We start from the raw sequence: 57,671 nt of genomic DNA, 5'->3' as shown, positions 1-57,671 counted from the left end.
CTGCGCCAAGGCTATGAGCATATCGTGCTCAATAGCGGCCATCTCTGGGCTATGATAAGGGACTTCAACCTTGAGGAAGCGGGCAAACACACCTTCCTTGCGACATGCTTGCTCTAGCTCTGCAAGAGCGTCTTGCGGCCCTGCAACTGTGCAAGACTCCCCACTATTAACCGCCGCAATGCTAATCTGCTCGCCAAAGCGGCCTTCCAACCGTTTGGCCAACATCTCGCGCCCTAGCCCAACGGCCAGCATCGTTCCACGCCCAGCAAGACGGCCCTGCAACTGGCTGCGATGGTAAATAACCGTAACGGCGTCTTTAAGCTCCAGCGCACCACTTATATAGGCTGCTGCCACTTCCCCAACACTATGGCCAACCACAGCCCCCGGCGTAATGCCATAATGAGCAAAAAATGCCGCAAGGCATATCTGCACCATAAAGATGGCAGGCTGTGCAACCTCTGTTTCCTGCACGCGGGACTTACGCTCTGGCTGCAACAACGCATCCCGTAAAGACCAACCTGCTAGCTCCTGAAAAAACACATCACATTGCTGGGCAAGAGCGCGCACTTCAGCCGGGGCCTTACGCAGCAAGTAACGCCCCATCCCCCACCATTGTGGCCCCATACCAGAGCATAAAAAGACAGGCTTTACCGGCTGGTCCACCACCGCTTTACCCGTAAAGAGGGCTGGGTGATTACGGTCCACCGCCAAGGCCTCCAACGCCTCACGCGCTTGCACATACGCATCTGCCCCACGCTCTGGGAGGATAAGGGCCCGTTGGCGGAAGCGTGCCCTATATCGTGCTGCGGCAAAACACAGCCCATCCCACAGACGCTTATCCGCCTCATCCCCTAGTTGAGCGGCATAAACATGGCCCATCCGCTTGAGCGACGCCTCAGAAAATGCACTCAGCAGCAAAGGCGTCCGCCCCATAAAACCTGCTGGCCGCACCCCTTTAAGCCGATGCTCGCGCATAGTCTTCTTACGGGCGGCATTTTTCTCCGCCTCTGTAGGCCGCCGCAGCAAGGCTACGGCATTGGTCCCGCCATACCCAAAGGAGTTTACCACCGCATAAAGCTTATCGCGTTGGGGCAGAGGGCTTGGCTCACCTTGAGCCACCTTAATGCCATACTCATCAAACGGGATAGCCGGGTTAAGCTCTTTTAAATTCGCTTGGCCGGGGACCATACCATGCTCCAAGCACAGCATAGCCTTCAACACGCCAGCACCCCCTGCCGCAGCTTCCAAATGGCCCAGATTCGCCTTTACTGACCCAACAAGGACAGGCTTCCCTTCATCCTGATACTGCCCAATGGCTTGCCCAATCGCCTTAGCCTCAATCGGGTCACCGACCGGTGTGCCCGTCCCATGGGCCTCCACATAAGCAACATCGCGCGGGGCAACCTTAGCCTTACCCAAGACCTCACGCATCAAGCGCTCTTGGGCCTCTGCATCTGGCATGGTGAGAACAGGCGTATGACCATCCTGATTCACCCCAGAGCTGCAAATCACACCGCGAATCTCATTACCATCGCGCACAGCATCTTTAAGACGTTTGAGCATCAATATGACGCAGCCTTCCCCACGCCCATACCCATCAGCATCGGCCGCAAAGGATTTAGACCGCCCATCCTTGGCTAAGAAGCGTCCTTTTGTCATCAGCATGGCGGTTTGCGGGGCGAAAATACAATTTACCCCACCGGCTAAAGCTACGTCACATTCCCCAAGGCGAAGGCTGTTACAGGCTTGATGCACCGCCACAAGAGAAGAAGAACACGCCGTATCCATCGCAATGGTCGGGCCTTTTAACCCATAAACATGAGCCAACCGAGCCGCATGCATTGTCATAACGGAGGATAAAGCCGCAAATTGGTCGCGAATTTGCGACTGCATAAACGGGCTGCCGCAATGAATGAGCTGATCTTGCGTAAAGCTCCCCACAAAAACACCCGTCCGCGTTCCCTCCAACGCGCTAGCTTTTATATTGGCACTCTCCATAGCATGCCATGCCACGCTTAAAAGCAAACGCTGGGGGACATCCATCAATGTCCCCTCACGCGGGGAAATACCAAAAAAGAGGGGCTCAAACTGATGCTCCTCTAAGGTGAGAAAATGGCCATATTGCATGGTCGTCTTACCCGGCATGTGGTCCACCGGGTCATAAAAACGCCGCCGCCCCCAACGGTCCTCCGGCACAGCAACACAACCATCGCGGCGATCAAGTAAAAACCGCCACAACCCCTCCATATCCGCAAGGCCCGCTGGCAATATGCAACCTGTGCCGATAATGGCTATCTCATCCGCGCGATACATAGGCCTCATCACCGCTCTAACTTATGCTGGATATAGTCCTTCAACATGGCCCGTAGCCGCTCTCTCTCCACATGACCTTCCGTTGTGCGTGGGATTTCTGGCACCCAAATCATCGTAACAGGGGGCAAAGCGGCATAACGCTGCCGTAATTTGACGGAAAGGGCTTGTTCATCAAATGTTTCAGTCGAGACAATCGCAGCATAGCACCGCTCTACACCCTGGCGGTCCTCCAGCATGAATACGCCTGCCTCTTTAATGCGTGGCTCTGTAAGAAGAATCTCCTCAACAACACCGAGGTCAAACTTCGCTCCACCCACATTTATCAACGCATCGGCCCGGCCATGGAGATGCACCTCCCCTGTTGTTGAGATGGCACCGCGATCCCCCGGGTAAAACCACCCCTCATGAAAGCGTGCCCCACTGGTAGGACGACCATCCCTATAGCCCCGCACACTACCACTCCGAATACGGATATGACCTACCTCACCAATTGGGCATCGCTGTCCCTTAGCATCTACAACCTCCACCTCCACCCAAGGGAGAGGCATGCCAACACTCTCTTCATTTTGCCGTTTTTCCGCAGAAATAGCCGTAACAATCCCCGTCTCGTCCGTGCCATAAACAATCTGCACATGAGGGGTAAAACGCTCTCTCGTTTGCTCTAATAATTGTTGAGATAATCCAGCCCCTACAACACGCAAGTGAATATGGCTCATAAGCTGCGTTGTAGGGGGAAGGGCTTTAAGCACATAACCTAAATGAGCCGGGGTCAAAACCAATAATATCTCTGAAGCCTGCATCATCTCTGTAGCGATATTTTGGGCATCGCTACTATGCACTGTTGTGCCCGCTGCCAAGGCCGCCCCAGCCATAAGGAAGCCGCTTAACGATTGCGGACCAATAGAACATAGTAAATGTGGTTTATTCCCTACAAGCTGTGTATCTCGCCCTTTCCGTAAGAAAAACTCCACCATATCATGATAAATAAAGCGATGAAGCTCTGCTTCTAACTCTGTAAAACTTAGCTCTAGCAAATGCGTGTTACGGTCTGTCCCACTCACCAACGCAGCCCGGCACGGTGCAGAAGGCTCTACCGGTACAGGCGGGTAGTAGTTAGAGGCGTCATCCTCCTCTACCCCTTCCAACACACGCTCAAACCATGCCTCATCAAGGATCAACCGTCCCTCGCCAGCAGGCAAACCCCCTGTACCATGGATAATAATAATCTCTGGGTGCAGGAGGGTTAAATCCTCCTCTGAGACATCACCATTGAGTAAAGAAGCTGAGGCTAAACCCAACCGCCCTAATGCAAGCGTTAATGCCCAATGCCGCCACGTATCAGCACATTGCACTGCTACACGACGTGGGGCTAAATCTCGCAACCCCTCCAACGCACGAGCGAGCCGACTCACAATCGCCTCTAGCTGCGCATAGCTTTGCTGGCGTGCCATGCTGCCAAAAGCAATATCCGCACCATTGTGACGAGCATTATAAGCTACAAAACGGTCCAGCATATAATGATCGTTCCCTTTACAACGTGCTTATATCCCCACAACAAGGCAGCCTCCCCTGCCCCGCTGACAGGCCCATCCCTAGCTTGGTCAGATAATCACTTCAGCCAGCAAAATTATGGCGTCTTTATTAACACAAAGTAAAAAGAAAATACTACCACATCATATTATTGCCGCAGCACATCCCGCACGAGGGTCGGCGTTAATATCTGTGGCAAAAGCACCTCTTTCCCCTGTGGGGAAAGGTAGAGATAAAAAGGCACGCCCTCACGCCCATGCGCACGAAGGAAGGCCGTTATCGCCTCATCATGCTGCGTCCAATCCCCCCGCAATAACGTCACACCATGCTCATGAAAAGCCTGCTGAACAGAGGGGACATCTAACGCCACACGCTCATTTACCATGCATGTGATGCACCATGAGGCGGTCATATCCACAAAAACAGGCCGCCCTGCTGCGCGTAAGGCTGCCAAGCGTTTTTCAGAGAATGGCTCTATAAAGGAAGGGGCATTTTTTTGCGCAACATCACGAACGTGCGTCCTCACCTGCATCAGGCCCAGCGCACATAATAACAGGCATAAAATCGCCACCCCACGGCAGAACCACATAAAACGCGGCGTACGACCGGTCATGGCGGCCTGTTGGGCAAGGCCATAAAACCAGCCGCCTAAGCCGAGCAACACAGCCCCGCCCCCCATAACGACCACTATATCTGGCCCGCTTTGCTGCACAGCGACCCATAATAACCACACAAAACTTGCAAAAAGGGGGAACGCCAACCCTTGCTTTACCCGCTCCATCCACGGGCCAGGGCGCGGAATATAACCTGCCACCCCCGGCATAAGAGCCAACATAACATAGGGCAGGGCCAACCCCGCCCCCAGCATGAGGAAGATGACCCCTCCCATCCAAACAGGCCCATTAAAAGCCGCTGCAATCGCCACCCCCATAAAAGGGGCCGTGCAAGGCGTTGCCACAATGACGGCTAATAAACCTGTGAGCAGCTCCCTCACCGGGCCATGCCCTGCCATCCTTTGGCCAGCCATCCCGACCAACCGCCCCCCTGTAATGTGAAATACGCCCCCTAAGGTCAGAGCCATAAGAAATAAGAGCCATCCCATCCCCACCACAAAGGCCGGGGATTGAAACTGAAAGCCCCATCCCAGCGTAGCTCCCCCATAGCGTAGAGCCATCATCCCTATGCCAAAGGCCACAAAACTGCCCATAACACCGAGGCCATACCATGTGGCACTCTGCACACGGCTGCGCCATTCTACCCCACCCATTGCGGCAAAAGAGACAATCTTCATCGCCAAGACAGGAAACACACATGGCATGAGGTTTAAAATCATCCCACCTAAAAAGGCTGCGAGCAACACCCCAAAGACGCTCTGCCCCGCCTTCTGCCTGACATCGTGAGGGGACGGCATGGCTGTAATATGTATAGCAGAGCGATTGCCTGCCCCATCCACCAACACAACCACGCCTGCCAAAGACTTCTGCCAAAAAGGCGGCTGCGCATACGCATCTGGCTTGAGTTGAATCTGCACATAACCCGGCTCGACCGTCACAGCCTGCGGGGCGGCATGGGCGATAACGCCGCCCTCTAAAGGCAAAAACCACGCTTGCCGCACCGTATCAGACACTAGTCCCGCCCCGTGCAGAACAAGCCGCCCTTCCGCTGTGATAGACGCCGTAAAGGGAGAAGGCTGCGGCAATTCCGCCTCCGCCTTGCGGAACAAATCTGCCTCAGCACTTGGGGGCGTTGTAGCTGCCTCACGCGCGGGCAAAGTAAGGGTGAAGTGCCCGCTTTCGGGGATGCAAATATCAGCACAAACAAGCCAATCAGCCTGCGCGGTTATCTGCACCACCCCATTGCCTTGCCCTTCTAACGGTACTTTAACGGGAAGAAGCACATCCCCCCGATAGCCATAGGCCATCAATTCACCCTCGGAGAGACGCTCTGGCACGGGCCATTCTATTTGCTCCCCCGCCCCGCTGCGCGCCCCGCTGATGGTGATGCGAATATGTGTCGGCTCCCCCGCATCACCGGGGTTTTGCCAATAGCTGTGCCATCCCGGTTGTAATTGAAGGCGCAACCCTAATAACAGCTCTGCACCCGTTTTATCAGGCTGTGATGCCGTCCCATTGGGTAGAGCATCCACCGCGCTTACAAGGCTTGCGCGTGTATGGGAGGTCACAACCGGCGTACTCTCAGCAGCATCAGCCTGCGATAATGCCATCACCCCCATGAGGCATAATAGCCCCATATAGGCCATCACACTGCCCCACACTGCCTCCAAACGCCGTACCCTCATCATGCCCTCCCTGCGCGCTATGATGAAAAAAGGGAGCCGAAGCCCCCTTTTCCCTTTTACATGCCTTATAAGCTTCCAGCCAATTAACGCATAATGCCCGTATGGCCGATGCTGTAACGGCCCGGCTGTGGCCAGACAGTCAAGCCATGAGGCTCTGCCCCTACAGGGATGCTTTTCATCGCCCCGGTTTGGGTATCAATCGCATAAACGACATCATCAAACCGGCCAGAGAGCCATAATGTCTTACCATCAGCACTCACATTGCCCATATCGGGGCTACCACCGCCGGGGATGGGCCATGTCTTTAACACTTTATCGGTCGCGACATCCACAACCGAGACACTCCCTTTGCTATGGCGCGGCCCATGAACCATATGAGACCCACGGTTCGCCACATAAAGCAATTTAGCATCCCGGCTTGGGTACAGCCCATGCGTCCCTAACCCTGTGGGGATGAAGCCTGTCTCTTTAAAACTATCACCATCAATGATGAACACACCATCGGCATGCATATCAGCAACATAGAACTTATGCCCATCTGGTGCAGCAAGCACATCTTGCGGCATCCCGCCTTTAGAGAGCTTCAACATCCCTAAAAGCTTACGATTGACCGTATCGACCTTCGCCAAATACCGCCCGAACTCACATGTAAAAATGGCATAACGCCCATCAGCAGAGAAAGCCGCATGGTTAATCCCCTCACAAAGCGGGGCTTCAACCGAGCCTTTAAGAGCCATTGTATGGGGATCACGGAAGTCCAACCGGCGATGTGCCTCTGCCACAACAATGGCATTCTGCCCATCGGGGGTGAAGTACATATTGTAAGGGTCATCCACCGCGACAGCCTTACCGGGCTTGCCTGTATGTGGGTCGATCGGGGTGAGGGAGCCATCCGTATGGCCTTCACTATTATTCGTCACCCATAAGGTCCGCAAATCCCATGAGGGCACAACATGTTGTGGGGACCGCCCAACGGGGAAGGTATCCACGACTTTATAGGTCTTAGGGTCAATCACCGAGACGCTATTACCCCGCAAATTCGGCACATAAATGCGCTCCAGGTCCTGCGCAATGGCGGGTGAAATCTTATCCGGCCCGCTAGCCTCGCTATAGATATTATGCGCATCCGGCACAGGCAGCATGCCGGGGATTGTCTCCACCGCAGAAGCAACAGGCTTTACAGCCTCACCCGTTGTAGAAGGTGAAGGTACAGCGGCTTTGGCGGCTGGCGGTGTGGAATCAGAAAACGGCTTGGGAGACTCAGCAACAATCGGGTCATCTTCTGGGTCTGGCTGAGGTGTTGTTTGCTGGGCATAAGCTGCCCCGGCCATCAACAACGCCCCCATTGTAAGGAAAGAAACTTTAAGCCTCATGGGTGCCTCCTGTTAAAAGAAGAAATGGCCTTAACAGCAGCCTGCACCTGCATGGCTATGCCGACCCGGCCAAGTTCAGCCGTTGCCTGCCGCGGGTCCCCACCATAGACCCCATCAGCAGGCGTTGGTTTTCCAACCTGCCTCAGAAGCCCCTCCCGCACAAGGGAAGGGTCCACCGCAAGCATGAGTGACGTATCACTTATATCAGCATGTTTCCCCAAAGCCACACCATAACCATGCTGCCGTAAATAAGGGGCGTACTCTTGGGCAATCGCATCATAATAAGCCCCCACATATAATACACGCGCTAACTGCCCCTCTGCCGCCCAGCGTTTATTCACCTTACGGGCTAAACCCTCTAGCTGGGTTTGGTACCCTCCATGATCTCCTAGCAACACAATGGTCCTAAAGCCCTGTGTGCGTAAACTCTCCACAGCCCCTTCGATAAGACCTGCAAATACAGAGGGCGGGATGGATAACGTCCCCGCAAAACGCATATGGCCTGTGCGTGGCTGTGTTCCCCCTTCTGGAACATACGCCACAACAGGGGCAACCATCGTATGGCCAAGCGTGCGGGCAATCACATCAGCAAGGCTCTGCGCCCGCACATTATGTTTACCCACCGCCATATAAGGCCCGCTCTGCTCCGTCCCACCTATGGGCAAAATGGCCGTCATCACCCCTTGCTTGAAGGCAGCATCAAGCTCCGTCCAGCTTTGGCACGCAAGCTCCACCTGCTGGGCAGGCGGTGGGCAAGCCGGTGGGAGCGCTTCTGCCACGCGCCCCTCCGCATGAGCAGCAAACGCCACGCCCCAAAAAGCTAGCAAACCACCCCACCACATCATAGCCCGGTTGCTCATCCAGCGTCCCTCATGCATCATCCCCAGAGCAGATAGTGCCGATTCGCACTCCGCAAGACTTTGCCTTGTAACCCTATAGCCTGCAACTGGCCGACCATGCCCCTAACCGATACGCTCCCCTTCCTCAGCCAGCAAATGAACACGCTCGATGATGCCGCCCATGTGATTCAGATGGCTCTAACACCGGTCTTTATGCTCTCCGGTATTGGCACCCTCATCAACATCTTCAACACAAGGCTTGCCCGTGTGTCGGACCATCTGGATAATGTGAACCGCCTCCTCGCAGCCCCGCCGGAGAAGGAGCCTCAATATAGCTACGATACACCAAGACGGCTAAAAATCCGCCAAAAACGCCTCACACGCCGCATTGTTGTGTTAGACCTTGCCATTATCCTCAATGGCCTTGGCGGGGCACTCACCTGCGGGGCGGCCATTGCGCTATTTGTCGGCTCTTTAGGCGATGCCACAACATCCCTGTGGCTGTTGGCTCTCTTTGGCTCCGCCCTAAGCTGCACGGTCGCAGCTCTGCTCGCCTTCTTGGTCGATACACTCCTGAGCTGGCATGGGCTGCGGCATGAAGGGCAGGTCTCCCTCCTTACCGCTTTGCTGCGCTCGAAGGCCAACCCGATAAAACCGCATCACTAACTTCTTTGGGCAAGCCAACATAACCAAGCTGGGCGTTAATCTCGCCTCCATGGGCAAACCCCCATTGGAAGAACTGCTTCACCGCCCGGCCCTCTGGCTGGTCCACGGCATCTTCTGGCACGAGCACATAAGTAGCCGAGACAATAGGCCAACTCCCCACACCGGGGCGATCGAGCAAATTAACGGCGAACTGCTCCTTCGCCTCCCAATGTGCAGCAGCGGCGGCAGCAACAAAGCTCTGCAAAGATGGCGCGATAAACGCCCCGTCATGTGTTTTTAACTGCACAATATCGAGGTGATTTTGGGCCGCATAAGCGTATTCCACATAGCCAATGCTTCCCTCTGTCTGACGGACAAGGGCCGCAATGCCATCATTCCCCCGCGCCCCGGCCCCACCGGCCCATTCCACCAATGTACCAGCCCCGATTTTCTCCTTCCATTGTGGAGACACCTCAGAGAGATAAGAAGTAAAAACGTAACTCGTCCCCGCACCATCAGCGCGATGGATGGCCACAACCCCCATATCAGGCAATGTAATATCAGGGTTGAGGGCTTTAATGCGCGGGTCATCCCAATCTGTGATGCGCCCATCATAAAGCGCGGCAATCGTTGGGCCATCCAACCGTAATTGCCCCTCTGGCACACCTGGCAGATTGACCACCAATACCACACCGCTCATCACGGTGGGGAATTGATAAAGATGCGTCTTAGCTAAACGCTCAGCGCTCATCGGTTTATCAGATGCCCCAAAATCCACCGTGCGCTCAATCACTTGGTCCTGCCCTGCGCTGGAGCCAACGGTCTGATAATTGACATCTACACCCGTTTGCGCCCCCGCAGGTACACTCCAGCTCTGATAAATAGGCGCGGCAAAGCTAGAGCCAGCCCCTGTTATGCCGACCTCCTCCGCCTGTGCAGCCGCTGCATATAATACCGTTGCGGGCATGAGCAACATAATAGCTTGCACATACGCACACACTCCCAAACGTGGCAGGAAGTTGATGGTCAGACGCATATAACCCTCGAAACTGCTTTAATTAGCATACCTTGCCGTTATAACCGCACCAGCACGACAAACAATAAAAATGTGCATAAAAGAGCAGAAAAGACTTTTAAATTAGACAAAAATAAGCAAAAACTCACAATATATGATGATCACAAGAGGAAAATCTCGTGAATTCTGGGAATAGTCGTAATATATATTCTCTTTATTACAGTTTTATGACAGTAACATTTCTGTCATATATTATCCCTAATGCTATATCATCTGCTCATGCCACAGGCACCAATGATGCCATTGCACTAATGGAGCAGCAGATACATGCCATGCAGGCCCAACTTAACACTATGAAGCAAAAACAAGCAGCGGAGAATCGGCGTATCCGTGCCGAGCTAGCCCGCCAGCGAGAATTAATCGAGGCTGACCCTTACGCCTCTCGTGCGCATCTCCTTGGGCAGAACACAACCGGCCCTTACGGGGTCGCCGCCCATAATGGGACTGGCCATGATGATGTTTTTGGCCTTGCCTCCTCCGCCATCATCACACCATCGCGCACAGCCAGCACTCCCTATGGGGAGCTGACCGCTATCCCTCCTGCTCACCCAGACCTCTATAGCCCACTGCGCCGGGGGCAATTACAAATTGGTGGTGTTCGTCTCACATTAGGCGGGTATTTGGAGGCCGCCGGGGTTTGGCGGTCCCGCAATAGTGCAGCTGATATTGCCAGTGCGTATAATGCCATCCCTTGGCATAACCAGCCTACATCGCATATGAGCGAGTTCCACCAAACAGAGCGGCAAAGCCGTCTCGCTGCCTTGGTGGAGGGGATGCTTACCAAAAAGCTTGAAGCTGATGCGTATGTGGAGACGGACTTCCAAGGGGCGGGGTCATCCTCCAACTCGCGGCAATCCAACTCTTACGTTCTGCGTGCCCGCGTTGTGTATGGGGAGCTAAAAGATAGTGCTGATGGCTGGTACATCCTCGGCGGGCAAAGCTGGTCGCTCATCACACTCTTTAACAAAGGCATGTTCGCCCGTGATGAACAAACCCCTATGGTGATCGAAGCCCAATATGTCCCTGCCTTTAATTGGACGCGTAACGCCCAATTCCGCGTTGTAAAAACCTTTGGTCCGCATGAACGCTACGCCGCTGGTCTCTCCATTGAAAATCCAAGCTCTGTCCCCGCTGGTGTCTCACCTTGCTCCACAGCGGCTCATCATTGCACCACGACTGACCGCCTCACCGGTACAAATGTCAACAACCCTTCCACCTATTATACCAGCGACCCCGCGCCAGACCTTATTGCCAAAGTCGCAGCTGACCCCGGTTGGGGGCATTATGAACTCACAGGGGTGATGCGCTTCTTCCGAGACCGCAATAGCACGGTTGGCTCTGGCTCCAACCACACCACAATCGCCGGGGGCGGTGGTGGGGGGATGGTCCTACCTCTTATTGATAAAAAACTCTATTTCCAAGCTTCTGGCTTAGTCGGGACAGGGCTGGGCCGTTATGGCTCAACCAATATGCCCGATTATACCTATAACCGTACAGGTGGTGTAACCGCCTTGCCAGAGGCCAACATCCTCCTCGGCCTTTATGGCAACCCTATGAAGAACCTCAAGCTCTACTCCTATGCTGGGGCGGAGAGCGTCCTAAGCCGCCGTGCTTTTGATGAAGGCAGCAACCATTACGGCTATGGCAATCGCAACTTTGACATGCGCGGCTGCTCTACCGAACTCGCAACAAACTGCGCCGCCTCAGGCAATATCCACACAGTCGCCCAAGCAACAGGGGGCTTTTGGTACACGGCCGCCAAGGGTGATTACGGCACACTCCTTGTCGGCGGGCAATATTCGCACACCCATGTACAAGCCTTCTCCGGCCTTGGCGGCAAACCCAAAAGCGATGCCGATATGGTCTTTATGTCCCTTCGCTACCAACCTTTTAACTAGGGAGCGTGCAAAATCCCTCTAGCCAGCATGGCTTACAACTGACAAAACCTAACGGCGTACCCATTCTTACTCACAATCCCACAAGCAGGAGGCCCCCATGCACATTACCATGATTGGCGGCGGGTATGTCGGGCTTGTATCAGGGGCGTGTTTGGCGGCCTTTGGGGCGAATGTAACCATCATAGAGCGTGACACCCAACGGCTAGACTGTCTCCAAGCTGGGCAAGTCCCACTTTATGAGCCGGGGTTAGAGGCCCTCATTACCCAACAGCAACAAGCCGGGCGGCTCACCTTCACGCAGGATTTAGCCCCGCCCCTGCGCGACAGTCAGGCGGTGTTTATTGCCGTGGGCACCCCCACACGGCGGGGGAGTGGCCATGCTGATTTAAGCTATGTCTATGCCGCAGCGCGCATGATTGCAGCTCATGCGCCCGATAATCTACTTGTCGTCACCAAATCCACCGTGCCAGTGGGAACAGGGCGGCAAGTCGCGCATATCCTCCGCACCACCCGACCTGACCTTACGTTTCATATCGCCTCCAACCCAGAATTCCTCCGCGAGGGCCATGCGATTAACGACTTCATGCAGCCTGACCGCGTCATCATCGGGTTAGAAGATGAGGCACAAACCGCCTCCCATGCCCGTACCCTGCTAGAGGCCCTCTACGCCCCCTTACACACCCCGCAAAATCGCCTCATTTTTATGGGCATTGAAAGTGCAGAACTCACAAAATATGCGGCCAATGCCTTCCTCGCGATGAAGGTGACCTTCGCTAATGAAATGGCTGATCTATGCGAAGCCACAGGTGGTCATATTGCCGATGTAACACGCGGCATGGGGCTAGACCCCCGCATTGGTCCTGCTTTTTTAACACCAGGGCCCGGCTATGGAGGCTCGTGCTTTCCCAAAGATACGCAAGCTTTGGCCACATCAGCCCGCCAAGCAGGGACCCCCACTCAGCTTATCGAGACCACCATCGCCGCTAATGAGGCCCGCAAACGCCGCCTTGCAGAGCGCATCATCGCCCTCGCAGGCCATAACATCACCCATTACACAATCGCCGTGCTTGGCCTAAGCTTTAAGGCCCATACTGATGATATACGCCAAGCCCCCGCTTTAACCATCCTCCCTTTATTGCATGAAGCTGGCGCAACACTCCGCGTTTATGACCCCCAGGCGATGAACGCCGCACGCCCGCTCCTCCCCCACGATATCAGCTACGCGCGTAACGCCCTCCACGCCGCAGAGGGAGCCGATATGCTGCTTATCCTAACAGAATGGCCAGAGTTTGCAGCCCTTAGCCCTGCCGATATTGCCCCCACCATGAAAGGGAGGCTCATTGTGGATTATCGGCAGATATGGCAGCAAAATGACTGGCAAAAAGTGGGATTCAACTATCACGGGCTTGGCTATAAAATAGCGGAGGAGCCACGATGACCCCTATCGCGCAGGGGTCTCACGGGCAAATCTTACATCTTTTTTAAACGAGGCTATCTTCATACAAAAGGGCTGCTTATAATACAGCAGGATAAAAGGTGACGGATAGGCCTATATTGCCCTATCATCTGCTCAGCTATTTTAAGTGGCCGGTGCCGCTATTTTACCAATCGGGAGTCCCTGTGTGAGTACGCATAACGTCCGGGTTTGTTTATCTCTGTTCCTAAAACGCGCTCTTTGCGTTGGGGCTGTGCTGGGCGGTGGCCTCTTTGCCGCTAACAGCTTTGCAACAGAAGCGACCCATACCGTTCTCCGTGCTGATGAGCTGGACCTCAGCGTCCCTTGTGCGCAAGTGCATATCAAGGTGGACCCCTCTCTTAAAAACAGCATGGTATTAGAGACGGCTTCTGGCCTCTCCCCTGCCATCCAAACCGTTAAAGATGGGACAGAAAGCCACCTCCATATTGCACTCAAGGCCTGCCAAAAAGGCGGGGTTATGGCCTTGCGCCTCTCTGGTGATACGGCTCTTACCCTCCATGACAGCCCTCAAGCGCACATTACCATCAGCGGGACTCTCACAACGCTGGAGAGCAATCTAGATGATGCCTCCCTGGATGTTGATCATGTCGAATCCCTAGACCTCTCCATCTCTGGCACGACGCAGGCCCATATTTTCCAGCTTGCTCGTGCCGCGCAAATCAACGCTACGGGGGCTGCGCGGCTGGATATTAATAACGCGCTCCTCTCGGCCTTATCGGCCCAGCTCTCCGATAATAGCCAGCTTTCCATCACGCAGGGACAAATTGATAACGTAACGCTGACAGGCTCTCAACAGGCGGAAGCCTCCATCATGGCGACTGTCAATAATGCCAATATTATAACGAATGATGCCGCTCATGTTACTCTCAATAAAGTAACGGGCACTGTGCAAGATGGGGGAACAAAACACATCTCCCACACCACACCGGCAGAGCCTGCAACACAACCATCTCCCAAACCAACACCAACACTACAGCCCGATGGCCAAGCACAAGGGTTAGATAACCCGGCTCTACCGCACGTAACCCCTACCACAAAGCCCAAAATACAAAACCCTCCCCATGAGGCCAGCCCTTCCACCACACAGACACAGCCAAAAACAACACCCCCTACAACACCGGCTGATAACGGCACACAACCACAAACAGCCCCACAGGCGACACCAACACCAACGCCACAAGGGCAAATAGCGAAATGACCCGCCGCCTCCTCAAGACCGGCATAATATAGAGGCAATTTTGTGAGACTATTCACCCTCCCTTTCATCTTCCTTGGGCGTTATATTTTAAAAGCATTGCACCATGCTGGGGCCTTGAGCTTATTTGCTCTGCGTGGCCTCGCTGGGGCGTTTCGTCCACCTTTTTATGGGCGGATTATCCTCTCCTGTTTGTTAGAGATTGGCTTTCTCTCCCTCCCTGTTGTGGCCTTAACGGCAATTTTCTCCGGTGCGGTTATTGCGCTGCAATCTTATAGTGGCTTTAGCCAATATCATGCTCAAAACGCCATTGCGGGGATCGTCGTCCTCTCCATCACGCGGGAGTTGGGTCCAGTCTTAGCGGGGCTTATGGTTGCTGGGCGCATCGGGGCCGCCATTGCCGCCCAAATCGGGGCGATGCGCGTTACCGACCAAATAGATGCCCTCAGCACATTAGCAACAAACCCTATCAAATATCTCGTCACACCCCGCTTGCTCGCAGGCTTGTTGGCTCTGCCCTTCCTTGTATTGATTGCCGATATTTTAGGCGTCTCTGGCGGGTTTATTGTCGCTGTAGGCAAGCTGGATTTCAGCCCGGCTCTCTTTATCAACACAGCCTATAATGCCCTCCATGCGCATGATGTCTTAGTCGGGCTTTTAAAAGCGGCTGTCTTTGGGTTTCTCATCGCTCTGCTGGGCTGCTACGAGGGGTATAATAGCCGCGGCGGGGCAGAAGGTGTGGGCCGGGCTGCAACCGCAACGGTTGTGGCAGCCTCTATCCTCATCCTCGCTTTTGATTACCTCTTAACCGACCTCTTTTTCACCGCATGACGCGCCTTACCTCACCCCCGCCCCGACAGGACATGATGACCCAACAGCCTTGCATCCGCATCCGTGGCTTAAAGAAATCCTTCGGCAACCGCACCATTCTCAATGGGATTGACCTAGACATCCCCGCTGGGGCCTCTACCGTCATTATTGGCGGCTCTGGCAACGGGAAATCCCTCATGCTGCGCTGCATCCTCGGCTTGATTGAGCCTGATGAAGGCATCATCGAGATTGATGGCGAGGACATCCTCCGGGCTTCCACCAAACGCCGCGATGCGCTGCTAAGACGCATTGGGATGCTTTTCCAAAACGCTGCGCTCTTTGATAGTATGAGTGTGATGGAAAATATCCTCTTTGGCCTCAAAGCCAAACGTCATGGCCGTACTGCCCTCCCCCACCGTACAGAGTTGGAGCAAGAGGCCTTCCACCTCCTAGCTCAAGTCGGTCTTGGCCCCAATGTCGCCCCCCTCAACCCGGCAGAACTCTCCGGCGGGATGCAAAAGCGCGTTGGTCTTGCTCGTGCCTTAGCAGGACAGCCTGATATTCTCTTTTTTGATGAACCCACCACAGGGCTAGACCCCATCATGTCCGCCGTGATTGATGGTTTAATCAGCGATTGTGTGACCCAACGAGGCTCCACAGCCCTAACCATCACCCATGATATGACCTCCGCCCGCCGCATTGGGGACCATGCCGCCATGCTGTATGGAGGAAAGATTATCTGGCAAGGCCCCGCCTCGGACCTCATGAATAGTGGCCACCCGATTGTTGACCAATTCACGCATGGGCGGCGGGAAGGCCCCATCACCACCACGATGACGGACCAACCAGCAATAGGGGGCTAATATGGCCAAAAAGCCCACCAGCATCTTTATCTGCCAAAATTGCCATGCCCGTTATCCAAAATGGACAGGCCGATGCGACCAATGCGGGGAATGGAATAGCCTAGAGGAAGAAACCCTCACCCCAACCCCCAGCAAAGCCCAACCAGGCAAACGCGGTACGGGGCTAAAAACCACGCGGCTTGATGGCACAGCAACGCCCCCACCGCGCCTTAATACCAGCATGGCAGAATTAAACCGCGTCCTTGGTGGTGGGCTTGTCCCCGGCTCGGTCGTGCTGGTGGGGGGGGACCCCGGCATTGGCAAATCCACCCTCATGCTCCAAATGACCTGCGCTTTAGCCAAAGCGCACCATAATGTTCTTTATGTCTCCGGGGAGGAGGCAATAGACCAAATCCGCCTCCGTGCCCAACGGTTAGAGCTGGATAAAGACCCTAAAGCCCTAGACCAGCTAGACCTTGCAGCCTCTATCAATGTCAATGACATCGCCACAACCTTGGAGGAGAATCGCAGCCTCCATGTCGTAGTCATCGACTCCATCCAAACCATGTGGCTAGAGAGTGTCGCCAGCGCGCCCGGCTCGGTCTCCCAAGTGCGTAATTGTGCTTTTGAGCTTATCCGCCTTGCTAAAACGCTTGGCTTTGCCCTCATCCTCATTGGGCATGTGACAAAAGAGGGAGCCTTAGCCGGCCCGCGCGTTTTGGAACATATGGTTGATGCGGTGCTGTATTTTGAGGGCGATCGCGGCCATCAATTCCGTATTCTCCGTGCGGCTAAAAACCGCTTTGGTGCAACGGATGAAATCGGCGTATTCGCCATGACCGATACAGGCTTGCGGGAAGTCCCCAACCCCTCCGCCCTTTTCCTTGCGGAGCGGCATGGCAATATCGCAGGCTCTGCTGTCTTTGCTGGGTTAGAAGGCACACGCCCTATTTTGCTGGAGGTACAAGTCCTTCTCTCCGCCAAAAGCAGCGATGGGGCCCCACGGCGGGCCGTGCTGGGCTGGGATAGCTCCCGCCTGAGTATGATTCTCGCTGTGTTAGAGGCACGCTGCGGGTTAAAACTTGGGAGTATGGACGTCCATCTCAACATCACAGGCGGGCTGAAGATTAACGAGCCCGCTGCCGACCTCGCCGTTGCAGCAGCCCTCATCTCTGCCGCAACAGGCCAACCAACCGCCCCGCATGAGGCTTATTTTGGGGAGATTGGCCTCTCTGGCGAAGTGCGGCAGGTCAGCCAAACAGCAGTCCGGCTGAAAGAAATCTCCAAACTCGGCTTCAAACAAGCTGTCATACCGCGCCATGTAGGTACAGCCACAGCCCGCCCCAAAGGTCCAGCCACCCTCACCATTGCCGAAACAGGCCATCTCAGCGACCTTGTCCGCCGCTTCTCCCCCGCTGCGGGGTCATGAAATCGGGAAACATTAAAAACCTCTTACAGCCCTTGACCTTTCCCCAATCTTCCCGAAACACTAATGGCCACCACAATATGATCTTGTCTTAACACTGGGTTCATTCTCCCATGACTGACCGCAAAAAAACCTACACAGCCCGGCATGTTCGCTACCCTCATATTCGTCTGCCGCATATTCGCTTTTCCCGCAGAGAGCTGACAGACCGCCCCCTAGAAGGCAAACCCCACCCAGACCAACCCTTCCATTGGAAGCTCTATGCCATGGAGGCCATCGCGACGGCCATCATGCTGCTTCTTGGCATTACCGTCACCACAATTTTAGCCGCCGATGGCTCCCCTGTGGCGGCTTTTCTGGCCCCTTACCCCATTCTTCGCTCTGCCCTTATTGGCCTCTTCTTCGGCCTAGCGGGGACGATTGCCACACTCTCCCCCTTTGGGAAGGTCAGCGGGGCGCATCTCAACCCCTCTGTGACGCTGGCATTCTTCCTAAGCAAGAAAATCCGTTGGTTAGATGCTCTTGGTTACATATTTGCCCAGCTTATTGGGGCTTTTACAGGGACGCTCCTCGCAAGCCTTGGGCTGAGCATCCTCCTGCCCTTCTGGCAGCCTCTTGTGACACAAATCCATTATGCAGGGACCTTCCCCGCCTCCCATTACAGCCTTGGCTTTGTCGCTTTGATGGAGGGCATCGCCACCGCAGGGTTGATTCTCGTCATTTATTTCACCGCATCACGCCCACGCCTTCAGCATCTTACTACATGGATGTGCGCACTTTATTTTGCGATTACCAACCCGTTTATCTCCGGCTTTTCTGGCAATAGCACCAATTTTATGCGGACCTTAGCCCCCGATACCTTAGCCCATAACCTCCATGGAATATGGATATATCTTGTCGGGCCTTTTATGGGGGCAGCTATTGCGTTGCAACTCGCCCGCTTCCTCGTCTCTCATCATGGCCTGCGGGAGGCACGCATCGTCAATTTTGGCCATCATGGCCGCGTACCCCGCTATTCCGCCCCGGAGGCCAAAGGCCCTTCACCTGACGAGTTAAAACGTGAGGATAAAAAAGAGGCGGCTCAACAAGACACCCCTTAGTCCGGCTCATCATCCAATACACGGATAGGCTCTTGCCCGCGTGTGAGGTCCCTCAGCCATGCCTCAACCTCCTCACGCGCTTGCACGGGGACAGCCAGCTCCATCACGGCCCCTGCCGCACCAAAAGTACAATCGCGCACCTCCACGCGCCATCCCGGTAATTTGGCCTCTACCTCCGCATAAATCGGGAAAGGACAGTGGAAGCCTAGCCGAACCCGCTCGACCCACTCACTCTTTGCTGCCTCGCGCAAACAAGCTGCTGCTGCCCCGCCATAGGCCCGCACCAGCCCCCCAGCCCCAAGCTTCACCCCCCCAAACCAGCGGGTGACAACGACCATAACCCCCTCAAAATCCTGCCCTTCTATCGCAGAGAGAATAGGCCGCCCTGCCGTGCCAGAGGGTTCCCCATCATCATAAACACGGTACCGCCCCCCAACACGAAACGCCCAGCAATTATGCGTTGCCTCTGGCACAGCCACTTGGGCCAGAAAGGCCATCGCTCCGGCTTCATCCTCCACAGGAGCGGCCATAGCGCGAAACACACTATGGCGAATAATCGTTTCATGCTCGGCTATGCCGTCTAATGTCCAAGTCATACGCTCATTCTGCCCTAGAAAGGTTGTGCCCGCCAAGCCACACTATAGGCTGCTTTTGCTTCCCTCTCACATGAGAAAGGCCTTTTCCTCTTAAAGGCCAAAAGCACGCTATGGAAAATCCCGCCCTATCGCGCTACTACTGCCTTCATCCACAAGGCTAGAATGGGACAATATCCAGCCTATTACACAAGGGTAAAAGAGGATCACACTGCCATGCTTTCCACGCTGACAAACCGTCTCAATGCGTTTTGTGGTCGTCATGTTGCCCTTGTATTAACCATTTTTACCTTGTTATGTGCTGGCTCGGCATGGCTTAGCCTTAACCATCTCGGCATCACAACCGAGACCGATAAGCTCTTTGCCGATACCCTCCCTTGGAAGCAAAAAAACCATAAGTTAGAAGAACTTTTCCCCGGCGAGAAGAACACCCTCGTCGCCATCATCAGCTCCGCTACGCCTGAAGAAGGGCGCGAGGCAGCGCACGATCTTGCCGCCATCCTCGCACAAGACCATGAGCATTTCGATAAAGTCAGCCAACCTGATGCTGACCCTTTCTATACCCGTAATGCCTTCCTCTTTATCGATACAAAAGAGCTAGAACCCCTGCTCGATTCCATCATCGCCGCACAACCATTCCTCGGCACCTTAGCTGCCGACCCTTCTGCGCGCGGCCTCTTTGGCACATTCGGCCTTATGGCAACAGCCCTTAAAACTGGCCAACCCATCCCTGCTAGCTTCAATACCGCTCTTGATGGCCTAACCCATACATTAGAGCAAGGCATGACAGGCCAAGCCGCCCCCCTCTCTTGGGAGAAATTACTCTCCGGTGGTTTGAGCGACCTTGGCGGGCATTACCAATTTGTCGTCACCCATCCACGACCTGATTTCTCCTCCTTCGAGCCCTCAGAGGCCGCCACAAAAACCATGCGCGCGGCCTTAAACACACTGCCCAGCGTCAAAGCAGGGCGGACCCATGCGCTCATCACCGGGGAAGCGAAACTCAGTGATGAGGAGTTCTCCACTGTTGCCCAAGGGATGGTCATCGGCCTTATCATTTCTTTCGCCCTTGTTGCGCTTTGGCTCATCCTTGCCGTGCGGACATTGCGCGTTGCTATCCCCATCCTCCTGACGCTCATCATTGGCTTGTTGCTCACAACAGGGTTTGCAGCCTTAATTGTCGGCACCTTGAATATGATTTCGGTCGCCTTTGCCATCTTATTCGTTGGGATTGCGGTCGATTTCGCCATTCAATTTGGTGTGCGCTTCCGCTGCCAAAAGGATGAGCAGAACCAACCCCTCGCCCCCCTTGCAGCCTTAGAGCGCACCGGCAAAGAAAGTGGCCCGCAAATCTTTGTTGCCTCCCTAGCAACAGCGGCGGGCTTCCTCGCTTTCACACCCACGAATTTTGTAGGGGTTGCCCAATTAGGGCTTATTGCTGGGGGCGGGATGATCATCGCCTTCTTCTGCACCCTGACCCTTCTACCCGCTTTGCTGATGGCCTTCCACGCCAAACCGGGGGCGAGCAGCACGGGCTTTACATCTCTCCTGCCGATAGACCGCGCTTTACAGCGTTATCGCACCCCTGTTCTGAGCATTTTTGGGGTGCTCGGCCTTATCGGGCTTTGCCTCATCCCACGCCTAAGCTTTGATGCCGACCCCCTCCATACCAAAAAGCCTGACACAGAGGGCATGAAGGCCCTTAATCTGCTGGAGGAAAACCCCCTCACAACCCCGTATAATGCCCAAGTCCTCACCCCAGACACTGCTACCGCTGCACGCCAAGCGGCGGCCTTTAACAAGCTCGAAAGCGTACATGATGTCCTCTGGCTTGGGGCCCTCGTCCCCGATGACCAAGACGCTAAAATCCAGCTCATCCATGATGCAGGCGACATCATCCTCCCTACCTTAGATGTTAACCACCCAGCCCCGCCCCCTTCCGCCGCGGAACTCCGCCAAGCAGCCCTTAAAGCCGCTCATTCTTTTGATGGGTTAGACGGTAAATTAACCCCCGCCCTCGCTGCTTTACATAATGCACTTTTACGCCTCTCTACCGCCCCTGATGCCACATTGCTCTCCACCAATGAGGCCCTCACCCACTTCCTCCCCGCAGAGCTTAACCAGCTTAAAACGCTCCTAGTCCCCCCACCGTCCATTACGATGCAGAGCATCCCGGCCCATATCCGTGCCGACTATATTGCCTCTAACGGGGCCTATCGTTTGGTCATTCACCCCAAAGGGCAGATGTCCGAGACTAAAACGCTCCATCGCTTCGTCAATGAGCTAGAGACGGTCACCCCTGATATTTCCGGCCCAGCTTTGGAGATTATCGCCAGTGCCCAGACCATCACACACGCCTTTATTACCGCAGCTATCTGCGCCATTATCGCCATTGCGCTGATTTTACTCATCACATTGCGCCGCGTGCTCGATAGCCTCCTCGTGCTGTTGCCCTTGCTCCTCTCCTCACTCCTCACGGTGATTCTCGTCATCACAGTGCCAGAGCAACTCAATTACGCGAACATCATCGCCTTACCCCTTTTGCTAGGGGTCGGAGTGTCCTTTAACATCTATTTCGTCATGAACTGGCGTGCAGGGTTGCATAATCCCCTTTCCTCCCCCACAGCACGAGCGGTTTTATTCTCTGCCCTGACAACTGGTTCCGCCTTTGGCTCTTTGGCTGCCTCTATTCATCCAGGTACAGCCAGCATGGGCCGGCTTTTGCTCCTCTCCCTCACCTGCACGCTCATCTGCTCACTTTTCTTTATCCCCGCCCTCTTACCGGGGAAAAAAGAGACCGCACAGTGAACGTCTTTTAAAAAAACCGGCTGATTATAAGGGATTTTCCACATCTCTTTTTATTAATCGATTCTCCATATCTCTGTTAGAGGTTTATTTAATGAGCCTCTTTGCACCTCTTTTGCGTTAGATCAATGTTCTAACATCTTTTTAATCATCTTGTGGGACCGAAAAATCATAACGAGGTCCCAAGCGATGCCCAAAAGACCCTTTCCCCATATCGTCCTTTACACCACGCTCCTGACAGCTGGCCTGGGCACCACACTGTCACCTGCTCGTGCTGAACCAAGCAGCACAACTCCCGCTAATACCGATTCTTCACAGCCAAAACGCAGCATTCTCGACCGCATCATGCACACAGCACCGGGCGGCTGCCCGGCTGAAGCCCCCCAACCCAACCCTTATGGCATTTGGGCCCGTGGGGATGGGAGTGAGACAGGCTTCGGCCCCGTCTCCCAATATGGTACCCCAGCGGGGATGGATAGCATCAGCCAGCCTAAAACCGGCCTTTGTGACCGTGGCGACCCTTTTGATAGCTATAAGCACATGAAGCTTAATGATAGCGGCTCCATCTGGCTTAGCCTTGCTGGGGAAACGCGGCTGAATAACTGGTACGATAGACGGCCTGTCTTTGGTGCGGCGATTGACCCTACCACCTCCATGAAAGCCCGCCCCTTTAACTCTGGCCGCTTTGCGGTCCGTAATCTTTGGAGTGCGGACCTCCATTTTGGCCAGCATGTACGCTTCTTTGGCCAACTTATTAACGCCGATGCTGGTGGGTGGCGCGGCTATAGCTATGATGGCACCTTCCGTAAAAACTTAGACCTTCAACAAGCGTTTGTAGAACTTAGCGGCAATGCTGTTGGAGGACATGGCGGCTTCATCTTTGGGCGGCAGCAATTCCTTGATGCGCCTGACTATATGATCGGCAATCGCGATGTGCTGAACGTCCCACTCAGCTGGGATGGGTTCCGCATTTACGAGCATTGGAACCGCGTCCGGTTTGATGGTTTTTATTTCATCAATACAAAGAACAACCATACAGATAGCTTCCGTGGGGGGAACTCCCTTTTCCACGACACACTTGATTATAAAACCCGCCTTTATGGGGCCAACATCACCTATGCGCCGCCGGATTTCCACTTCCTTGGGGAGGCAGGATATTCCTTCATCAACATCTTCTATTATGGCTATGAGCTTAACGGCGGGCCTGCCCAGCAAACAGTGATGTATAATGCCTCCGCATTAGGCCACACCAAACGCAATAATTTTGGCATGCGGTGGCATGGGGAGGCCGGGCCTATCAGCTTCTCCTTTGGGGGAGCGTATCAGCAGGGGCGGTTCTATCAATCTTATAACGCCGCAAACCATTATGATAAAATGAACCGCCATGTAAATGCGTGGTCCATGAATGGCACAGTAGATTACCATTTCCGCCATGTTATGTGGCATCCCACCATCGGTGTGCAGGGCGATGCTTATTCCGGCGGTGGCGCACGCGGGACAACAGGCAGTGTGAACACCTACATCGAACCCTTCGGCGTAAACACGAATTATCTGGACCCCACCAATTACCTCACCGGGCAAAACTTGATCGACTTTGCCCCAAAGGCGAGCTTCTCCCCCACCAACTATCTGACCTTCCAGCTCAAACTACCTATTTATTGGCGTTACAGCACAGGGGATGATACATACTCCATCTATGGGCGTAACATCTTCCAACGGCAATTTATCTCTGGGATGTATAGTGCCTATAACCGCGATTCTTTCGTCGGCATTGCTCCACAAATGGCTGCCAGCCTACGCCTTGGTCCACATTTAACATGGGATCATCACGTCGTCCGCTTCCTTACATCCCACGCCATGCACCAAGCTGGCGCACATGATGCCACCTATTACCAATCTTCTCTAACATTAACTTACTAAATCCTTTCCTCATCCCCGCTTAAATGTGCGGGGATAAAGCCCTTTTTATCCCCAGCATTTACATTGTAACCCCAATGAGTCCATTATCCGCCCCGCCCTTGTCCTATTTAATCTACCCTGAAAGTCTTTCCCATGCAGGCTGTCTTTCGCAACGCTATGAGCCGCCTTGGCTCCCCTGTCGTCTTAGTGACAACGGACGGGCCAGCAGGCCGTCAGGGGTTAACAGTCTCTGCCATTACCAGCGTCACAGATGCTCCCCCCACTGTGCTGATCTGCCTAAATCGTGCCAATCATTCCCATGAGGCCTTTTTAAGCAATAAACGCCTTGGGATTAGCATCCTCGGCAAAGGCCATGATGATCTTGCCTACGCCTTTGCCAATAGCCAACTCACCGCGGCAGAACGTTTCGCTCACGGTCCATGGCATCCCGGCCCGCTCGGCTCCCCCTTATTAGACGGGGCACTGGCCACACTTGATTGTACGATAGAGGATATGCACGCCATCGGCACGCATGACGTCCTCATCTGCCGAGTGCATGCCATTACAATAGATGATGGGACACGCCACGGGCTAACATGGTTTGACCGGGCCTTCCATCACCTACCGACACGTGCCTAAAACAGGGCATCGCTTAGTAATTTTACATTCAGCCCGACAATCACCAGCACCACAAGCCACGCCAAAACAGCCCATAAAGGCGCAAGACGAAACGCCCCCATCTTCCGCCGGCTTGAGACAAACCAAACGAGCGGAATCATCGCAAAGGGTAACTGCATGGAAAGGACGATCTGACTCAATACGAGCAAGTCCCCCACCTTCCCCTGCCCATAAAGAGCGACAATAACAATAACGGGCAACACGGCTATGCCACGGGTGATGAGTCGCCGCAGCCAATAAGGCAACCGTAAGTGAAGAAAGCCTTCCATCACGATTTGCCCTGCTAACGTCCCCGTAACGGTGGAGTTTGTGCCCGCAGCAAGCAACGCTACGGCAAATAAGGTCGAGGCCAGCCCAAAGCCCAACACGGGCGAAAGCAGACGCCACGCATCGCTAATCTCAGCCACATTTTGATATTTCGTGCCATGGAACGCCGCCGCAGCCACAATTAAAATCGCAGCATTGATGAACAAAGCCAGCGTTAAAGCCAATGTGCTATCCCATGTCGCCCAGCGCAGCGCATCCCGCCGCCCTTCCTCCGTACGCGGGTAGGAGCGGCTTTTTACCAAGGAGGAATGGAGATAAAGATTATGAGGCATAACTGTAGCCCCAATAATCCCAATCGCCACATACAGCATATCGGGGTTCGTCAAAATATGTGGCGATGGCACAAAGCCTTTTAAAATCCCCCCAATAGACGGGGATGCCGCCACAAGCTGTATGCCAAAGCACACAGCGATAATCCCCAAAAGGGTTATCACAAAAGCTTCCAGCGCGCGCATCCCACGTTGCATGAGCAATAAGACGAGAAAAACATCCAAAACGGAAATTAACGTCCCGACCATAATAGAAAGGCCAAACAATAAGTTCAGCGCAACAGCCGTGCCGATAACCTCGGCTAAATCACACGCAATGATGGCGACTTCACAAGTCAGCCACAGGGGGATGTTTGCCCAACGTGGTAACCAGTCGCGGCAGGCTTGGGCAAGGTCACGCCCTGTTACAATCCCCAACCGTGCCGCAAGGGCTTGGAGCAGGACCGCCATAATATTGGCCAGCAAAATGACCGATAGTAAGCGATACCCAAACCGTGCCCCACCTTGTAGGTCTGTAGCCCAATTACCGGGGTCCATATACCCCACGGCAACCATATAGCCGGGGCCAATAAAGGCTAAAAACCGCCTCAGCCAGAAGCTTGCCCGCGCCGGTACAGCCACAGCACCACGTGCAGCATCCTCAACAGGCATATAGTCTGCCTTAGGCACGCTTTAATCCTTTACGTTAGAGGGGCTAATCAGGACGCCGCCTCACCTTTAAACCAGACTTCAACAGGGCCATTCAGCTTTAACGTCATCGGCCGGCCCCGCCGGTCTAAAGACCGCCCTACAGAGACACGAATCCACCCCTCACTTACGCAATATTCCTCAACATTGGTCTTTTCTTCCCCTTTAAAGCGCACACCAATGCCGCGGCCCAATATCTCCTCATTATAATAAGGGCTATCAGGGTAGATGGAGAGGCGATCAGGTAATGTATCACTCATCGAATCAGTTATCCTTTCACTAAAATTCAACAAATCATTCTGGAGGGTCACATACCAAAAGGAAGCCCTCTTTAAGCGACTTCAAACATCGCTTCAACTTCTACCGGGGCATTCAGCGGTAAGCTCGGCACACCAACGGTCGAGCGGGCATGTTGGCCAACCTCCCCAACAAACACCGCAGCAGCAAGGTCAGAAGCCCCATTCATCACAGCAGCATGATCGGTAAAATCAGGCGTGCAGGCCATAAAACCACCAAGACGCACAATCTGCCTCACACGGGAGAGGTCACCCCCCAAAGCCGTATTAAGCTGAGCCAGGATATTGATAAAACATGCTCGCGCGCACGCTACACCCGCTTGATTAGAGACTTCACCACCCAGCTTACCAGTAATCAACAATTTACCATCCACTAACGGCAATTGCCCAGAGACAACCAGCAAATTACCCGTCCGCACAACGGGGAGGTAATTCGCCACAGGGGCAGCGGCAACAGGGAGCTCAATATTTAAAGCTGCAAGACGATTTGCCGGTGTGGACATAGTATTCTTCCTTTCTTCTTATCGCGCTCATGACATGAGCCTAACATACCCTGCGCTGTAAAGCCTCGCTTGCCAAGAGGAACAAAGCAAGAAATCCCCCCTTACCCGGCAGCACGTCCCAAAGCCTGCGTTAAGTCTGCCAAAATATCCTCTGGATGCTCCAACCCAATCGACAACCGCACATAGCCGGGGGAGACCCCTGCCGCCTTTTGCTCCGCCTCGCTCAACTGCGCATGGGTTGTAGAGGCAGGATGAATCGCAAGGCTCCGCGCATCACCAATATTGGCGACATGATAAAACAGCTCCAACGCATCAATAAAACGCTGGCCTGCCTCACGCCCGCCAGAAAGCTCAAAGCCGACAAGCCCGCCAAAGCCCCCCTGCAAAACAGCTTCCGCACGCTGCCGTACCTCACCCTCCTGCAAGGCGGGATAGATAACGCGCTGCACGTCAGGACGCCCCTGCAAAAACTGCGCCACTTTTAGCGCATTCTCGCAATGGCGCGGCATCCGCAGTGGTAAGGTCTCCACCCCTTGCAAAAGCTGGAAGGCATTAAAGGGCGAAAGAGCCGCCCCACCATCGCGCAGCAATACCGCTCTTGCCCGCAGCGCATATGCAACTGGCCCTAAAGGACGAGCAGCCTCCGTCCAAACCGCCCCATGATAGCTTGGGTCTGGCTGTGTGAGCAGCGGGTGACGCTGCCCCCATTCAAACTGCCCACCATCAATCACTAACCCACCAATAGAGGTCCCATGCCCGCCAATATATTTGGTCGCCGAATACACCACAATCGCCGCACCATGCGCTAAGGGACGTGCCAATAACGGGGCGGCCGTATTATCAACAATCAGAGGGATCCCCAAGGCGCGCCCCGCTTTGGCAATCGCTGCCATGGGAGCGACAATCAATTTAGGGTTCGGCAAAGTTTCTACATACCATGCCCGCGTCCGCTCATCACTTGCCGCTTCAAAGGCTGCCGGGTCAGATGGGTCCACAAAACGCACCTCTATACCCATCATCTTGAGGGTATGGGCAAAGAGATTCCACGTCCCCCCATATAAGTCTGTCCCGCTGACAATATTATCCCCAGCCTCCGCGAGATTTTGCACCGCTACAGCCGATGCCGCCTGACCAGACGCCACCGCTACAGCCGCTGCCGCCCCCTCTAACGCGGCCATGCGTTTTTCAAACACATCAACTGTTGGGTTTGTCAGGCGGGAATAAATCATCCCCACATCCTTCAGCGCAAACCGGTCCGCCGCTTGTTGGCTGCTCTCAAATTGATAAGAGGTCGTCTGATGGATAGGCGGCACGACAGACCCCGTCACCGGGTCAGCCCGCCAACCAGCATGCAGGGCTAATGTTTCGGGGTGATATGTAGTGCGTGCCATGGGGGCCTCCTCAGTAATATCTCATCCATAAGACGAACAAGCAAAACGGACTTTATCCCTTTAGGACATATTATATCCCATCAGCACAACTACCCCCTGCCGATGACCCTCTTTGAAAGACATAAGAACACCTAATATGTTACCTTTTTAAAATAATCTCCAAAACCTAAACTCGTTGTAATAGCTCTCATAGGGAATATAGGATTGATTTTATCCATAATAACTCTATAAGCGGCGGTTCTTCTTATAATTTCAGTCCGTTAGAGGGTTACAGTCATGCAGCTCGCTTCCCTTATTCGCAATGAAACAGGCCTTGATAATGCGCCAACGGTCGTTCTGCTTCATGGTGTTTTTGGGCGGGCGCGTAACTTGGGCATCCTACAACGGGCCCTTAGCCCTTATTTTAACACGGTTGCTTTTGACCTCCGTTGCCATGGCGAGAGCGACCACGCCCCCATCTCCTACCCGGAAATGGCCAAAGATGTACTTGAAAGCATGGATGCACTCGGTATTGAGAAAGCCCATCTCGTAGGCCATTCCATGGGCGGGAAAACAGCCATGGCCACCACGCTGACCGCCCCGGAACGTATTGAAAAGCTGCTCATCGCCGACATCGCCCCCGATACAATGATTCATGGCCAGCATGACCTTGCCCAACAGCTTTATCATACGCCGCTTCCCGCCCTCAGCAGCCATGCCGAAATCCGCAAGTTCCTTCATGACCTCACCGATGACCCCTCCGTAGGCGAGCTCATTGCCCAGCACATCACCCCCGGTGACCCTGCCCAATGGAATATCGGCGTGACGGATATTGTCGCTAGCTTCCCCGTGATTCAGGAATGGCCAGTCGAAGCCTTTAGCGGCAAAACATGGGATGGCCCTGCCCTCTTTATCCGTGGCGGGGATTCACCTTACATCAAGCCCCATCATCATGCTGTCATTCAGGATTACTTCCCCAAAGCGGAGGTCAAGACCATCCCCAATACCGGCCATTGGCTGCATGTGGAAGATGCCCCCAGCTTTAACGCCATGATGTTGGACTTCTTCCGCGGGTAACCCCATCAAAAAAGGCCGCCCTCATCAAAGGAGCGGCCTTTTTTAACATCAGCCCTTCTTTAAACGCTCAGAGAGGCTGAGGGCGTGGGCATCTAACCCTTCCTCCCGTGCCAAAATCACCCCAGCAGGGCCGACCTGTCTCAACCCTTCCATATCTGTCTCGATAGAGGTTGTCCGTTTAAGGAAGTCATAAACCGAAAGGCCAGAGGCAAAACGGGCTGTGCGGCTTGTCGGCAGAACATGATTCGGCCCACCAACATAATCCCCTACGGCCTCTGGGCAGAACCGCCCCATAAAGATAGCCCCTGCATGGCGGACCTTCTGGCTAAAGGCCCGTGGTTCATCCAACAGCACCTCCAAATGCTCTGGGGCGAACTCATTCACCACATCAGCAGCCTCATCTTCGCTATGAACAATCACCACAGCCCCGCAATCTGCCCAACTTTTCCGCGCAATATCTGCACGGGGAAGGGTCTTTAACTCCGCCTCAACCGCAGCGATGACCTTATCAGCAAAAGCTTCATCCTGCGTAATCAGCACTGATTGTGCCTGCTCATCATGTTCAGCTTGGGCGAGGAGGTCAATCGCGACAAGGCGCGGGTCATTCTTCCCATCCGCGACCACCACAACCTCGGATGGCCCGGCAATGCTATCAATCCCCACATAGCCAAAAACTTGCCGCTTCGCCTCTGCTACAAACGCATTACCCGGCCCTACGATACGGTCCACCGGGGCGATGCTCTGCGTGCCATAGGCCAAAGCCCCTACCGCTTGCGCCCCGCCAACACGGTAAATCTCCGTCACACCACAAAGGCGCGCGGCCTCCATCACGAGCGGATTCAGCACGCCATCTGGCGTTGGCACGCACATCGCCAACCGCTTCACCCCCGCAACATGCGCTGGTAGAGCATTCATCAACACAGAGGAGGGATAAGCCGCCTTCCCACCGGGGACATAAAGCCCTGCCGCATCGAGCGGTGTCCAGCGCATCCCCAAACGCAAGCCTGCCTCATCCGTATAATCAAGGTCTTTAGGGAGCTGCGCTTCATGAAAGGCCCGAATCCGCTTTGCTGCAAAGGCCAGAGCCTCCTTTGTCTCCGGCGCAACACGCGCAGCGGTTTCGGCAATCTCTGCCTCACTAATGCGTAGCTGCCCTGCCTCCAATGTGAGGCGGTCAAACCGCGCTGTATAAGCACAAAGGGCCTCATCACCCCGCTTTTGCACATCTGCCAGAATCGCACGCACAGGCTCTGCGACAGAGCCGCTTTGCTCTCCCCGGCGAGCCAGAACCGCCTTTAAATGCGCCTTAAACTCTGGCGATGCGGTATCAAGACGCTTCATCAAGCACACTCCCCTTGCTGCATAGATTGCGCCACAGCCGCCCGGAAACGCTCAATCAACAGCCCGACTTCCTCCGGTCGCGTCTTTAAGGCGATGCGATTTACAATCAACCGGCTTGTAATATGCGCAATCGTCTCAACCTCCTCCAACCCATTAGCCCGCAAGGTCGAGCCGGTATCGACAAGGTCCACAATCACATCGGCCATATCAAGGGCTGGGGCAAGCTCCATCGCCCCATGGAGATGCACAATCTCCGCATTCACCGCGCGCGAGGCAAAATGACGCCGCGCAATGGCCGGATATTTTGTGGCCACACGCAAGCGGGACCGCCCCTCTGGCGGCTCATCCTCCCCACTCCCTTTAGGCCGCGCAACAGCGATACGACACCCGCCTATCCCAAGGTCTAGCGGGGCATAAAGGTCGGGGTAGTCAAACTCCATCAGCACATCAGCCCCGCAGACGCCAATATCCGCCCCGCCATAAGCCACAAAGGTAGCAACATCAAAAGACCGCACCCGCACGACATCCAAATCCGGGCTAGAGGTCGGAAAACGCAAACGGCGACTGCTCTCATCAAGGCAATCTTGTGCTGGTTCAAAGCCTGTATGATGCAACACAGGGCGCAAAGCTTTAAGAATCCGCCCCTTCGGAAGGGCCAGAATAAGCGGCGTTTTTACCTGCGTTTCACTCATCATTTACGCTCCTGCTCACATAACCCCCCCAGCTTAGCAAAGCCCTGCCTACCCCGCTACAGGCCAGAGAGCCTCTAGGTCCTTCCTACGCGCACGGGCCAGCCGACTCGCCACAAGGACAGACCGTGCCTCCGCAACCGCTTTATCCAAATCATCATTGACCAACACATAATCAAACTCTGGCCAATGAGACATCTCGCCCATAGCGGCCTTCATGCGGGAGGCAATTTCCGCATCGCCATCGGTCTTACGCCCCCGTAAACGGGCTTCTAATTCCTCCAAAGAGGGCGGTAGAACAAACAATCCCACTACATCATCTGCCATGGCCTGACGCATCAGACGATGGCCTTGCCAATCAATATCCAAAATCACATCCCGCCCAGCGGCAAGAGCAGCTTCTAACGGGGCACGGGGGGTGCCATAGCCACGGCCAAACACTTCTGCCCATTCCAGCAACTCCCCCGCTTCGGCCATGCGGCGGAAGGTTGGCATATCACGGAAGTAATAATGCACCCCTTCTTCCTCACCGGGGCGAGGTGCGCGCGTTGTGACAGAAATAGAGGTAAAGATAGTCGGATCGGCCTCACGCAGGGCTTGCGCTATGGTGGATTTTCCCGCCCCTGAAGGCGCAGAAATAACCAAACACACACCCCGCCGTGATGGCTTTGCCATAACATCCCCTCGCTTGATATTTTATAATCTGCCTCATGTGCCAGAAAAAAAGCCCCATGACCAGCAACCCCTTTATCAGGCTAAACACGATAGTTTTACGTTACGCTGCGGTTTCTACTGGCCTTTTTGGTTAAGTTTGCTTTATCCTCCCAATGGGGAGCCTCCCTAAAGAAGGGACACGCTCACCCTTGTGCAGCCTTGCACAAGTCACGCTACATAAGGAGTACCATCATGGCATGGAACACACCGAAAGTAACCGAAATCCCCTTGGGCGGCGAAATCAACTCTTATGTCTGCGGCGAGACGAAATAACCTCTCCGCAGCCATGCGTTTAGGGTGGTAGGCCCCTTTTTACAGCCTGCCACCCTATCCATGCGCCTCCCCAAAGCTGCGTAGTCATACACGCTCAAAACGGTATCGGCGCATCAGCCAGACACAACCATAAGAGGCCATCTTCATGCTTGATGTCATTATTTTAGGGGCCGGTGCGGGGGGAGGCTTCCCACAATGGAACTCCGCCGCAAAAGGCTGCCTCCTCGCCAGAGAAGGCAAAAAGGCCAAGGCCCGCACGCAAGCCTCCCTCGCCGTAAGTGGGGATGGGCAGCATTGGTTCCTCCTCAATGCCTCACCAGACCTCCGCCAGCAGATTCTCGCTACCCCAGCTTTGCATCAAACAGGGGCAACGCGTGGTACACCCATCCAAGGGGTCATCCTTGCTGGGGCGGAAATTGATGCCATTACCGGGCTATTTACCCTCCGCGAGCGTGAACCTTTCACCCTTATGGGCAGCCCTTCCACTCTCGCTCAACTCGACCGCAACCCCATTTTTGAAGCCCTAGATCGCAGCATCATCCCCCGCCTCCCCCTCACCGAGGGTGCGCCTGTGCCGCTCTTGCTGAAAGATGGTTCTCCTTCTGGTTTGATGCTGGAAGTCTTTACCGTGCCGGGCAAAGCCCCGCTTTATGTGGAGCATGAAGGCACAAAACCCGATGATACGCTTGGCCTTGCCCTCTCTGATGGGCAGAAAACGATGCTTTTCATCCCCGGCTGTGCGGAAATCACCCCCGCCCTTAAAGAGCGTGTCAGCCATGCAGACCTTCTCTTTTTTGATGGCACACTCTGGCATGATGATGAGATGATTCGCGCCGGGCTAAGCCCCAAAAGCGGGCATCGCATGGGCCATGTCTCTGTAAATGAAGCCGATGGCCCCCTCGCGCAATTTGCCCATTGCACGAAGCCGCAGAAGGTCTTCATCCATATCAATAACTCCAACCCCATCTTACTAGATGATAGCCCCCAACATCACACTGCTAAACAAGCTGGCTGGATTGTGGGAGAAGATGGGATGCGCTTTCAATTAAAGGCCGAATCATGAGCACTCTCCTCACACCAGATGAACTTGAAGCCCGCCTCCGTGCCATCGGGGCAGAACGCTATCACCGCCAACATCCGCTCCATAAAGCGATGTATGAAGGCAAGCTGACCAAAGGGCAGCTCCAAGCCTGGGCCTTAAACCGCTATTATTACCAAGCGCAGATTCCCAAAAAAGACGCAACCCTCCTCGCTCGCCTCCCCACGACTGAACTCCGCCGAGAATGGCGACGCCGTATTGAAGACCATGACGGCACCGCCTCCAGCCCCGGCGGGATTGCACGCTGGCTGAAGCTAACGAGCGGATTAGGGCTGGATGATGCTTATGTAGAAAGCCTTGAGGGCCTCCTACCAGCAACTCTCTTTGCGGTAGATGCTTATGTAGCCTTTGTGCGCGACCGCTCCATACTCGCTGCCATTGCCTCCTCCTTAACGGAGCTTTTCTCCCCCACCATCATTGGAGAGCGTATGGAGGGGATGCTCCGTAATTATTCTTATATCTCGGAGGAGACTTTGGCCTATTTCAAGCCGCGTCTCACCCAAGCCCCGCAGGATTCCACCTTCGCGCTTAATTACGTCAAAACCCATGCCCGCACGCCAGAGCAACAGCAAGAAGTCCTCCACGCATTAGAGTTTAAATGCGCTATCCTCTGGCAACTTCTGGATGCGCTGGACCACGCTTATGTAGAAGGCAACATCCCCCCCGGTGCCTTTGTGCCAGACATCCCCTAACATCCCCAACCGCCTGAAAGACCCCTATGCCTAACCCCGCATCTCCCCCCATCGTGACTGAAGACTCGTGCCCCGGTTTCAGCCGTGGGTATCGCCTCCAACATGATAAAGTGCGGGAGCAATGGGTCATTCAGGCCCCAGAGCGGGCCTTCCTTGCCGATGCAATCGCTGTGGCCATCCTCCAAGAGCTTGATGGCCATACCTCCATCAGCACCATCATCGACCGCCTCGCCGAACGCTATCAAGCCCCACGCGCGCAGATTGCAGCCGATGTTCTCGCCCTTTTATCCGACCTAACTGAAAAGCGGATTCTCCGCCTGTGAGTACACCTCGCCCCCCTGCCCCGATGAGCTTACTGGCAGAGCTGACCCATCGCTGCCCGCTCTCCTGCCCTTATTGCTCCAACCCCCTCGAGCTTGAACGCAAAGCGCAAGAGCTTGAGACGCAAGACTGGCTCCGCGTTTTAGAAGAAGCCGCCGCTATGGGGGTGTTGCAGGTCCATTTTTCTGGCGGGGAGCCTATGGCCCGCCCAGACCTTTATACGCTCATCGCCCATGCGCATAAGCTTAATCTCTATACCAACCTCATTACCTCTGGCGTCCTCATCACCGCTCAAAGCATGAAGCAGCTTGATGAAAGCGGGCTAGACCATGTCCAACTCTCCTTCCAAGACACCGACCATGCAGAGGCCGACCGGCTCAGTGACTTCCCCCAAGTCCAACCCCGTAAACTGGAAGCCGCCCAACTTATCAGGGCGGCGGGGATTCCCCTTACGCTGAACTTCGTCCTCCAAAAAGCTAATATTTCCCGTATTCCTGCCATGTTTGCCCTTGCCCGCCAGCTTGATGCCCAACGGGTGGAGATGGCTCATACGCAATATTACGGTTGGGCTCTCAAAAACCGCGCCGCCTTGCTCCCCTCCCGCGCACAGCTAGAGGAAGCCGCACGTTATGTCGCGCAGGAGGAGGCCAAAGGCGGCTTAGCCATTGACTACGTCACACCCGATTATTATGCCGACCGCCCCAAACCCTGCATGGGCGGTTGGGGGCAACGCTTCCTCAATATTTCACCCTCTGGCCATGTCCTACCCTGCCATGCAGCAGAGACCATCCCCGCCCTCCAATTTGACTCCGTGCGGGAGCGGTCCCTTAGCGATATTTGGTATCACTCCCGCGCTTTTACCCTCTTTCGTGGCACAGCATGGATGCCAGAGCCCTGCGCCTCTTGCGCACGCAAAGAGATTGACTGGGGCGGCTGCCGCTGCCAAGCCCTCGCCCTGCTCGGCGATGCCACACAAACCGACCCTGTTTGCACCCTCTCCCCCCACCGCCATCTCATTGATGACGCCATTGCCGAAGCTGAAAAAACCGACACGCAACACTTTATGTACCGCCGCATGGGGGCTACATCTTTGCAGAAAACACGCCTCTAACCTTGCACTCCCCAGATAGACTCCCTAAGAGGGGGGCATCTCCCCCTTTATGGACCCCAGCATGAACGCCCCAGATATCAGCATTATCATCCCTTGCTATAATGAGGTCGAGAATGTCGCTCCTCTGGTAGAGGCTCTTGAGGGCGTTCTAACAGATGTGGCGTGGGAAGTTGTTTTTGTTGATGATAACTCCCCCGATGGCACAATGAAGGCCGTTCGCAAGCTGGCAGAAACGAAACCTTATGTGCGTGGCATCCTGCGCATTGGGCGGCGCGGGCTGTCCTCCGCTGTGATTGAAGGGGCTTTAAGTGCCTCCGCCCCCATCATCGCTGTGATGGATGGTGACCTCCAGCATGATGAAACCTGCTTGCGTGAGATGATCACGGCCCTCCAAACCGACCGTGCCGATATTGCGGTTGCGAGCCGTCATATCAAAGGGGGAAGTAATGAGGGCCTCTCCAACGGGTGGCGGCGTTTCCTCTCCAATGCGGGCATCTGGGCAGCACAATGGCTCCTAAACGTCCCCCTCACCGACCCGATGAGCGGCTTTTTCGCCGTCAAGCGCACGGTCTTTACACAACGTGCCCCTTTCCTCGATGGCCATGGCTTTAAAATCCTGCTAGACCTCATGATTGCGCGGAAAGAGCCGCTCCGCGTTCACGAAGTCCCCATGACATTCCGCAATCGCGCTCATGGGGAGAGCAAACTGGATTCCAGCGTCATGTTCATTTTTGCGCAAAACCTGGCTAAGAATAGCTTCCGCCGCCGCCCCGCCCTCGCTTATGGGGCCATAGGCTTAGCCGGGCTTGGCATAACAGTGGGGCTTAAAGCTCTATGCACCCACTGCCGCCATTCATCATCCTCATAAACCAACCACGCGCTTAGGCAGGCTTATACAACAACGCCTTCACCACGCGCGCCACGCTCTCCTGCCAATGCGGCAAACGCACCCCAAAAACACGCTGAAGCTTGCTATTATCCAGCCGTGAATCCGCAGGACGTGCCGCCGGAGTTGGCCAATCTGCTGTTGTGATAGCCTCCATCCCCGGCATAGGCTGACCATATTGTACCGCTTGCTCTAGCGCATAATGAGCCAGCTCATACCATGTAGCCTCACCAGCCCCACTCGCATGGAAGATACCCGCATAGGCATCCTGCCAACCTGTCTCTTCAATTTTGCGTAGAATCTCTAAAATAACGGCCGCTAAATCATCCGATGATGTTGGATTCCCCCTCTGGTCCCCCACAACGCGCAGATGAGGAGCCTTTGCTCCCGCATTGAGCATCGTTTTTACAAAGTTCTTCCCATGGTCGGAATACACCCATGCCGTCCGCAAAATAATGCTACGCGGTTGGGCCTGCAACACGGCAGCCTCTCCCTCGGCCTTGGTCCGCCCATAAGCCGTTACAGGATGAATCGGATCACTCTCTTTATACGGGGCCCCTTTTGTGCCATCAAACACATAATCCGTTGAAACATGAATCAACGGGATCCCCCGTTTTGCGGCCTCCTCGGCCAAACGCGCAGGCCCTGTATGGTTGCCCTGCTTAGCCGCCTCTTGCTCACTCTCGGCAAGGTCCACCGCCGTCCACGCCGCTGCATTGACGATGAAGGCCGGTTTATGCGCGTCAATTACCTGCGCTAGGCTCTCTGGCTGCTGCAAATCCGCCTCTGGCCGACCCACCGCAACAACACGCTCTCCTCCCAGCTTCTGCAAAGAGGTCGCCAACTGGCCCGTACGACCAATGACAAGAATAGAAGGCTTAGCCATAATCCGCTCCTCCGCTGCCATTATTTGTAGGAAAACCAGCCCTTCGCGGCTTCAAACGCCGGGGCTTGCTCATCCTTTTCGGACAATACAGCCGCCCCACGCTCTACCGGCCATTCAATACCAATCTGCTCACAATCCCACCGAACAGACCGCTCAGAGGCCTTATCGTAAAAGCCGGTGCATTTATATTGCACCTCTGTATTCTCCTCAAGCGTAACAAAACCATGCAAAAACCCAACGGGCAACCAAAGCTGTGCCCAATTCTCAGCGGAAAGCTCCGCCCCGACCCATTGCCCATAAGTCGGCGAGCCTGTGCGTGCATCCACCGCGACATCCCAAATCGCCCCGCGCGTTACACGCACTAATTTACCCTGCCCATAAGGCTCTAATTGACAATGCAACCCCCGCACAACGCCTTTCTGGCGCGAAAGGCTCTGATTATCCTGCACAAAAACCTCAGGAATCCCCGCCTCTGCCATAGCCTTTTGGTTATATGTCTCCGAGAAAAACCCTCGATGATCCCCAAAGCGCGCGGGGGTTACTTTCAAAATACCGGGGAGGGATAATGCCTCAACCTTCATCACATTGCTCCTCATTTACCTTATTCATGCCACCCTTAAAGGGTTGATGGTCCATATTCTGCCGCAACATGCAGCAATGTTTGCCCTAAGGGCGTCTTAGCCATTTTCTGCCCTGTGGCGATCAATCTCTCACGCGGGATGAAACCCATCCGATAAGCCGCCTCTGTTGGCGAGCCTACCAGTAAGCCTTGGCGGGATTGAATCGCCTGCACAAACGTCCCCGCTTGCATCAAACTATCAGGCGTTCCCGCATCCAACCACGCACAACCACGGGCTAGCCGGTCCACCTCTAGCGTCCCTTCTGCTAGATAGATGCGGTTCAGGTCCGTAATTTCCAACTCACCACGGGCACTTGGTTTCACCTGACGTGCAAACTCACAAACCCGCTCATCATAGAAATAAAGCCCCGTCACCGCCCAATGAGATGGCGGATTAATCGGCTTTTCTACAATATCCACCGCACGGCCTGTCTCATCAAAGGAGACAACGCCATACCGCTCTGGGTCCCGTACTTGATAAGAAAACACCGTTGCCCCATGCGGACGGCACGCCGCATCCCGCAACATATGCTCCAACCCATCTGCAAAAATCAGATTATCACCAAGAATCAACGCACAAGGTGAGCCTGCAATCCAATCCTCAGCAATCTGAAATGCCTGTGCGATCCCTTCCGGCTTAGGCTGAATACGATAGGTAAAGCTCACCCCAAATTGCTCACCACTGCCCAATAGACGCTGAAACTGCGCTTGGTCCTCCGGCGTTGTGATGATCATAATCTCCCGTATCCCTGCCAAAATCAGGGTCGTAAGCGGGTAGTAAATCATCGGCTTATCATAAACAGGCAAGAGCTGCTTAGAGGCCGCCAAAGTCATTGGGTATAAGCGCGTCCCAGAACCACCAGAAAGCAAAATCCCTTTTGTAACATGCTGCTTTTTAGGGTCAGCCTGTGTGTGTCTCATTTTTGTACTCCCAGCCGCTGCCCGTCATAACGCTGCTCGCGCAAACGCTGCCACCAGGCTTTATGCTCTAAATACCATTGGATTGTCCGACGCAGCCCGGTCTCAAAATCATGCTCGGCCTTCCACTCCAAACAGGTCTCAGCATGGCTTGGATCAATCTCATAACGGAAATCGTGCCCCGGCCGGTCACTAACAAAAGAAATCAACCGTTCTCGTGGCCCGGCTTGGTCTGGCGCAAGCTCATCCAAAATAGCGCATATTTGCCGCACAACATCGAGATTCTTACGCGGCTGGCGGGCACCAATAGCGTAAGTCTCCCCCGGTCTGCCGCGCTCCACAGCCCGCACCAACGCCGCAGCATGGTCCTCCACAAATAACCAATCCCGAATATTCTCCCCCTTGCCATAAACCGGCAAAGGCCGTCCCTCTAACGCATTAATAATCATCAAGGGGATGAGCTTCTCTGGGAAGTGCCATGGCCCATAATTATTGGTCGTATTGGTCACAAAAGCTGGGAAGCCATAAGTATGATGCCATGCCCGCACTAGATGATCCGATGCCGCCTTGCTGGCCGAATAGGGGCTACGCGGGTCATAGGCTGTCTCCTCCGTAAAGGGAGGGGCCTCAGGCTCCAAATGGCCAAACACTTCATCTGTTGAAATATGAAGGAAACGGAACCCCGCCTTTTTAGTACCCTCTAAACCTAACCAATACTGGCGCGCCGCCTCTAATAAACAATAAGTGCCAACAATATTAGTCTGAATAAAAGCCCCCGGCCCATCAATCGAGCGGTCCACATGGCTCTCTGCCGCCAAATGCATGATCGCATCTGGCTGAAACGCCGCTAAACTACGCCCTACCCCCGCCTGATCATTAATAGAAATACGTGCATGTTCATAACGAGACTCTGACGCAACCTCGGCGATCGTCTCTTCCGAGGCAGCATATGTCATACAATCAATATTCAGCACCTGATGGGATGTCTTACTCAAGAGATGCCGTATCACGGCAGACCCGATGAAACCACACCCTCCTGTCACAACAATCTTCATTATGTCCTTTCCTTGTATCCCATCCTTTAAAACTCACCCCTCCACACGAAAGACCCAGCCGCCTAGTCGCCTCAGCACCGCACTACCCGTCTCTCAAATGAAAGGAGGACATCCACACTAACTTATAGAAGTTAACAGCTTATTGATAAATGCGGCTATAGTCACTAGCCAACGGCCCGCTTTCTAAAAAATAAATAAACGGAGCTAGCCATTCCTTTCTGTTTCCTGTTATCAAATCCATCTCAGCTTGCCATGCAACACATGATGGCCCACATAACACCCACACTTTGCGCATAAGAAGGAACACTCAACCATATGCGGTATCTTGTTACAGGCGGTGCTGGTTTTGTCGGCAGCCATGTGGCGCTCGCTCTTTTAGAGCAAGGCCACCATGTCACCATCTTAGATAATCTCAGCACCGGGCACCGCGCTGCCATTCCTACAGGGGCAGATTTCCACGAGGCAGACCTGCTAGATACCGATAGCCTTAACACCATTCTGGCAAAGGGCCCATGGGATGGCGTGTTACATTTTGCCGCACTTTCTTTGGTCGGGGCTTCTATGGCTGCACCGTACCATTATCTGCGTCAAAATATGTTAACATCCCTCAATCTTATTGAAGCCTGCATCCAATACAAAGTCCCACGCTTTCTATTCTCCTCCACAGCGGCCTTATTCAACAACCAAGGCAACACTCCGCTCTCCGAGACATCTCCTATCAATCCCGGCTCCCCTTATGGGGAAAGCAAATTCCTCATTGAGCGCGCCCTTAGCTGGGCCGAGAGAATACACGGTCTCCGCTATGGCTGCCTACGTTACTTCAACGCTGCCGGGGCAGATGCCAAAGGCCGCCTCGGTGAGGACCATCAGCCCGAAACCCATCTCATCCCCCTCGCCTTAGATGCTGCCTTAGGCCGCCGTCCGCCTCTCAAACTCTTTGGCAATGACTACCCAACACCAGATGGCACCTGCATCCGCGATTACGTCCATGTTAGCGACTTAGCCGAGGCACATATCCTCACTCTCAATCGCCTTGATACTGGCTCGGTGACTTACAACCTCGGTACAGGGCAGGGCTTTAGTAATTTAGACGTCCTCAAAGCAATCGAAACTGTGACGGGAAGAGAGTTACCCTGGGATTGGGCCCCTCGCCGTGAGGGAGACCCCGCCATTTTGGTCACCGACCCCACGCTTATCCGCACAGAACTTGGCTGGCAGCCCCGTTACACCAAAATTGAAGATATCATAGAAACAGCCTTCCGCTGGCGACTGGCCCACCCCAACGGTTATAGAACCCCTTAACGCCCTTGCGGCCCGTACCCTAACAGAATCATATCCCCCTGCCCCGTAAAAACAGGATGATAGCCTGCCTTTTTCAACCAATTATTAAATATATCACTTCTACCGCGATAAAATTTAGGCGCACCATAAACCTGCACAAACGCGAATTTATGCATCATAACTGCCTCCTGTATAAGGAATTTCTGGCCGCCTATCTTCAAAGCTTGTGCTAGATTAAACATATCAACGGAATAAGGAGCATGCGCCCAATAACATAATGTCATATCCGTGCATAATGTATCATTTTTGTATGTTTTCAGCGTATCAATATTTTTTGCCCATATCTGCGCGTTACTTTGAATATTCTTTATATCACGATAGAAAGATACTCCCCTCGCAGGAAAAAGAAACAATAAAGGAAGCGATACAATACAACACATAACAAATACCGTGTTCTCATGCCATGAATCCTCCAATAATTTTGAAAAACATACACCACATAAAATACTTCCTGAAATCAAAACATCAAACATAATATTATAATCGACACCTGCCCCCATCGCTCCCAACAAACCAAACAAAAGAGACGCAAAAAGATATATAATGATCAAAACAATACTATCTTTTCTTTTTACCTCTCTTCTATAGTAGTAGGATAGTCCAATACCAACACTCAGTATACCACCCATTAATAAAACTGCGCCCAACCCATGTACTATCCGCCCCAACCAAACAGTTCGTTTGTGCAAAAATACGTCATAAAAAAACCCCATGCCATATAAATTGTAACATAGATCAAATCCTCCCCCCACTAAAACCAATACTATTCCTGCCCAGAGCAAAGCTTTCTTCTTATCGCAGAGGAAGATCCACACACATAGCGCTAAAGGTAAAGCAACCAAATTATGTTTTACAAAACCAGCCAACACAATGAGCAACGCACTTAACGCAAGCCGCCAACATGCAAAACTAACCCCCTGTGATGAAAATAAAATACTTAACCCACTCAACATTAAAAAATGCGCCAACCATTGCGGGTCATTCATTCCAAAATAACTATAAAAAGCCGTATTAACAGTCATTAAAAACACAGATGCCGACATCCATGCGGATAACCCACTCCGTGTTACAATCTTTACAAAACGCGCAATTAGACATGATGATAGTATTACAGATAGGCAAGAGACTATCCTACCTACAACAATAGCATCCCCTCCTTGTTTCACCACCCAGCCAAATATTATAAAAGACAAGGGAGGATAATTATTAAAAACAAACCCATTTTCAGAAGAATAAAGCCTATGGTCACCTTGCCCCGCCTGCCAACTGGCTAACTGTGCATTCCACCCTTCATTATAATCCAATCCAACATGATGAAACATCACGGCCCCCGTGCGTAAACACGCGAGCAAAAACACCGCACACCACACCCAGCACCATGCCCCTAAAATACGCTTTTTTCTTTCCAATCCAATCATCAGATATCTACCTACTATCCCATATTCCTTGTTTTGCGCTTTATCATATTCCCTCTACATGATATACCCAGCGCCGACTAAATTTGTCGACATGTAACACCCCTATAAAGAATCAGATCATTATGCGCTTCTTTTTAGATAGTAATTTATTTAAAAAATCGTTAACCAGGTCGTATCTTATCTATCTTAGTCTACTTTCCATTGCATATTTATCCCGCGCGACCGTTTTAGGCAGCCCTTTTATATTTTTCGACGAAGAATTTTACCTTTTCGTTGGGGGACGCATGCTCCATGGCGATCTCCCTTATGTCGATATCTGGGACAGAAAACCCATCGGCATTTTCCTTATCTATGAGTTCTTTCATCTTTTTGGTCCCTATCGCATCTGGGCTTACCAAATAGGCGCACTCCTTAGCGCGTGGTTGACCTCCATTTTTTGCTTTAAAATTGCCCGCTTCATCGCCCCCATTAGTGGTGCTTTTTGTGCAAGCTGCTGCTATCTCATATGGGCTGTTGGCTTTGGTGGAATGGGGGGTCAATCCCCTATTTTCTATAACACATTCATCACCGGCGCTATTCTTATTACACTCCAAGGCCTCCAAAAAGGAAACGCCAAAAGTTTAAAAACAGCAGGTTGGATCAGTATGGTTTTATTTGGTCTTTCCATCCAAATAAAACCCACCGTCGCTTTTGAAGGTATATATGTTGCTCTATTCCTTTTATTCATCTTATATAAAGATAATGTAAAGCTTCTTAATCTCTTTCTGACAGCTCTAGGCTGGAGTATCACAGCTCTTCTGCCATCATTATGCGTCATCGCCACTTATGCTTATTTAGGACATATCTCAGAATGGTGGTTCGCTAATGTAATCTCTATTTTCCTAAAACAAGACCCCCCCCATAACACCCTTAGTTCATTCTGGCATTGGACTCATTGGGGCATCATTCTGGGTTTTCTTTTTATAAGCACTATAGGGTTGCGTTTTCTACTTCTTAAAGCCCGCCCTAATAATGCACTTCGTATCTTTATTCTAGGCTGGGCCTGTGCCGCATTTCTAGGATTCTTCATCTTCGGTAGTTTTGCAGTACATTACGCCCTTCCCCTCCTTGCGCCATTCTTTATCAACGCAGCTCCTCTCTGCTCTTCAAAATTAGGCCGTTTATGGCTTATATTCTTAGTTAGCTTTGGCATAATATGCGCCTACTACAATACGAAAAAAGTCCTCAGCAATGGTTCCCAAAAAGACTTAACAACCATCACACAGCTACTCTCGTCAGCTCCCGGTTGCGTCCTAATTGACCACGGCCCCGACATTATCCTCGATGCATTACCTCATTATTGCCCCGTGACAACTTTACCCTTTTCCTGGCATCTCGACTCTGCGCCAGAAAAAAAGGCCCTTCCTCTTGACCCAACAACCGAAATCAAACGAATCTTCCAAACCCCTCCACGCTATATTATTTTAGATAGCGACATTAAGGATTACACTGGCGGAAATATAGATGTTATCAATATTATATACCAACATATAACAACATCATATCATGAGATTTATCGTCATAAACGCCACAAGGACGATAATATACTGATATATATGCATAATTGATTGATTATTATCTTAGTATAATTGCACTTTACCATTCTCCATGGTACTTTTTGGGGGCCTCTGTCTTAAAGGACTATAAACATGTACTCCATGCCTAAAAAACACTCGGAAGCATCCATACGATGCATCCTTTTTTTAGCTATCCTAGGACTCTTCTTATACCCTATACTTCATGGAAATTTTTATTATCCAGACGACTACTATCGCTCCGCCACTGGGGACATTTCCTGCACACAAACAGGTCGCTTTCTCGCTCAACTTATCTTCATTATTTTAAATGCAAGTAATATTTCATATGATTTATCTCCAACTCTACAGATATTAGCAATTATTATACTATCATTTTCTCTTTCATTTCTGTCATTAAAATGGCGCCTAAACCGTACATCTTCTGCTTTATCTTTAAGTTTTATTGTATGTACTCCCTTTTTTCTCCAAAATTTATCTTATCACTCTGACAGCCTTAATATGAGCATAGCATTATCATGCATAATGTGGTTTTTTATTTTCGATAATAAACCTATACCTCCCTACAAAAAAATATTTTTTAGATCAATATTAATATTATCTGCTCTTAATCTTTATCAACCAACACTAAATGCATTTTTTATATTTTTAATAACTGAATCCCTATTTATACTACACGATAAAACCACAAAAGATTCCATTCAATCTTTTATAATGAACGCATTATATCTCCCAATTCCCCTTATTGTTTACAAATGTGAAGTAATATTTAGAAAAGATGAGAGTTATGCATCTCTTCATGCACAATTTACCCATAACCTATTCATAATACTAAACAATATTCGTAAATTACTAAAATATGCCTTCCTAGAATTCGGCATCCATGGCGGTAGTTTAGAAATCCTTCTAGGATGCTTCTTATTCATCGCGTTGATAAACCTGCTTTATATCTTTTACAAAAAAGGTAAATTCCCCTACCTAGCTTTAACCCTATGCTACATTAGCCTGGCCATTTGTTCCTTGGCAGGGTTCCTTGCTCTTTTAAGATATCCTGTTTTTGATATGCGCGTCTTTATAGCAAATGGAGCATTTCTCTCTCTCTTCATGCTATTTTTTATAGGAAAAGAAGCATCATTTCATAAAAACCCCGTAAAAATCATCCTAGCCAGCTGGGTGCTGCTCATCCAAATGACATTTTCAACACAATGGGGAAGTGCCATTGCCGCTCAAACTGAGCTTAACGAGGCCATTGCCAGCAATATTGTCAATGATACTTACATCCTTTCCAAACAACATCCTGTTTTCATCCGTATTGAGGCCCAACATAAAACCGTCAATAACATCACAACAATAGCGGCCCAAACAGATGATGGTATTCTTGATATTCCTGTTCCATTTATTACTAAAAAAATATGGCATGCACGGCGTGCTATTTTCGATCACAATGTAATTTATGATCCCCTTGGAGAGTTCATCCTGAAAAAGCATGACCTTCAAGATAATGCCACGTATTTCCGCTCTATTGATGAGAGCCCCCAATTTCCTTTTGCTCTAGCCCAAAGCATATATGAGCATTGTTCATATGAGGCTATGCGTTCCAATAGATATTACAATATCTATAAAAAAGGGAGCTATATCCTCGTTGACTTCTCCCATAAATGTAACGAGTAAGCTCGATATAAACGGAGCAGTCCCCTACATTATGGGCCTGCTCCTCTAGGCTTCATCCTCACTTAAAGATTTTATGGTAGTAATAATCTCCAATCCCATGCGGCATATATGAATAACATGGCCCCAATTCTGAAAACCCATATAAAAGAGAATTAAAATTCGACACCAAAACACTAACTACAACAAGAATCATCAATGTTTTCTTGAGACATGGAACATCACACTTATACCTAACAATATAAATAAGTCCCAAGACTCCTAATAAGATAATGTCCGGATAAAACTCCGCCCGATACCGATAATTCATACTAATCGCTATCATCATCAAAAAAGCAGGGATACCTAATGCTACAACTATCGCTCCAACCAACAATCGGTTAAAAGGAAATATATCCTTTCCCTTCTTAAATAAAAGAGCCCATAAAAACATACTCCCACAGAACATCATAAAACCATCGGTTAGGAAGAAACTACTCGCAGGCAACTCATTCGCATCAATCAATTTTGTAAATTGCTGTTGAAACAAGAATGTCCCATCATGTTTTTGGAAAACCCAAACAGGGAAAAAGAAATATATAACCCCTAAATAAAACCTATCAATATTAAACAACCCATATAATTTTGTTCTAAAAAGACGATCAGGATACTCGATGTTATATAAATATATATTGTAATTCGCAAATGTTAAAGGATTCCCCCATCTCTCATAATTCACATAAGCTGTAATGACTATCCCAAGTCCGGATAAAAAGATTGGTAACAAAATCGACTTTATTGAATCTACCAAATCTTCCTGCGTTGATCTCGAATAAGCCTGATACGTAAAATACGCTAAAAAGCAAAATAAAGCCGCATATAAGCCAATACCCATAGAGACGCGCGTCAACAAGGCACAACTAGCAGCAATCGCCATAGAAGGCCCAGCTTGCCGCCAATACGTCTTATCAAATAGTGTTCGTATGGCAGAATATATAAACCATCCAGCAAAAGCCAGTGACCAAAAACAGACCTCTTGATACAGCTTATGTTCAAAAAAACACACTTGCTCACCTGAAAAAGCAAGAACAATCGCCAAACTTACGGACGCCCATCTCGCTTCTTGAAAAAACTTTCGAGACAAAAAGTCCCATATTTTATAATTAAAGAACAATATAATAAGAAGAGCAATAATAGATGAAAGACGCGTTATATCTAGATGAAGTCCGCTAGGGAATAATAAAATAGGCAACCTCAAAAAAGCTGGGAAAATACCCCAATATGCATATACTTTACCATCTCGCAAAAAACCTTCTTCTTGCACTGTCCATGGCGCAACATCAAATTTACCATGTAGGATATGCTCCATCATACTATTAAATGTTAATCTTACACCGGCGTCCCTATACTCAATTGGCAGATGTGACCAACTTAAAATATTTACAACACTCCAAAGAGCAGAAAAAATCCAAATAAATGAGACTAAGTTTCTCTTCATCTTCTTTTCCCTGTTGAATAATTTAATTTTTATCTAAAAACCTTGTAGGGTATGAAAGATAAGTCAAATATTTCTGCTCTTTTCGAGCAATTGCTACTGTATCTAATATTAAGCCACATACAAAACTTAAAAAAGATAATATAATCAATGATACAGCCAATATTGCAGTAGGAAGTCTAGGAACGGTTCCATGGGTCAGATAAAACGAGATTATAGGCCATCCTAAAAAGATACCAGATACAAAAAGAAAAAATGCAATAATAGAAAAAAGGAAAAAAGGCTTCTCAAGCCTTACAATGTTAATGATGGCGCCTAATATTTTTAGACCATCCTGATATGTTTTTAATTTTGACATACTCCCTTGAGGGCGCTCCACGTATTTTATTTCCATTTCTCCTATTGATAAACAGAGCCCTAAAGCATGAATTGTAAATTCCGTCTCAATTTCAAAACCTCTTGATAACGACGGGAAAGACTTAACAAAACGCCTTGAAAAAACACGATAACCCGACAGCATATCCGTAAGACGCCGTCCAAATATCAGCGTTACTAAACCTGTTAGCACCTTATTGCCAAGAACATGACCTCGCCGATAAGCAGCCTTTTGCGTTGTCACACGTGCCCCATTCACCATGTCCAACCCCTGCTCATACGCCATCTTTAAAAGCTTAGGAGCCGCCTCAACCTCGTACGTTGCATCGCCATCAACAAGTATATAAAAATCCGCCTCTACGTCCGAAAACATACGCCGGACAACATGTCCCTTCCCTTGCAAGGTCTCAGTTCGCACAATTGCCCCAGCGCTCCGAGCAACATCTATAGTTTTGTCAGTAGAATTATTATCATAAACATAAACCGGGACATCACCCATAACCTCCCGAAATGAACGAACAACCTGTCCTATAGCCATTTCTTCATTATAACACGGTATTAAAATAGCTATTTTAATATCACCCCAGCTCTTCATATATCACCCTCTACAAACATCTCTCACAAGCAGAAATTCTAATTATCATATAAGTATTAAACAACCACTACCTTCATGAAAATACTAACCCCATAAAAACAATATACCATAACCTTATCCTCCATGGTCCAAAACTTTAACCCGATACATCCTTATCCCATTAATCGGCTTTTGTTTTGCCCTGTAATTAAGAATATGAAATTGACAATCCAAACTATTTTGACCTGGCTCAATGGGAAGCTCTAAATAATAAATAGACTCAGTTGACGGAACCGCCCACTCCGCTACCACCTTGCCCCTATAAAGGATTTCAACATGTTGTTGATCCAATTTATTCGATGAAAGATGCACCCACATTTTCATCATAGCAGAAGACTTATCTAAAACCGGCAGATGGACAGTTGCATATTCCCCCGTACTCACCACTCCATGCTTAGCCCCCTCCCAACCATCAACTGAAATAAGGTTATTACCATTCAATTCTATTTCTGGATAAAAATCTTTCCACGATAAAACCGAATCATAAGATACACTTAGAGGTTTCTCCCAATTTCCAACATTAATGTCATATGGCAGATTCATTCTATCCCCTGCATATACAAAAAATGTAAGCTGATGTTTTTGCTTTATATAAAGTGGTGGACCAAACTGATTCAGAACAGCTTCTCTACATGAGGGATACGGAGGACAGACCCTATCATTACCTACATTAGTCAGAACAAAAGCCCATTTCTGCAAAGAAGGTACATGATACCAATTTGGAGATGTCCATATCGTTGGCAAAAATCCACGGTAATCCATCGCATAAAGAAGAGGCCTGACAATTTTTTTATAGTGATTTCTCCATGTAATAACATTCGCCTCTACCCCCCAATAATCTCCATAAGCATACTGAATTTGCTCATCATCTAAAAATGACTCCACGTCCTTCCCTACATCAAAGGAAAGCACAGGAAGCTGCTTCCTCCAGACACTCGTATTACTATAGAAACTTGACAATAAAAATAAAAAACCTAGACTATAAAGTCTCTTGCGAACCTTCTTATCCATTGACTTCCAAGGAAACAAACATACACATATAATTGTACAATAGTATATGTTGGCAAGATACCTTGCAAGACGAATATCACTAACACCATTAAACAAAAGAGAGGCCGAAAAAATACCCAAAATCGAAAAACTACACAGTAAAACAATAAATAAATTATTCTTTTCACGATAGACATATCTATATTTAGAAAAATAAATACATAGGTAATATACATACATTAAAGATAAAAAATTGATGAACATAAATATATAATATAAAATGATATTTATTTTATCATAACTTATAAAAATACCATAGAAATTACTAAAATTAAGAAATGGCATAATATTAAAATAATAAGATACAGATGCAAAAGAAAAAACAATCGCTTTCCAAGAAAGATTAATATGCATGAATTCTTTTTTATATATTCCACTTATCGGGAATAATCCAAAACAATGCGTTTCAGAAAAGACAAGTACAAACAACCCAGCGACAACCCATGCGATATACCATAGTCTTACCCGGCCCGTTTCCAAAAAAATCATTATAATAGACGAAACAATTATAGGCAGGATGAATACTGGCAACATCCATGGGTCAGAAAAAGACGCAAAAGAAAAAATAAAAACCGAAAAAGTTAATAAAAAAACACTTTGTTTTTTAATAGAAAGAAAACACAATAAGACCCCTAACAATCCCCACGCTATTGAAACATTATGCGCAACTGCATATAGTAAAAAACCACCATGCCCCAATGCTATTTGCGGTGCGGACAATATTAAAGCAGCACTCCAAAGAGCTTTATTCAAATCAGAAATTTCAAAAACCAAAAACCCCGAAAAAAAGGCCGTAAGCCAAAAAACAACAACCCCTAACATAATAAGAACTGTTGATTGCTCTCCAAAGAAATGAAATACAACACCATACGGAATGATGATTGAAAAAAACCAATTATCTATTGGAAAATGAAATGTCTTAATGGCATCCCATCCCCCTTCCCAAAAATATCTGATCATGGCAGGGAATACAGCCGTATCGGCATCGACTCTCCAGAGGGAAAATGCCTCCCTATAAGAGGCGATCATCCCATAGATTATCAAAAAAATAGGAATTATTTTTTTAGAATAAAAACTAGATATATTATTTTTCAGAAACACGTTCTACTAACCCTATCGCCAAGGTAAATTTTATAAAGACTTTCTTCATAAAACAGAAGCATTTTTGCGTCCATAAAATAATAATTTTATGGACGCAAAAATCACTCAAAAGACAATCAAGTGCCTTACATTCCTATCTTATCACTATAAATTTTCCAATTTGGATATCGTTTTATAAACTCCTTCAATAACCACTGAACATCTTTTCCATTTGCTGGTTTTATCCTCCGATAGAGAAAAGCTACATAGCCCGGTACAATTGCGTAACCTCGGCCTATCTGTCTATACGAAGCCCCTATTCCCGTTCCATTTACAATAGCCTCGTTCGGTATTATTGCGACTTGCTGCCCATTAAAAGCTTTTTTCTCATCCGAAACAAATTTATTCACAGTCCATGGAACACAGCCTTTCCCACTTATCGGCACCATAACAACTGCTATATTCGCATCTAATACATTTAATCTAAAAAAGTCTCGTTGATCTACTTCCGAGGCAAAAATAGCGTGCTCCTTTAACGCTGAATCTACCCCTATAAGCAAATCTATATTCAATGACATATTTGCTGGAAACACCGTAAAAGTTCCCTCTCTTCCCATTTCTGTCTTTAAATCACTTATTAGAGATTGATATTCCGCTTTATTCCCTAATTTAATTGGGAAAAGCGTCCATGATGGAAATATATAATCCCCATACACCACATTACTATGAAATCTTTCAGAAAAAATATAGCAACACCCCAATATATTATAAAAAATAAATAATGAAAATAATAAATTTATTACCTTCCCTGAAAAGAACGAGGAAATCACCCTAATACAATACACACAAATCAACAAACACAAAAAATATACAGGAATCATATGTTGTTCGCTAGGAGATTGTACTCTAGAAAAAAGATATATCGTTAAAAACGCTACACAACCACAAAACAAAATATATTTATTTTTCTTAACGAAAGATATTAACAACCCAGAAAATAATAAAACTAAAATTACAGGACCTATTTTTGGATAAATAACATGCAAAATCTGCTCTGATAACGGCAATTGATACATTTCATAACTAGAGACATATGATGTTCTTAATATTTTTATAAATAACCGAAGCTGAAAAACAAAGACACAAAACAATAACGTTAATGATGATATTGTATAATTCTTTAATAAAAGAATATAATTATTTTTTGATTCACATTCCCTTATCTCAAAAAGAGCAAACCCAAACGAGCAAATCATGAATGCCATTATTGAAAACGCATACCATCTTCTTAAAGCAAACATAAGCCATAACATTACTCCAAGCAACAAACAGTTTCTTACAGAAGCGACTGTAAGAAATTTTGTCTGATAAATTAACAGAAGCGCCACCGTGAAAGGAACACATCCGCCTATATCAGGGTAGCCCCTCAGCACCGGGCCCCATAAAGGAGAAAAACAAAGAACCATTAGCACCGTATATACAAATTTTATTTTATCTTCAGGCGCAATATATTGGTTAATTACCTTATGAAAAAAACAAGCTAAAGGCAATATCCAAAAGATATATATAGAATATACAAATGAAAACCTCCCACTTCCCCATAAAATATGCCCTATATTCATAGGTAACAATGATAAAGGACCATAATCATCACGATATAAAGACTTTACAAACCGACGAAAAACATGCCAATTATACAACATTCTTGGACAATAAAAATTATATAAATCCTGATATCCACGAAAATCCCACCAATAAACACCATCTTCATGATGAATATATGATCTTACAAAAAAAGATACTATCACTGAACAAACTACAAGAAAGAGAAGCCGTTTTAAATACAGCCCCTTACACTCTACACGATACACTATAAAATTTCCTTCAGCGTTTTTTATTTCACAATTTTTTCTACATGAGAGATGGGTCTATTTTTTACCTCTAAATATATTTTCCCTATATATTCACCTAACACACCTAATGATAACATTTGGATACCCCCCATAAAAAAAATAGCCAACATTACAGAAGACCAACCTTCGACTGTATGCCCCATCATTTTAAGAAAAAATATGTAAAAAATTAGTAAAACAGATATTAAAGAGATAAGAATTCCGCCCCCAGAAATTATCCTGAGCGGGGAGATGGTCATAGATGTAATCCCTTCTATGGCCAGCGAGATCATCTTCTTTAAAGGATATTTTGAATCTCCTGCAAAACGTGAACCACGTGAATAATATATTTTTGTTGAGGGAAAACCAACTAAAGGAACGAGACCACGTAAATACGCATTCGATTCCTTATATTCCAGCAAATTTTGTAACGCCCTTTGACTCATCAATCGAAAGTCAGCATGATTAAAAACCTGCTCTACTCCCATCAAGGCCATTAATTTATAAAAACCCTCTGCAGAAATACGCTTAAACCATGTATCTCTTTCGCGCGATGACCGTACACCATATATAACGTCGTATCCTTCTTGATACGCAGCAACCATCTTGGGAATGGCCGTAATATCATCCTGTAGGTCTGCATCGATGCTTACGATAGCATCTGCTCCACTTTTCTGAGCATAAGAAAGGCCAGTTAATAATGCCGCTTGATGCCCTACATTCCGTGATAATTTCACCCCCTGCACAAAAGAATAGTGCATAGCCGCAGCTTCAATTTTCTCCCAGGTTGTATCTATACTACCATCATCAACAAATAACAGAGAACTATCACTACGAATTACCCCAGCATTTTGCGTCTCCTGTAACAACGCCTCCAACTGACGCAAACACTCAGAGAATACCTCTGCCTCATTATAACAAGGGATGACAATAACAAGCCGAGGCGCTGCACGATTCATCATTTTCATCGTATAAAAACCTTTGCACGAACTGGCGATAATGGAGGCATAACCTATCTCTATCGTATAGGAGCCTTTTACCATCTTGTCAGGATCTTTCTTTACTTCCGCAGAAAGGCGACCGTTTCTACACAGGCAGCGGCGGCTTCGCGGCCTTTATTATGCTCATCGCTGCGGGAGCGTGTAACGGCTTGGTCCTCTGTATAGGTTGTTAGGATACCAAAAGAGACCGGTACATTCGTCTCCAGCTGCGCTTGCATAATGCCGATGGTCGCCCCTAGAGAAATGAACTCAAAATGAGCCGTATCTCCCTTAATGACACAACCAAGGCAGATAACGCCCTCATAAATGCCTTTGCGGGCAAGATGTTGGGCCATGATCGGTAGCTCAAACGCACCGGGAGCCTCGTATATATCAACGCTCTCATCAATGCCGCGCTCTTTTAGCCACTCTAACGCGCCATTGCGCAACCCACCAGTAACATCAGGATTAAAACGACTTACCAAAAGGGCAAGCTTCGGGGCTGGGGTAAGCTGCAAATTGGCAGGGGCTGTAGCAATATGTTTGCTCATCAAACAATCTCCTATAGAGCGTGACCCATACGGGTCCGTTTTGTCTCAAGATAATGGCGATTAAACGGGTTTGCCGGGATGACGAGGCGTTCTACCCCTTCTACAACCAAGCCAGCCTCTTTTAAGCCGCGCTCTTTCTCCGGGTTATTGGTCAAAAGCCGCAAACGCGTCACCCCTAATGCGGCCAACATTTGGGCGGCCATGTCCCACCGCCGTGCATCCGCAGGGAGGCCAAGGGCTTCATTCGCCGCAATAGTGTCCATCCCTTGCTCCTGCAACTCATAAGCGCGGATTTTGTTCACAAGACCAATACCGCGCCCTTCATGCCCGCGCATATACAGTAAAATACCCGCTTCAGCGATAGAAATGCGCTTGAGGGCTTCTTGCAACTGCTGGCCACAATCGCACCGCAGCGAACCTAACGCATCCCCCGTTACACATTCGGAATGTAAACGCACTAGAGGGGTATGTTGCGTTACATCCCCTTTGACGAGAGCGAGATGCTCCACCCCATCAGCACCACGAAATGCATGAGCGCGCATCCCCTCCCCACCGCACAAAGTCGGTAAATCTGCAACAGCGCAATCAACCGCTTCAGGAGGGAGCTGCTCTACTGAGCCAATCTCTCCAACATCGGCACGACCATGGGCCGCAATCCAACGGCGCATCTCGGCAATGGAGACTAACGGCAAGCCATGGCGGTGCGCGTAAAGCCGTAGCTCTGGCAGGCGCATCATCGTGCCATCCTCAGCCATAATCTCGCAAATCACCCCAGCAGGACGCAGCCCCGCCAAGCGCATGAGGTCCACAGCCCCCTCTGTATGGCCTTCCCGCGCCATCACACCGTCTGGGTTCGCCCGTAAAGGGAACATATGGCCCGGTGAGATAATATCCTCTGGCCCTGCATCTGGGGCAGAAGCAACCTGAATCGTATGGGCACGCTCAGCAGCGGAAATGCCAGTGGTCACACCATGTGCCGCCTCAATCGACACCGTAAAAGCCGTGCCGCGTGGGTCACGATTTTCTGCCACCATTGGGAGGAGGCCCAACCGTTCAATCTGCTCTGCCTCTAGGGAGAGGCAAATCAACCCACAAGCCTGCCGCGCCATAAAGGCAATGGCCTCTGCTGTGGCAAATTGTGCCGGAAGAATCAAATCGCCCTCATTCTCCCGGTCTTCATCATCCACCATCACGACCATGCGGCCTTCCCGCACCGCCTGAATCGCCGCCCTTAATGTAGGGGACATCTCTGCAAGCTCTGCGCGTGTCACGGCTGGCTCCCTTTATAAAGTAAGGCTTCCTCTGGGCTATGACGAAGGAGTGTCTCAATATATTTCGCCATCATATCGACCTCCAGATTCACACGTGCGCCGTTTTTGAGTGTCGAGAGATCGGTATGAGTCCATGTATGAGGGATAATCATCAGGCCGATTTCGAAGCCCTGTTGCCCATCATGCTGAATCGCCTCGTAAATCTCATTCACTGTCAGGCTAATCCCATTGATGGTAATGGAGCCTTTCTCAATAACATAACGGCGTAACGCCGCTGGCATAAAGATGCGTAAATGATGCGAGTCCCCCGCTGCTTCCTTATGGGTTAGAACCCCCACCCCATCAACATGGCCTTGCACAATATGGCCGGAGAGGCGGGTATGTAAGCTCACCGCACGCTCTAGATTCACACGGGCCCCAGCGGTTAATACACCAAGAGAGGTACGGGCTAATGTCTCCCCACTTAAATGGAAGTCCACCACACCCTCCGGCGTAAAATGGGTAACGGTTAAGCACACACCATTGGTTGCGATGCTTTCCCCTTCGGTAAGGTCCGTAAAATGCGTGGCGATGCGCATATCCATCGCTTTATCCCGCAAAGAGACGGACTGCACCTCACCTACATGCTCAATAATGCCAGAAAACATCTTTCATCCCCCATAGATACGCAGCAGTTGGATTGGGCTTATCGCCCCATCCTCCCCGTGCCGTAGCGTCATAGTGTAATGATCTGCTTCACCACCGCCCCGATGGTGAATAGTCAGCCAATCATCCCATAAGCCAGCGGCCTTCACGCTCTCCAACAAAGTAGGGCCAGCCTCTATCAAGGCCCAATTCACCCCCATCTCGCCCAATAGAGCGGGCATGGCTGAAAGGTCGCGGCATTGTTCCACATAAAACCCCTCCGCCTCTCGCGCATAAACCCACGCACGAGGAAGGCGATTGTGCCTATCCAACACAATCAAAGGCCGAGGAGCGCGCGCTTTATGGTCTGCGACATGCCGCACGGTAAAAGAGGGCGTATCGGCTAAGACTGTCCCCACCCCCGTTACCAGCGCATCACACGCACGGCGAAGCTGATGTGCCAACTGCAACGATGCTGGGGAGGTAAAGGTTTTCTGCCCTTTGGGAGGAATCATACTCCCTTGTTCATCCAACGCTTGTTTCACACTCAACCACGGGCGGCCTTGTGTTACGCGCTGGGTAAATGGCGCATTTAATGCCTGACATTCCCGCGCAAATGTGGCTAAAGCGGGTTCCTCTGCTACAAACCGCACCTCTTTGGGTGCAGGCCCAGCCGCTAAATGAGCCGCCCCACCTGCCGCCATTGGGTTAGGATCGCGTGTGCCAATCCAAATGGTTTGCACAGGGCTTTGCTTTAATGCCTCGCTACAAGGCGGGGTACGCCCATGATGATTACAGGGCTCCAGCGTTACAAGGGCAATGCGGGCTTGCTCCAGCACCCCACGCATACGCGCTTGCTCTAGTGCCATAATCTCTGCATGAGCTTGGCCTGCTGCGGGATGCGCCCCAACCGCGAGGAGCCGCCCCTCACCATCCAGCAGCGCACAACCAACGGATGGATTAGGAGCTGTTGCTCCCATCGTCTGCACGGCTTCCTTAATAGCTTGCTGAAACCCAGCCCGCACCGCCGTTAGAGGCGGGGAGGTCGCACCTATCTGCTGTGCCTTATCCGACACAATAGTCATCATCAGTCCCCAATCATCTCAGGGACGTTCGCGGCGACGTCACGCCTTCTCCCCCTCGCCATGATGGGCATAACACCATAGCAGAAGCAGAAAAACGCGTTCTCTCTCATCCGGACTATCACCGTCGGCCCCGGAATCGCACCGAGTCTGCTTGTCTCCTACCCCAAAGGGTAGGACGCTCGCGGGCTGAGGTAGCCTAGGGCTACCAACACCGCCGGTAGGGAATTACACCCTGCCCCGAGAACGTCTGTCTCTATTATCGCCCTCTATATGGAGGGGTTATGCCAAAAGAACAAGGGGCCGCCCTAAGAGCGACCCCCTGCTATCAGCCTGATAAGACTAACCTTTATACAAGGCTGTCGATTAGAACCCACCCTTTAAGGAATGTACAAAGTCCTTACCAGCCTGCACGTTGCTATCGTGCATATCCTTCAGGCTCTGTTTTTGATCATCCCAGCTCTTCTTCTGAGCATCAACCTGGTCCTTAATCTTCTGCTTCTGCTCAGCAGGAGCATTCTTATACTTATCACGCAGGTCTTTGATCTGCTGCTTACGATCATCAATGTTTTTCTGTAACTCAGCTTTTTTATCGGACGCTAAGTTCTTGTACTTATCACGCAGGTTCTGCAATTTTTCCTGACGCTGCTTGAGGTCAGACTTCATCGTATCAATGCGCTTTTGCAGCTTAGCACGCTCACGAGCAGGGGCCCCAGCGTACTTATCC

50 protein-coding genes and 1 riboswitch (2 of these 51 running past the window's edge) are annotated in these 57,671 nt (G+C 50.8%); of the genes, 21 read left to right on the top strand and 29 right to left on the bottom strand.

Going from position 1 to position 57,671, the window contains the following annotated elements; translation table 11 throughout:
- The 5 genes from NQF64_RS05080 to NQF64_RS05060 all read right to left on the bottom strand — a co-directional run.
- Nucleotides 1-2,322, bottom strand: the 5' portion of a protein-coding gene (locus tag NQF64_RS05080; RefSeq protein WP_266106696.1) for a type I polyketide synthase. It extends 4,146 nt beyond the left edge of the window; the window shows 2,322 of its 6,468 coding nt (coding positions 1-2,322); the start codon lies at nucleotides 2,320-2,322; the stop codon falls past the left edge of the window.
- Nucleotides 2,322-3,827: a class I adenylate-forming enzyme family protein gene (locus NQF64_RS05075; protein ID WP_266106695.1), complete on the bottom strand. Its 1,506-nt coding sequence runs from the start codon at nucleotides 3,825-3,827 to the stop codon at nucleotides 2,322-2,324. The genes NQF64_RS05080 and NQF64_RS05075 overlap by 1 nt, the downstream gene beginning before the upstream one ends.
- A 164-nt stretch (nucleotides 3,828-3,991) precedes the next feature.
- Complete coding sequence (locus NQF64_RS05070) at nucleotides 3,992-6,145, bottom strand: protein-disulfide reductase DsbD family protein (protein ID WP_266106694.1); 2,154 nt, start codon at nucleotides 6,143-6,145, stop codon at nucleotides 3,992-3,994.
- An 80-nt stretch (nucleotides 6,146-6,225) separates the two neighbouring features.
- A complete protein-coding gene (locus NQF64_RS05065) occupies nucleotides 6,226-7,515 on the bottom strand; it encodes a YncE family protein (protein WP_266106693.1) in 1,290 nt (429 codons plus the stop codon).
- Complete coding sequence (locus tag NQF64_RS05060; RefSeq protein ID WP_266106692.1) at nucleotides 7,512-8,375, bottom strand: creatininase family protein; 864 nt, start codon at nucleotides 8,373-8,375, stop codon at nucleotides 7,512-7,514. Before NQF64_RS05060 ends, NQF64_RS05065 begins: the two co-directional genes overlap by 4 nt.
- A gap of 96 nt (nucleotides 8,376-8,471) precedes the next feature.
- On the opposite strand from NQF64_RS05060, the gene NQF64_RS05055 reads away from it, so the two are divergent.
- A complete protein-coding gene (locus NQF64_RS05055) occupies nucleotides 8,472-9,020 on the top strand; it encodes a DUF2721 domain-containing protein (RefSeq protein WP_230873348.1) in 549 nt (182 codons plus the stop codon).
- Here the strand turns inward: NQF64_RS05055 and pstS are convergent.
- On the bottom strand, nucleotides 8,971-9,975 hold the full coding sequence (gene pstS / locus NQF64_RS05050) for a phosphate ABC transporter substrate-binding protein PstS (RefSeq protein ID WP_257875131.1): 1,005 nt from the start codon (nucleotides 9,973-9,975) through the stop codon (nucleotides 8,971-8,973). The genes NQF64_RS05055 and pstS overlap by 50 nt on opposite strands.
- 266 nt (nucleotides 9,976-10,241) lie before the next feature.
- Between pstS and NQF64_RS05045 the strand changes: the two genes are divergently transcribed.
- The 7 genes from NQF64_RS05045 (at nucleotide 10,242) to NQF64_RS05015 (ending at nucleotide 18,822) form a co-directional block, all read left to right on the top strand.
- Nucleotides 10,242-11,972: a hypothetical protein gene (locus NQF64_RS05045; RefSeq protein WP_266106691.1), complete on the top strand. Its 1,731-nt coding sequence runs from the start codon at nucleotides 10,242-10,244 to the stop codon at nucleotides 11,970-11,972.
- A 97-nt stretch (nucleotides 11,973-12,069) separates the two neighbouring features.
- Nucleotides 12,070-13,410 (top strand): UDP-glucose dehydrogenase family protein, encoded by a 1,341-nt coding sequence (locus NQF64_RS05040; protein WP_266106690.1) that lies wholly within the window; start codon nucleotides 12,070-12,072, stop codon nucleotides 13,408-13,410.
- A gap of 184 nt (nucleotides 13,411-13,594) precedes the next feature.
- The gene (locus NQF64_RS05035; RefSeq protein WP_266106689.1) at nucleotides 13,595-14,647 is read left to right on the top strand and encodes a hypothetical protein; all 1,053 of its coding nucleotides are present in this window, start codon (nucleotides 13,595-13,597) and stop codon (nucleotides 14,645-14,647) included.
- 42 nt (nucleotides 14,648-14,689) lie between these two features.
- Nucleotides 14,690-15,475 carry an MlaE family ABC transporter permease gene (locus NQF64_RS05030; protein ID WP_099026541.1) on the top strand — a complete coding sequence of 262 codons (786 nt, stop codon included), beginning with the start codon at nucleotides 14,690-14,692 and terminating at the stop codon, nucleotides 15,473-15,475.
- Between the two features lie 32 nt (nucleotides 15,476-15,507).
- A complete protein-coding gene (locus NQF64_RS05025) occupies nucleotides 15,508-16,317 on the top strand; it encodes an ABC transporter ATP-binding protein (RefSeq protein WP_266106688.1) in 810 nt (269 codons plus the stop codon).
- A 1-nt stretch (nucleotide 16,318) separates the two neighbouring features.
- Nucleotides 16,319-17,725, top strand: coding sequence for a DNA repair protein RadA (gene radA, locus NQF64_RS05020; RefSeq protein ID WP_266106687.1), 1,407 nt, complete (start codon nucleotides 16,319-16,321; stop codon nucleotides 17,723-17,725).
- A 110-nt stretch (nucleotides 17,726-17,835) separates the two neighbouring features.
- On the top strand, nucleotides 17,836-18,822 hold the full coding sequence (locus tag NQF64_RS05015; protein WP_266106686.1) for an MIP/aquaporin family protein: 987 nt from the start codon (nucleotides 17,836-17,838) through the stop codon (nucleotides 18,820-18,822).
- Here NQF64_RS05015 and NQF64_RS05010 read toward each other — a convergent pair.
- On the bottom strand, nucleotides 18,819-19,418 hold the full coding sequence (locus NQF64_RS05010) for an IMPACT family protein (protein WP_099026706.1): 600 nt from the start codon (nucleotides 19,416-19,418) through the stop codon (nucleotides 18,819-18,821). The two genes, NQF64_RS05015 and NQF64_RS05010, sit on opposite strands and share 4 nt — an antisense overlap.
- A gap of 213 nt (nucleotides 19,419-19,631) precedes the next feature.
- Here NQF64_RS05010 and NQF64_RS05005 point away from each other — a divergent pair, with 213 nt between their 5' ends.
- The 3 genes from NQF64_RS05005 to NQF64_RS04995 all read left to right on the top strand — a co-directional run bounded on the left by NQF64_RS05005 (nucleotide 19,632) and on the right by NQF64_RS04995 (nucleotide 24,758).
- Nucleotides 19,632-22,223, top strand: coding sequence for an MMPL family transporter (locus NQF64_RS05005; protein ID WP_266106685.1), 2,592 nt, complete (start codon nucleotides 19,632-19,634; stop codon nucleotides 22,221-22,223).
- Between the two features lie 186 nt (nucleotides 22,224-22,409).
- Nucleotides 22,410-24,140, top strand: a complete 1,731-nt coding sequence (locus tag NQF64_RS05000; RefSeq protein ID WP_099026544.1) for an alginate export family protein — start codon at nucleotides 22,410-22,412, stop codon at nucleotides 24,138-24,140.
- 132 nt (nucleotides 24,141-24,272) lie between these two features.
- On the top strand, nucleotides 24,273-24,758 hold the full coding sequence (locus NQF64_RS04995; RefSeq protein ID WP_099026545.1) for a flavin reductase: 486 nt from the start codon (nucleotides 24,273-24,275) through the stop codon (nucleotides 24,756-24,758).
- Here NQF64_RS04995 and NQF64_RS04990 read toward each other — a convergent pair.
- The 4 genes from NQF64_RS04990 to NQF64_RS04975 form a co-directional block, all read right to left on the bottom strand.
- Nucleotides 24,755-26,044 (bottom strand): Nramp family divalent metal transporter, encoded by a 1,290-nt coding sequence (locus NQF64_RS04990; RefSeq protein ID WP_099026546.1) that lies wholly within the window; start codon nucleotides 26,042-26,044, stop codon nucleotides 24,755-24,757. The two genes, NQF64_RS04995 and NQF64_RS04990, sit on opposite strands and share 4 nt — an antisense overlap.
- 47 nt (nucleotides 26,045-26,091) lie before the next feature.
- Nucleotides 26,092-26,340 carry a DUF3297 family protein gene (locus NQF64_RS04985; protein WP_099026547.1) on the bottom strand — a complete coding sequence of 83 codons (249 nt, stop codon included), beginning with the start codon at nucleotides 26,338-26,340 and terminating at the stop codon, nucleotides 26,092-26,094.
- Nucleotides 26,341-26,411: 71 nt separating this feature from the next.
- Complete coding sequence (locus NQF64_RS04980) at nucleotides 26,412-26,879, bottom strand: RidA family protein (RefSeq protein ID WP_266106684.1); 468 nt, start codon at nucleotides 26,877-26,879, stop codon at nucleotides 26,412-26,414.
- Nucleotides 26,880-26,980: 101 nt separating this feature from the next.
- The gene (locus NQF64_RS04975) at nucleotides 26,981-28,270 is read right to left on the bottom strand and encodes an O-acetylhomoserine aminocarboxypropyltransferase/cysteine synthase family protein (RefSeq protein WP_266106683.1); all 1,290 of its coding nucleotides are present in this window, start codon (nucleotides 28,268-28,270) and stop codon (nucleotides 26,981-26,983) included.
- A gap of 276 nt (nucleotides 28,271-28,546) precedes the next feature.
- On the opposite strand from NQF64_RS04975, the gene NQF64_RS04970 reads away from it, so the two are divergent.
- On the top strand, nucleotides 28,547-29,326 hold the full coding sequence (locus NQF64_RS04970; protein WP_099026550.1) for an alpha/beta fold hydrolase: 780 nt from the start codon (nucleotides 28,547-28,549) through the stop codon (nucleotides 29,324-29,326).
- A 48-nt stretch (nucleotides 29,327-29,374) separates the two neighbouring features.
- On the opposite strand, the gene hisD is transcribed toward NQF64_RS04970, so the two are convergent.
- From hisD to gmk, 3 genes are read right to left on the bottom strand one after another with little or no spacing between them, the layout of a single operon-like run.
- Nucleotides 29,375-30,667: a histidinol dehydrogenase gene (gene hisD / locus NQF64_RS04965; RefSeq protein WP_266106682.1), complete on the bottom strand. Its 1,293-nt coding sequence runs from the start codon at nucleotides 30,665-30,667 to the stop codon at nucleotides 29,375-29,377.
- Nucleotides 30,667-31,362 carry an ATP phosphoribosyltransferase gene (hisG, locus tag NQF64_RS04960; protein WP_370513398.1) on the bottom strand — a complete coding sequence of 232 codons (696 nt, stop codon included), beginning with the start codon at nucleotides 31,360-31,362 and terminating at the stop codon, nucleotides 30,667-30,669. The genes hisD and hisG overlap by 1 nt, the downstream gene beginning before the upstream one ends.
- A gap of 45 nt (nucleotides 31,363-31,407) precedes the next feature.
- Entirely contained in the window at nucleotides 31,408-32,031 is a 624-nt protein-coding gene (gmk, locus tag NQF64_RS04955; RefSeq protein ID WP_266106681.1) for a guanylate kinase, read from the bottom strand.
- Between the two features lie 231 nt (nucleotides 32,032-32,262).
- Here gmk and pqqA point away from each other — a divergent pair, with 231 nt between their 5' ends.
- From pqqA to NQF64_RS04925, 6 genes are all read left to right on the top strand, one after another.
- The gene (gene pqqA / locus NQF64_RS04950) at nucleotides 32,263-32,343 is read left to right on the top strand and encodes a pyrroloquinoline quinone precursor peptide PqqA (protein WP_099026553.1); all 81 of its coding nucleotides are present in this window, start codon (nucleotides 32,263-32,265) and stop codon (nucleotides 32,341-32,343) included.
- A gap of 145 nt (nucleotides 32,344-32,488) precedes the next feature.
- Entirely contained in the window at nucleotides 32,489-33,406 is a 918-nt protein-coding gene (pqqB, locus tag NQF64_RS04945; protein ID WP_266106680.1) for a pyrroloquinoline quinone biosynthesis protein PqqB, read from the top strand.
- Nucleotides 33,403-34,134, top strand: coding sequence for a pyrroloquinoline-quinone synthase PqqC (gene pqqC, locus NQF64_RS04940; protein ID WP_155572562.1), 732 nt, complete (start codon nucleotides 33,403-33,405; stop codon nucleotides 34,132-34,134). The genes pqqB and pqqC overlap by 4 nt, the downstream gene beginning before the upstream one ends.
- 53 nt (nucleotides 34,135-34,187) lie before the next feature.
- Nucleotides 34,188-34,457, top strand: a complete 270-nt coding sequence (pqqD, locus tag NQF64_RS04935) for a pyrroloquinoline quinone biosynthesis peptide chaperone PqqD (protein WP_407651812.1) — start codon at nucleotides 34,188-34,190, stop codon at nucleotides 34,455-34,457.
- Nucleotides 34,458-34,480: 23 nt separating this feature from the next.
- Nucleotides 34,481-35,566, top strand: coding sequence for a pyrroloquinoline quinone biosynthesis protein PqqE (pqqE, locus tag NQF64_RS04930; protein WP_266106823.1), 1,086 nt, complete (start codon nucleotides 34,481-34,483; stop codon nucleotides 35,564-35,566).
- Between the two features lie 61 nt (nucleotides 35,567-35,627).
- Nucleotides 35,628-36,434 (top strand): polyprenol monophosphomannose synthase, encoded by an 807-nt coding sequence (locus NQF64_RS04925; protein ID WP_266106679.1) that lies wholly within the window; start codon nucleotides 35,628-35,630, stop codon nucleotides 36,432-36,434.
- A gap of 13 nt (nucleotides 36,435-36,447) precedes the next feature.
- On the opposite strand, the gene rfbD is transcribed toward NQF64_RS04925, so the two are convergent.
- The 4 genes from rfbD to rfbB are packed head-to-tail and all read right to left on the bottom strand — an operon-like array spanning nucleotide 36,448 to nucleotide 39,930.
- Nucleotides 36,448-37,338: a dTDP-4-dehydrorhamnose reductase gene (gene rfbD, locus NQF64_RS04920; protein ID WP_266106678.1), complete on the bottom strand. Its 891-nt coding sequence runs from the start codon at nucleotides 37,336-37,338 to the stop codon at nucleotides 36,448-36,450.
- Between the two features lie 20 nt (nucleotides 37,339-37,358).
- Nucleotides 37,359-37,919, bottom strand: a complete 561-nt coding sequence (rfbC, locus tag NQF64_RS04915) for a dTDP-4-dehydrorhamnose 3,5-epimerase (RefSeq protein ID WP_099026559.1) — start codon at nucleotides 37,917-37,919, stop codon at nucleotides 37,359-37,361.
- Nucleotides 37,920-37,954: 35 nt separating this feature from the next.
- Entirely contained in the window at nucleotides 37,955-38,878 is a 924-nt protein-coding gene (rfbA, locus tag NQF64_RS04910; RefSeq protein WP_266106677.1) for a glucose-1-phosphate thymidylyltransferase RfbA, read from the bottom strand.
- On the bottom strand, nucleotides 38,875-39,930 hold the full coding sequence (rfbB, locus tag NQF64_RS04905; RefSeq protein ID WP_266106676.1) for a dTDP-glucose 4,6-dehydratase: 1,056 nt from the start codon (nucleotides 39,928-39,930) through the stop codon (nucleotides 38,875-38,877). Before rfbB ends, rfbA begins: the two co-directional genes overlap by 4 nt.
- A 315-nt stretch (nucleotides 39,931-40,245) precedes the next feature.
- On the opposite strand from rfbB, the gene galE reads away from it, so the two are divergent.
- Nucleotides 40,246-41,232, top strand: coding sequence for a UDP-glucose 4-epimerase GalE (gene galE, locus NQF64_RS04900; RefSeq protein WP_266106675.1), 987 nt, complete (start codon nucleotides 40,246-40,248; stop codon nucleotides 41,230-41,232).
- Here galE and NQF64_RS04895 read toward each other — a convergent pair.
- Nucleotides 41,229-42,689, bottom strand: a complete 1,461-nt coding sequence (locus NQF64_RS04895) for a hypothetical protein (protein ID WP_266106674.1) — start codon at nucleotides 42,687-42,689, stop codon at nucleotides 41,229-41,231. The genes galE and NQF64_RS04895 overlap by 4 nt on opposite strands.
- 122 nt (nucleotides 42,690-42,811) lie before the next feature.
- Between NQF64_RS04895 and NQF64_RS04890 the strand changes: the two genes are divergently transcribed.
- Together NQF64_RS04890 and NQF64_RS09020 are read left to right on the top strand one after the other, a co-directional pair.
- Nucleotides 42,812-44,296, top strand: coding sequence for an ArnT family glycosyltransferase (locus NQF64_RS04890; RefSeq protein WP_099026564.1), 1,485 nt, complete (start codon nucleotides 42,812-42,814; stop codon nucleotides 44,294-44,296).
- Nucleotides 44,297-44,377: 81 nt separating this feature from the next.
- Entirely contained in the window at nucleotides 44,378-45,934 is a 1,557-nt protein-coding gene (locus NQF64_RS09020) for a glucosyltransferase domain-containing protein (protein ID WP_407651811.1), read from the top strand.
- 58 nt (nucleotides 45,935-45,992) lie between these two features.
- Here NQF64_RS09020 and NQF64_RS04880 read toward each other — a convergent pair whose 3' ends face one another.
- The 10 genes from NQF64_RS04880 to NQF64_RS04835 all read right to left on the bottom strand — a co-directional run.
- Nucleotides 45,993-47,408, bottom strand: a complete 1,416-nt coding sequence (locus tag NQF64_RS04880; RefSeq protein WP_266106672.1) for a hypothetical protein — start codon at nucleotides 47,406-47,408, stop codon at nucleotides 45,993-45,995.
- 22 nt (nucleotides 47,409-47,430) lie between these two features.
- On the bottom strand, nucleotides 47,431-48,375 hold the full coding sequence (locus NQF64_RS04875; RefSeq protein WP_099026567.1) for a glycosyltransferase: 945 nt from the start codon (nucleotides 48,373-48,375) through the stop codon (nucleotides 47,431-47,433).
- A 114-nt stretch (nucleotides 48,376-48,489) separates the two neighbouring features.
- A complete protein-coding gene (locus NQF64_RS04870) occupies nucleotides 48,490-50,493 on the bottom strand; it encodes a hypothetical protein (protein ID WP_266106671.1) in 2,004 nt (667 codons plus the stop codon).
- A gap of 197 nt (nucleotides 50,494-50,690) precedes the next feature.
- Nucleotides 50,691-52,415 carry a hypothetical protein gene (locus NQF64_RS04865; protein ID WP_266106670.1) on the bottom strand — a complete coding sequence of 575 codons (1,725 nt, stop codon included), beginning with the start codon at nucleotides 52,413-52,415 and terminating at the stop codon, nucleotides 50,691-50,693.
- 23 nt (nucleotides 52,416-52,438) lie between these two features.
- Entirely contained in the window at nucleotides 52,439-53,479 is a 1,041-nt protein-coding gene (locus tag NQF64_RS04860; RefSeq protein ID WP_266106669.1) for a glycosyltransferase family 2 protein, read from the bottom strand.
- A gap of 17 nt (nucleotides 53,480-53,496) precedes the next feature.
- Entirely contained in the window at nucleotides 53,497-53,967 is a 471-nt protein-coding gene (gene ribH / locus NQF64_RS04855; RefSeq protein ID WP_266106668.1) for a 6,7-dimethyl-8-ribityllumazine synthase, read from the bottom strand.
- Nucleotides 53,968-53,978: 11 nt separating this feature from the next.
- Entirely contained in the window at nucleotides 53,979-55,214 is a 1,236-nt protein-coding gene (gene ribB, locus NQF64_RS04850; protein WP_266106822.1) for a 3,4-dihydroxy-2-butanone-4-phosphate synthase, read from the bottom strand.
- A 20-nt stretch (nucleotides 55,215-55,234) separates the two neighbouring features.
- Nucleotides 55,235-55,885: a riboflavin synthase gene (locus tag NQF64_RS04845; protein WP_266106667.1), complete on the bottom strand. Its 651-nt coding sequence runs from the start codon at nucleotides 55,883-55,885 to the stop codon at nucleotides 55,235-55,237.
- A gap of 3 nt (nucleotides 55,886-55,888) precedes the next feature.
- Nucleotides 55,889-56,947 (bottom strand): bifunctional diaminohydroxyphosphoribosylaminopyrimidine deaminase/5-amino-6-(5-phosphoribosylamino)uracil reductase RibD, encoded by a 1,059-nt coding sequence (ribD, locus tag NQF64_RS04840; RefSeq protein ID WP_266106821.1) that lies wholly within the window; start codon nucleotides 56,945-56,947, stop codon nucleotides 55,889-55,891.
- Between the two features lie 94 nt (nucleotides 56,948-57,041).
- Nucleotides 57,042-57,196: riboswitch (FMN riboswitch) on the bottom strand.
- 114 nt (nucleotides 57,197-57,310) lie between these two features.
- Nucleotides 57,311-57,671: the 3' portion of a hypothetical protein gene (locus NQF64_RS04835; protein WP_266106666.1), read on the bottom strand. 215 nt of this gene lie beyond the right edge of the window; only the last 361 of its 576 coding nucleotides appear in the window; its start codon lies off the right edge, out of view; its stop codon occupies nucleotides 57,311-57,313.

Origin of the sequence: Bombella saccharophila, from assembly GCF_026385475.1 — a bacterium.
Classification (GTDB): domain Bacteria; phylum Pseudomonadota; class Alphaproteobacteria; order Acetobacterales; family Acetobacteraceae; genus Bombella; species Bombella saccharophila.
Note: the sequence above shows the minus strand (reverse complement) of the source record. Positions and strands in the feature narration are given on the sequence as shown.

Bases quoted from the DNA above. Each gene is read 5' to 3' on its own strand.
- NQF64_RS05010 (WP_099026706.1), bottom strand. From the start codon at position 19,418: ATGACTTGGACATTAGACGGCATAGCCGAGCATGAAACGATTATTCGC.
- pqqB (WP_266106680.1), top strand. From the start codon at position 32,489: ATGCTTGATGTCATTATTTTAGGGGCCGGTGCGGGGGGAGGCTTCCCA.
- NQF64_RS05045 (WP_266106691.1), top strand. From the start codon at position 10,242: ATGACAGTAACATTTCTGTCATATATTATCCCTAATGCTATATCATCT.
- NQF64_RS04845 (WP_266106667.1), bottom strand. From the start codon at position 55,885: ATGTTTTCTGGCATTATTGAGCATGTAGGTGAGGTGCAGTCCGTCTCT.
- NQF64_RS04980 (WP_266106684.1), bottom strand. From the start codon at position 26,879: ATGTCCACACCGGCAAATCGTCTTGCAGCTTTAAATATTGAGCTCCCT.
- NQF64_RS04875 (WP_099026567.1), bottom strand. From the start codon at position 48,375: ATGAAGAGCTGGGGTGATATTAAAATAGCTATTTTAATACCGTGTTAT.
- NQF64_RS04890 (WP_099026564.1), top strand. From the start codon at position 42,812: ATGCGCTTCTTTTTAGATAGTAATTTATTTAAAAAATCGTTAACCAGG.
- hisG (WP_370513398.1), bottom strand. From the start codon at position 31,362: ATGATGAGTGAAACGCAGGTAAAAACGCCGCTTATTCTGGCCCTTCCG.
- NQF64_RS05070 (WP_266106694.1), bottom strand. From the start codon at position 6,145: ATGATGAGGGTACGGCGTTTGGAGGCAGTGTGGGGCAGTGTGATGGCC.
- ribB (WP_266106822.1), bottom strand. From the start codon at position 55,214: ATGTCCCCTACATTAAGGGCGGCGATTCAGGCGGTGCGGGAAGGCCGC.
- NQF64_RS05040 (WP_266106690.1), top strand. From the start codon at position 12,070: ATGCACATTACCATGATTGGCGGCGGGTATGTCGGGCTTGTATCAGGG.
- NQF64_RS04925 (WP_266106679.1), top strand. From the start codon at position 35,628: ATGAACGCCCCAGATATCAGCATTATCATCCCTTGCTATAATGAGGTC.
- NQF64_RS05015 (WP_266106686.1), top strand. From the start codon at position 17,836: ATGACTGACCGCAAAAAAACCTACACAGCCCGGCATGTTCGCTACCCT.
- gmk (WP_266106681.1), bottom strand. From the start codon at position 32,031: ATGGCAAAGCCATCACGGCGGGGTGTGTGTTTGGTTATTTCTGCGCCT.
- NQF64_RS05065 (WP_266106693.1), bottom strand. From the start codon at position 7,515: ATGAGGCTTAAAGTTTCTTTCCTTACAATGGGGGCGTTGTTGATGGCC.
- NQF64_RS04970 (WP_099026550.1), top strand. From the start codon at position 28,547: ATGCAGCTCGCTTCCCTTATTCGCAATGAAACAGGCCTTGATAATGCG.
- NQF64_RS04975 (WP_266106683.1), bottom strand. From the start codon at position 28,270: ATGGCACGCACTACATATCACCCCGAAACATTAGCCCTGCATGCTGGT.
- radA (WP_266106687.1), top strand. From the start codon at position 16,319: ATGGCCAAAAAGCCCACCAGCATCTTTATCTGCCAAAATTGCCATGCC.
- NQF64_RS05055 (WP_230873348.1), top strand. From the start codon at position 8,472: ATGCCCCTAACCGATACGCTCCCCTTCCTCAGCCAGCAAATGAACACG.
- NQF64_RS09020 (WP_407651811.1), top strand. From the start codon at position 44,378: ATGTACTCCATGCCTAAAAAACACTCGGAAGCATCCATACGATGCATC.
- galE (WP_266106675.1), top strand. From the start codon at position 40,246: ATGCGGTATCTTGTTACAGGCGGTGCTGGTTTTGTCGGCAGCCATGTG.
- NQF64_RS05060 (WP_266106692.1), bottom strand. From the start codon at position 8,375: ATGAGCAACCGGGCTATGATGTGGTGGGGTGGTTTGCTAGCTTTTTGG.
- pqqC (WP_155572562.1), top strand. From the start codon at position 33,403: ATGAGCACTCTCCTCACACCAGATGAACTTGAAGCCCGCCTCCGTGCC.
- NQF64_RS05075 (WP_266106695.1), bottom strand. From the start codon at position 3,827: ATGCTGGACCGTTTTGTAGCTTATAATGCTCGTCACAATGGTGCGGAT.
- NQF64_RS04870 (WP_266106671.1), bottom strand. From the start codon at position 50,493: ATGATCGCCTCTTATAGGGAGGCATTTTCCCTCTGGAGAGTCGATGCC.
- NQF64_RS04860 (WP_266106669.1), bottom strand. From the start codon at position 53,479: ATGGTAAAAGGCTCCTATACGATAGAGATAGGTTATGCCTCCATTATC.
- NQF64_RS04995 (WP_099026545.1), top strand. From the start codon at position 24,273: ATGCAGGCTGTCTTTCGCAACGCTATGAGCCGCCTTGGCTCCCCTGTC.
- ribH (WP_266106668.1), bottom strand. From the start codon at position 53,967: ATGAGCAAACATATTGCTACAGCCCCTGCCAATTTGCAGCTTACCCCA.
- ribD (WP_266106821.1), bottom strand. From the start codon at position 56,947: ATGACTATTGTGTCGGATAAGGCACAGCAGATAGGTGCGACCTCCCCG.
- NQF64_RS05005 (WP_266106685.1), top strand. From the start codon at position 19,632: ATGCTTTCCACGCTGACAAACCGTCTCAATGCGTTTTGTGGTCGTCAT.
- pqqE (WP_266106823.1), top strand. From the start codon at position 34,481: ATGAGCTTACTGGCAGAGCTGACCCATCGCTGCCCGCTCTCCTGCCCT.
- pqqA (WP_099026553.1), top strand. From the start codon at position 32,263: ATGGCATGGAACACACCGAAAGTAACCGAAATCCCCTTGGGCGGCGAA.
- rfbD (WP_266106678.1), bottom strand. From the start codon at position 37,338: ATGGCTAAGCCTTCTATTCTTGTCATTGGTCGTACGGGCCAGTTGGCG.
- rfbA (WP_266106677.1), bottom strand. From the start codon at position 38,878: ATGAGACACACACAGGCTGACCCTAAAAAGCAGCATGTTACAAAAGGG.
- NQF64_RS05000 (WP_099026544.1), top strand. From the start codon at position 22,410: ATGCCCAAAAGACCCTTTCCCCATATCGTCCTTTACACCACGCTCCTG.
- hisD (WP_266106682.1), bottom strand. From the start codon at position 30,667: ATGAAGCGTCTTGATACCGCATCGCCAGAGTTTAAGGCGCATTTAAAG.
- NQF64_RS05025 (WP_266106688.1), top strand. From the start codon at position 15,508: ATGATGACCCAACAGCCTTGCATCCGCATCCGTGGCTTAAAGAAATCC.
- pstS (WP_257875131.1), bottom strand. From the start codon at position 9,975: ATGTTGCTCATGCCCGCAACGGTATTATATGCAGCGGCTGCACAGGCG.
- NQF64_RS04895 (WP_266106674.1), bottom strand. From the start codon at position 42,689: ATGATTGGATTGGAAAGAAAAAAGCGTATTTTAGGGGCATGGTGCTGG.
- rfbB (WP_266106676.1), bottom strand. From the start codon at position 39,930: ATGAAGATTGTTGTGACAGGAGGGTGTGGTTTCATCGGGTCTGCCGTG.
- rfbC (WP_099026559.1), bottom strand. From the start codon at position 37,919: ATGAAGGTTGAGGCATTATCCCTCCCCGGTATTTTGAAAGTAACCCCC.
- NQF64_RS04985 (WP_099026547.1), bottom strand. From the start codon at position 26,340: ATGAGTGATACATTACCTGATCGCCTCTCCATCTACCCTGATAGCCCT.
- NQF64_RS04990 (WP_099026546.1), bottom strand. From the start codon at position 26,044: ATGCCTGTTGAGGATGCTGCACGTGGTGCTGTGGCTGTACCGGCGCGG.
- NQF64_RS04880 (WP_266106672.1), bottom strand. From the start codon at position 47,408: ATGAAGAGAAACTTAGTCTCATTTATTTGGATTTTTTCTGCTCTTTGG.